We start from the raw sequence: 57,257 nt of genomic DNA on the forward strand, positions 1-57,257 counted from the left end.
GAGACCGGTCCGCGGACCGGTCTCGCTCCTATTTTCAACCGGTCTCGCTCATAAGATATGCGAATGGGAGGATCAGGCGCTGGAGGACTGATCCTGCGCGTCGAGGCGGCGCTGAATGGGCTTGGGGATGAGCGACTCATGCGCCTTGGCGAAGCCGTAGAGCCAGCGCCAGCCACCGAGCACCGCTACGAGCAGCACTCCCGTCATGACTGCCCATGACGCCAGTCCCGCGCCACCGACGGCCAGGATGCGCATGACCGTCCACGCACCCCACGCCACAGCGACGATGGCACCGCCCTCCGGCCAGGGCCTCTCGAGGTGGTGCTCGCGCCCGCGCAACAGCGCCCATGCGCATACCCAGGCGATCACCACGGCAATGGCTCCCTGCGCCAGCGCCATCGGGATCGCGTCGAGTTCATGCGCCCCGGCGGCTCCCAGCACCGCCACCATCACGGCGCCGACGGCGTCTGCGGGCAGGACGAGCCACCAGCGCGTGAGCCGGCCACGGGTCCAGGGGCAGTCGACGCCGTCGGGAACAGCCGGCGACCAATCGATTCGGCCACCCACCCCGGCAGCTGATGAGGAGGGGGCGCCCTCGACCGGACCCGCGGCAGCAGCCCCTCGCTCGCTCATAGCTCCCACACCATCGAGCTCATGGCGGCGTCCACCGGGCCCGAATAGGCGCGGCGGGCCTCAGCCAGCGGGATGGCGGGATCCGTCCAGGGCTGGATGTGGGTGAGGATCAGGCGCCCCACGTGCCCCTCCGCGGCGAGCTCGCCGGCGCGCAGGCCGGTCAGGTGCATGCCGCGCACGGTCTCCCCGCCCTCCACGAAGGCGGCCTCGGACAGGAGCAGGTCGACGCCGTCGGCCATGGCCGTCATGCCCTCGCAGGAGTCGGTGTCCCCAGTGAAGGCCATGGTGACGATGCGCGATCCGTCCTCGCTGGGACCCTCGATCCGGTAGCCGTAAGCCTCCACCGGGTGCAGCGAGGTGTACGGCGTGATCGTCATGGGGCCCACGCGAACGGGGCGACCCGGGGTGACGGTGCGAATGTCGAACTCGGTGCGGTAGTCCTCGTCGGTCTTCTCCGTGCCGTCGACGCCGCGAAGGCGCTCCAGCAGGTTGGAGGGCCCGAGGGTGAGCACAGGCCCGAGGGGGCCGGTGGGGTTCCAGCGGCGGTAGACGTGCATACCGACGAGGTCGGCCATGTGGTCGGCATGGCAATGGGAGATGCAGATGGCGTCGAGGTCGGCGGGGTCCACATGGTTGAGGAGGCGTCCCATCGAGCCCGGGCCGAGGTCCAGGATGACGGACCAGGTGTGTTCGGCCCCCACGGGGCCCAAGGGGTCACCGCCGCTGGCCTGCACCAGGTAGGAGGAGGCGGAGGAGCCTGGTCCCGACATGGAGCCGGAGCAGCCGATGATCGTGAGCCTCATGCGCTCTCCTCGTCAGAGACGGCGGCAACGGGCACCGTCCGGCGGGCGCCCACGGGCCGACCAGCATGCTCGGCCCCCTCAGCCCGCGCGTCCCGCTCCGACGACGCCGGGCGGGCGGCGCGGGTGACCTCCCCGACTTCGGGGCCGAGGAATCGGCGTGCGAGCACGGCGAAGGCCTCCGGGTCCCCCGTGGAGCGGAAGTCGTGGCGGGGGGCGGGGGCGCCCGGGTCACGGAGCAGGTCGCCCGCGGCCAGGGCCCGGTAGACATCCTTGGCCGTCTCGTCGGAGGAGGCCACGAGCCGCACGTCCTCCCCCATGACGTAGGAGATGGGGCCCACGAGCAGCGGGTAATGCGTGCAACCGAGGATGAGGGTGTCCACCCCGGCGTCGCGCACCGGCGCCAGGTACTGCTCGGCAACCCCGAGCGCCTCGGGGCCCGTGGTCACGCCTCTCTCGGCGAGGTCGACGAAGCGAGGGCATGCCTGGCTGATGAGCTCGACCCCTGGAACGGCGCCGAGGGCGTCGGAGTAGGCGCTCGAGTTCACGGTGCCCTGGGTGGCGATGAGGCCGATACGGCCGTTGCGGGTGACGCGGGCGGCCGCGCGAGCAGCCGGGTGGATCACTTCGATGACGGGCACGCCCTTGCCCAGCGTGTATCGGGCACGGGCATCGTGGAGCACGGCCGCCGACGCCGTGTTGCAGGCGATGACGAGGAGCTTGACGCCGGAATCAACGAGCTCGTCCATCACCCCCAGGGCGAGGGCGCGCACCTCGTCGATGGGACGCGGCCCATAGGGGGTGTTCGCGGTATCGCCGATGTAGAGGATCCTCTCCCCCGGGAGCTGGTCCAGGACGGCGCGCGCCACTGTGAGCCCGCCAACCCCGGAGTCGAACATTCCGATGGCGGCGTCATTCATGGACCCGAGACTATGCGGCGCTCAGTCCCCCAGGAGCCCCGAGACCAGTGATTCCTGCCACCAGGTGAGCATGGTGTAGAGGATCGCCGCCGCATGACGCTCTCTGACCTGCGGATCCGCGCTCCCGCTCGGCATCGAGTCGGCGAGGGAGTGAATCGCCTCCGCGGCCTCGGGGCTGTCGATCCCCAGGCGCCGGGCGAGCAGGAGGCGGGCGTCATTGAGCGCCCCCAGCCACGCACCCTCGGCGCCCGCCGGCACCCGGACAGCGCCACCGGTCCCGGAGGGGGCCAGGAGCTCGGCGACCGCGTCGCGGGACCGGGAGTCCTTGAGACCGCGCAAGTCGTCTCGACTGCGAGCGGAGATGGCGACGGCGATCTCCGGGTCCTCCGAGGCGTCGGGCAGGAGGGCTTCGCGGGCGAGGGCGGCCTCCGCCCGGAGCGCCCGGTCCGCGGAGGTCTCGGCAGGGTGGTCGTCGTCGGCGCGCAGGACGGTGGTGACCTGCAGGAGAAGGCCTGCCAGGGCCTCGCGCTCCCAGGCCTCCAACTGGCTCTCCCATCCGCCATCGACGGCGGCGAAGGCCTTCATCGGTCCTCTCCCCCGCCCTCGGACAGGTCGACCAGGGGCTCGATGGTGGCGCGCAGCCCGTAGGAGTGCATGGCGACGACATCGGCCTCCATGCGGACGCGCTCGCCGCGGGAGACGGTGGCCCGGCCGGTCATGTGGACCTGCATCATCAAATGGGCGGCCTTGGACCGTGGGTAGCCGAAGTAGCTGGCGAAGACCCAGGTGACGTAGTCCATGGTGTTGATGGGGTCGTCGTGGACGACGGTGGCCCACAGGCGGTGGGCGCTGGTGCGCTCATCCACTTGGATGATCGGTTCCGCGACCGGCACAGCGGGGCTCATGCTGGCCGCGTAGCCGGAGGCGGCGGGTATGCGGCGCGCATTCGGTTCGGGCTAGGTTGTTGTCATGACGATCACGCCCGGCGATCTACCCGCCTCGCCGCCCACTGCGCTGTCGACCTCCCTCATGACCGACATGTACGAGCTCACCATGCTCCAGTCGGCGCTGCGGGCGGGCACGGCGGAGCGCGAGAGCGTCTTCGAGCTATTCGGTCGCAAGCTGCCCGCCTCCCGGCGCTTCGGCGTGGTGGCGGGAACGGGGCGCCTCCTGGACGCCGTCGAGTCCTTCGCCTTCACCTCCGAGCAGATCGACTTCCTGCACCGCGCAGGGGTCGTCGACGACGCTACGCTGGACTTCCTGCGCGATTACCGCTTCCGAGGCACGATCCGAGGCTACGCGGAGGGCGAGTGCTACGTGGCGGGCTCCCCCCTGCTCACCGTGGAGGGCACGTTCGCGGAGGCCTGCATCATCGAGACTCTCGCCCTGTCGATCTACAACTACGACTGCGCGGTGGCCTCCGCGGCCTCGCGCATGACGATCGCCGCGCACGGGCGCCCCTGCGCTGACTTCGGGGCGCGCCGTGCGCATGAGGAGGCGGCCATCGCGGCGGCGAGGGCGGCCATCGTCGGCGGGTTCACAGCGACCTCCAACCTGGAGGCGGGCATGCGCTACGGGATCCCCACGGTGGGGACCTCCGCGCACTCCTTCACCCTCCTGCACGACAGCGAGGAGGAGGCCTTCGCCGCACAGATCGCCTCGCTGGGCACAGGCACAACGATCCTCGTGGACACCTACGACATCGCCATGGGCGTGGAGAGGGCGGTCAAGGCCGCCCGGGCCGCTGGCGGGGAGCTCGGCGCGGTGCGCCTGGACTCGGGCGACCTCGTGGCCGAGGCCTTCAAAGTGCGCGCGCAGCTGGACGCCCTGGGCGCGACCACCACCAGGATCACGGTGACGAACGACCTCGATGAGCACGCGATCGCCGCGCTCGGCGCCGCGCCCGTGGACTCCTACGGGGTCGGCACGAAGCTCGTGACGGGCTCGGGACGCCCGACGGCGGCCCTGGTCTACAAGCTCGTGGAGCGCCGGGGGGCCGACGGCGAGATGGCGGAGGTCGCGAAGTTCTCCTCGGGCGGGAAGTCGACAGTGGGCGGCCGCAAGTGGGCGGGCCGTGTCATCGACGGCGCGGGCACCGCCACCGAGGAGCTGCTCGTCTCAGCGCGCACCGAGGCCGAGGGCCTGGCGGCACTGGCCGAGGCGGGGGCGCGCCCCCTGCAGGTGCCGCTCGTCGTCGACGGGGAGATCGTGGAGGAGCACCGGGGGGAGGGCGCGCTGGCCGCCGCCGCGGAGCGCCACCAGGTCTCGCGCGCGGAACTGCCCTACGAGGCGTGGCGGCTCAGCGACGGCGATGCCGCGATCCCAACCCGCTATCTCGACCTCGACGGCCGCACCGCCACCCGTCGCTGAGGCTCCGAGCCGCCCGCGCTGTCCGCCGGCGTCGCCCCTCCCCGTCAGCCCAGCGCCCCGGGCCTTGCTCAGCGCTTGCCGACGAACCAGCGGCGCAGGGTGCCCACGCGCTTCTCGATCTGCTCAGTGGTGGCCTGCGCGACCTCCGGCCCCCCGCACACGCGGCGCAACTCGTTGTGGACGGCCCCGTGGGGCTGACCGGAGCGTCGGGCCCAGGCGGACACGAGTGAGCTGAGCTCCTTGCGGGCGGCGGCGCGCTTACGGGCGTCATCGACTCCCGAGTTGGCGCGGCGCTGAGCGGCAGCGGCGGCCTGGCATTTCTGAGACTTGATCTGCTTGTCCTGGCGGGCCCGTAGCAGGGCGGTGACCTGCTCGGGCTCGAGCAACCCGGGCAGGCCCAGGTAGTCCTGCTCCTCCACGGAGCCGACCATGGCACCGGTGCCGAACTCGCCGCCGTCGAAGAGGACACGATCGAACTCAGCGGTGGAGTTCATGGCCTCGAAGGCGCCGAAAAGGTCGTCCGCGGCCCTCTCCTCCTTGTTGGCCTCGGCGATGAGGCGGTCCTCCGGGGAGCCGAAGACCTCGTCCTCGTTGGAGCGCGGCTTGCCGAGAACATGGTCGCGGGCGACCTCCATCTCATTGGCCAGGCCCAGCAGCGGGGTCACCGAGGGAAGAAACACACTCGCCGTCTCGCCGCGCGCCCGCGAGCGAACGAAGCGCCCGACGGCCTGGGCGAAGAACAGCGGCGTGGAGGTGGAGGTCGCGTAGACGCCAACGGCCAGGCGCGGGACGTCCACGCCCTCGGAGACCATGCGCACGGCCACCATCCAGCGGTCGGTGGACTCGGCGAAGGCCTCGATACGACTGGAGGCACCCGAATCATCGGACAGGACCACGGTGGGCGCCTCCCCAGTGATCGCGGCCAGCTGGCGGGCGTAGGCGCGGGCGCGCTGCTGGTCGGTGGCGATGACCAGGCCGCCGGCGTCGGGCACCTGGCGGCGCACCTCGCTCAAGCGCTGATCCGCGGCGGCCAGCACTGCGGGGATCCACTCCCCCTTGGGATCCAGGGCGGTGCGCCAGGCCTGGGCCTCGAGGTCCTTGGTCAGAGGCTCACCCAGGCGCGCGGCGACCTCATCCCCGGTGCGCGTGCGCCAGCGCATCTCGCCCGAGTAGGACATGAACATGACCGGGCGGACGACGCCGTCGCGCAGGGCATCGGAGTAGCCGTAGGAGTAGTCGGCCTTGGACCGCTTGATGCCCCCGGCCTCCTCGGCGTAGGTGACGAAGGGGATGGGGGAATCATCGGAGCGGAAGGGCGTCCCGGTCAGTGCCAGGCGGCGCCGGGCGGGGCTGAAGGCCTCGCGGATGGCGTCGCCCCAGCTCAGGGCGTCGCCGCCATGGTGGATCTCGTCGAGGATGACGAGGGTGCGGATGGAGTCGGTGCGGGCGCGGTGCAGCGCGGGGTTGGCGGCGACCTGCGCGTATGTGAGGGCGACGCCGTCGAACCGCGATCCGAGCGCCCCCTGCCCGTTGGAGTAGGAGGGGTCGATGTGGATGCCGACCTTCGCGGCGGCCTCCGCCCACTGGAACTTCAGGTGCTCGGTGGGGCACACGATCGTCATCTTGTGGGCCTCGCCGAGTCGCAGGAGCTCGACGGCGATCCGCAGGGCGAAGGTGGTCTTGCCGGCTCCCGGTGTGGCCACGGCCAGGAAGTCCTGCGGCATGGCGTTCATGTACTTCTCGAGGGCGGCGGCCTGCCAGGCGCGCAGGGAGCGCGTCGTGCCCCAGGCGGCGCGCTGCGGGTAGGCCGGGGAGAGGTGCTCCGCGGCGAAGATCGAGGGCTGGGTCGGGTTGTGCTGGGCCTGGCTCCCGCGCGCGGGGCTCACTGACCACCCCGCCCGAAGGGGAAGCGCGGGCGGCGCGGGCCTCCTGCGCCCCCGCCGTCGGAGCGCATGGACTCCATGATTTCCTTGCAGGTGGGGCACACAGGGTACTTCGACGGGTCGCGGCCGGGGGTCCACACCTTGCCGCACAGGGCGACGACGGGGCGGCCGGTGGCGGCAGCGGCGGCGATCTTGTCCTTGCGCACGTAATGGGCGAAGCGGTCGGCGTCGCCGTCGTCCGTGGACTGCAGCTCCTCGCGCTCCAGGACGGCCGTGCCGACGGAGCGCCCGGGCTCGGCGCCCGGGTCCGCGGGGCTACCGGGATCGGCGGGATCGGAGCTCATGCGGGGAAGGATCATGCGGCCAGTCTAGGCCCACCCCCGGGTGCGCTCCGGGCCGGTGGCCTGTGCGATTGCTCGCCCGCCCCCACTCCCTTCCCCCCTCTTTCATCGAGACCGGTCAGGGGCGGGCAGCGGTGAGGAGGGAGGCGGCGGCGGGGTCGACCAGGACGAGAGCGTCGGGGTGGTTCTGCATGACGGTGCAGGGCCAATCGACACTGACCTCGCCCTCGACGAGCCGGCGAATGGCCTCGGCCTTGCCCGCCCCGGTGGCGATGAGGACGAGCTTCCTGGCCTTCATGATGGTCCCCAGGCCCTGGGTGATGCAGTGCGTGGGGACGGCGTCGATATCGCCGTCGAAGAAGCGGGCGTTGTCACGGCGGGTCTGCTCGGTCAGGACATCGACGTGCGTGGGCGAGTCCAGCGGCCCACCGGGCTCGTTGAAGGCGATGTGCCCGTCGGAGCCGATGCCCAGGATCTGCAGGTCGCAGTAGCCGGCTCGCGCCATCTGGCGCTCGTAATCGGCGCAGGCGGCCTGGAGGTCGTCGGCCAGGGCATCCGGGCCGTGGAGGGCGCCGGGGCGCATGTCGACGCGGGAACGCAGGTGACGCTCCATGAAGGTGGCGTAGCGCTCGGGGTGGCCCTCGGGCAGGCCCACGTACTCATCGAGCATGAAGCCGGTGACTTCCGCGAAGGACAGCCGCCCCGCGGCGCAGCGGCGGACGAGCTCATCGTAGAGGGGCAGCGGGCTGGAGCCGGTGGCGGTGCCCAGGACGGCGTCCGGCTTGGTGGTCAGCAGTTCCTCGATGGCGTCGGCAGCGCGCTCGGCGATGGCCTCGGGCGTGTTCAGGATGACGAGCTCCATGGTTGCTCTCCTCGATCAGTGGGGTCTCATGCGGGACGGGCGCCTGCGCGCTCCTGATCGAATTGTAAAATATCCGATCATCAAACGTCGCGTTGAGCGGTCGCTGCCACAACACCCCCCTCCGGAGCGACAAGAAGGGGTGCGCCACCAACTCGGTGGCGCACCCCAGGGCGCCTGGGCGGCCTAGGGACGGGATTCGCGCCCCCGCACCCTCAGTCGGGCTCAGCTCAGTTGTCGGCGACAGCCTTCTTGAGGGCCGAGCCCACTGTCAGCTTCACGCCGTAGCCCGCGGGGATCTGGATCTCCTCGCCGGTGCGGGGGTTGCGGCCAGTGCGGGCGGCGCGCTTGACGCGCTCCACACCCATCAGGCCCGTGATCTTGACAGCCTCGCCCTTCGAGACACTCTCAACGAGAACCTCCTGGAAGGCGGCGAGGAAGGCATCGGCATCGGTCTTCTTCAGATCGGTCTTGGCGGCGATGGCTGCGATGAGCTCGGTGCGGTTGACGGACATGTCTTGCCTCTCTGTCGTGGAGCGGCACCTCGGTTGGGTAGTGCCACTGGCCGCAACGCTATGCGCAACTGAGGCGTTTTGTCAGTTGCTGAGCCGATTTTCGGCGTGTGACACACCAGATCAGCACCTCATTCACCCCGAAAGCCCCACGAGTCACAGGCATCCCGGTATGGCCTCCCACCTGGGAATCCACTAGATGCGCTCAGGCGGCACCGCCGTGCCCCCTGTCGGCCCCGCCGACGGCGCTGGCGAACCAGGATGTGATCGTCGTGGGATGGGTGATCGCGGTGCCGACGACGACGGCGAAGGCGCCGCGCTCCATCGCCGCGGCGGCCTGGGCCGGGGTGTGGATCCGTCCCTCGACGACGAGCGGCAGGGAGGCGAAGCCGACGATCTCGTCGACGAGCCCGAGGTCGGGGCCATCGGTTTTGGGACGCTCGCCGGTGTAGCCGGCCAGGGTGGTGCCCAGGACATCGACGCCGGCGTCCTGCGCGGCGCGGGCATCGTCGGCGCTGCCGCAGTCGGCCATGATGAGGGTGCCCGGACGGGCGGCGCGCAGTCCCTCGACGGTCTGGGCCAGGGTGAGCCCATCGGGGCGGGGGCGGCGCGTGCCGTCCAGGGCCACGATCTGGCTGCCGGTGGCGGCCACGGCGATGGCGTGCGTGAGGGTGGGGGTGATGAAGACGCCGTCGTGACCGTCCTTCCACAAGCCGATGACCGGCACGTCGACGTGCTGGGTGATGAGGGCGAGGTCTGCCAGGCCCTGGGCGCGGATGCCGACGGCGCCGCCGGCCACGCAGGCCTGGGCGACCTCGTCCATGGTGCGCGGGTCTCGCATGGGCTCACCGGGGTAGGCCTGGGCGGAGGCGATGAGGCCCCCCTTGAGGCGGTCGAGGACGGCCTGGCTGGTGCCGGTCTCATTCGCTGTGGTCATGACGAGGCCTTCTTTCGTGGGGCGGGAGGTGGAATGCGATATGGCTGCTGAGCCCGCGATGGGCGGCAGGCAGTGGTCGGGCGAAGATCGGCAACGGGGCTCCGCCTCACCCGATGAGGGCGAGGGCGCCCCGGGCGGCGCCGATGATGGGGGCGGTGGTGCCGAGCTCGGCGGGGACGATCTCGATGCCGGCCAGCGGCTCGATGACCTCGGAGGCGAAGGCCTCGCGCAGCGGGGCCCACCACAGTTCGCCGGCCCTGGCCAGGCCTCCGGAGATGATGACGCGCTCGGGGTCGAGGACGGTGGCGACGCCGGCGATGGCCTGGGCGAGGGCGAGGGCGGCCTCGCGGTAGACGCGGGCGGCGAGCTCGTCGCCAGCCTGGGCGCGCTTCTCGACATCGTGGGCGTTGGCCGCGGCAGGGTCCCCTCCGGCGGCGAGGTAGCGGCGGAGGATGTGGGGGCCGGCGGCGATCGGCTCGAGGTGGCCGGGGCGCCCGCAGGTGCAGGTCTCGCCTGCGGCGAGCCCCGAGGGCATGTGGCCGATCTCCCCGGCCACGTGGTGGGCGCCCCGCAAGGGGACGCCGTCGAGCAGCACGGAGCCGCCGACCCCGGTGCCCACGGCGACCATGAGGGCGCAGTGGGTGGCGCGCCCGGCGCCGAGCCAAGCCTCCCCCGCCGCGTAGGCGTCGACGTCGTTCTCGACGTGGATGGGCGGGCGGCCCAGGCCCTCGGCCTCCAGGCGGGCCTGAACGCCCTCCGCGACGCGAGTGCCGGCCCAGTCGGTGATGGCATCGGTGGCCGAGACGATTTCGCCGCGCTCGACGTCGACGACGCCGGCGGTGCCGATGCCCACCGCACTGATGGTCGGGGGCCCGTCAGCGGTCTCACCGGGGATGCCCGTGCGCGCGACCTTGACGACGAGGGAGGCGATGGCGTCGAGCATGGCGGCCGGGCCGTCATGAGCGGGAGTGGGGACGGAGGCGATGGGGCCGAGCAGGGCGCCGTCGGCTCCCACGAGCGCGGCCGCCATCTTGGTGCCGCCCAGGTCGAGGCCGACGACGCCAGTGGGGCGATGGACGCCCGCCCCGCCGGTAGCGCGGGGCGCGTCGGATGCGGGTGCGGCGCCGCTGGCGTCGGTGGAGGCCATGGGAGTCCTTTCGTTGCCGCCCCGGGTCGGCCTGGGGAGGGAATACGGGAGCGAAGAGGTGGCTCGGGGCCGGGCGAGGGCCCGGCCCCGAGCAGCGCTGGCCTCAGATGAGGCCCTCCTCCTTCATGATGGCCACGACAGCGTCCTTGTTGGCGCCCTCGAGGGGCTTGATCGGGAAGGCCATGTGGTTGGCCTTGATGATGCCGAGTTCGACCATGGCGGTCTTGAAGGCGCCGATGCCGGTGGCGTCGCCGGAGCGGCCCTTGACGGCGAAGACGGTCTCGAAATGGGCGGCGATCCTGTCCTGGATGTCGCGCACGCGGGTCCAGTCGCCCTCGCGGGAGGCGTCCCACATCTCGCGGTAGGGGCGCGGTTCGACGTTGCCGTAGCCGGGGACGAAGCCGTCGGCGCCCAGCAGGAGCATGCCGTCGACCATGAGCTCGTGGCCGGATAGGAGGGCCAGGGGATGGCCGGCCTTCTCATTGGCGGCCACGAGGCGGCGGAAGCCCACGTCGTCGCCGGAGGAGTCCTTGACTCCGGCGATGACGTCCTCGGTTCCCAGGCGCACGAGGAGATCGCGGGACAGCTTCTTGCCGCCCAGGCGCACGGGGACGTCGTAGGCGAAGACGGGAATCGAGACGGCAGCGGCGATCGCCCGGAAGTGGGCGGCGAACTCCTCCTCATCGTTGATGGCATAGAAGGGGCAAGTGGCCACGATGCCGTCGGCCCCCAGGGCCTCGGCTCGCTTCGCGTGCTCGATGACGCGCTTGGCGGTGGTGTCGATGGCGCCGGCCAGGACCGGTACGCGGCCGGCTGCGCGGGCGACGGTTCTCTTGACGATCTCGTCGCGCTCGGCGTCGGTGAGGTAGGCGACCTCGCCGGAGGAGCCGAGGACGAACAGACCGTGCATACCGCCGTCGATGAGGTGATCGATGATCTTGTCGAGGTCCTCGTAGTCGACGTCACCGCTGGCGGTGAACGGGGTGATGACCGGTGGGATGACGCCGGTGAAGCGGGTGTCCATGAAGGTGTTCTTCCTGATTGCTGGGATGGGGGCAGGGAGAGGGCAGGGCGCCGACGACAGCGGCGCTCAGCCCTCGAGGAGCGACGGCACGGCGGACAGCAGCGTCCTGGTGTAGTTCTCCTGAGGGTTGTTGAAGATCTCCGCCGTCGTGCCCATCTCGAGGATCCGGCCGTAGTACATGACGGCAATCTTGTCCGAGACATAGCGGACGGTGTTGATGTCGTGGCTGATGAACACCAGGCCCAGGCCGAGGGTGGCCTTGAGATCCTGGAGAAGGTTGAGCACCTGGGCCCGCACGGAGACATCGAGTGCAGAGGTGGGCTCGTCGGCCACGATGATGTCGGGGTCGAGGGCCAGCGCGCGGGCGATGGCCACGCGCTGGCGCTGACCGCCGGAGATCTGGCGGGGCAGAACGTCCAGGGCGCTGGGCGGAAGGCCCACGAGGTGCAGGAGGTCGCGCACGCGGGCCTCGCGCTCCTTGGGGCTGCCGATGCCGTGGACGTTGAGCGGGTCGATGAGCGTGTCGTGCACGATCATGCGCGGGTTGAGCGCGGTGGCGGGGTCCTGGAAGACCACGGATACCGAGCGGCCCAGGGCCTTGCGGTCCGCGGCCGAGTGGCCGATCCGCTTGCCCTTGAAGTAGACCTCGCCCTTCGTCAGGGGCTGCAGGCCGACCATGACTCGCGCCGTCGTCGACTTGCCGCAGCCGGACTCGCCCACGAGCCCGAGGGTCTCGCCGCGGCGCACCGTCAGGGAGACGTCGTTGACGGCGTGAACGGTGTCGGGCTTGAACAGGCTGCCAGTGCGAGAGGTGTGGATGACGTGCGCGTTCCTCAGCTCGATGACGGGATCAGCCTCGGTCCAGGCGCCGGGGGCGCCGTCGGCGGTGCCGCGGGGGGATGTGCGTGCGGCCATCAGTGGGCCTCCTTCGCGAGGATCGCCTCAAGCTCGGGCGTGATGGCGAAGACGTGGTCCGGGTTGCCATCGACCGGCTTGAGGGTGGGGCGGGTCTCGAGGCCCACGGTGGGGTGGGAGGAGCGCGGCGCGAAGCGGTCTCCGGAGACGAACTCCGAGGGGCTGGGCACGGTGCCGCGGACCTGGTGGAGACGGTTGGAGCCCGCCTCGATGGAGAGCACGGCGCCGAGCAGGCCCCGGGTGTACTCGTGGGTCGGGTTGACGAGGAGCTCGGCGGTCTCGGCCTGCTCGACCACCTGACCGGCATACATGACGGTGATCCGGTGGGCGAGCTTGGCGACGAGCGCCAGATCATGGGAGACGAACACCATCGCGAAGCCGAGCTTCTCCCGCAGGTCGTTGAGGAGGTCGACGACCTGCTTCTGGACGGTGACGTCCAGGGCGGTGGTGGGCTCATCGGCCAGCACGAGGCTGGGGTCGCGGGTCAGCGCCATGGCGATGAGGACGCGCTGGCGCTGGCCGCCGGAGAGCTCGTGCGGGTAGCTCTTGAGGGTGCGCTCCGGGTCGAGGCCCACGAGCTCGAGGAGCTCAGCGGCCGTGCGCTTGCCCCCGCGGGAGGTGAGCTGCTTCATCTGGGCGCTGATGAGCATGGAGGGGTTGAGGGACGACAGCGCGTCCTGGTAGATCATGCTCATCTCGTGGCCGCGCAGGGCGTTGTGCTGCTCGGGCGTCATCTCGAGGATGTTCTGGCCCTTGAACAGGATCTCGCCGGTGATGCGGGCGGTGGGCGGCAGGAGCCCCATGACGGCCATCGAGGAGATGGACTTGCCGCAGCCGGACTCGCCGACCAGGCCCATCGTCTCGCCGGGGCGCACCGAGAAGGAGACGTCGTCGACGATATTGACCTCGCCGTGCTGGGCGGGGAAGGCGATGGACAGGCTCTTGACCTCCAGGACGGGGGCGGCGCCGGTGTCGGTGTAGACGAGGCGGTCGCCGCGCTCGCGCTCGGCCACGGCCAGCTGCCGGAGGCGCTCGGCCAGCGGCACCTCCTCGGCGGCGGGCTCGACCAGCCCGGTCAGACTGCTGATCTCCCCGCCCTCGGCCGCATCGGAGGAGACCGAGGCGTGGGCCTCCACGGCAGCGCCGGCCTCGTCCCAGGCCTTGGCGGTCTCGACGGCCTCCAGCGCCTCCTCGTCGGCCTGGACGTCGACCTTGCGGCGGATGCGCGGCGAGGCCATGGCGTCGGTGAGACCCTCCGACAGGACATTGAGGCACAGGGTGGTGATGAGAATCATGAGGCCGGGGAAGAAGGTCGGCCACCAGGCCCCCTGCAGGAGGAGCTCCTTGCCCTCGGAGAGCATATTGCCCCAGGTGGGGGTGTTAACCGACTTGATGCCCGCGCCGATGAAGGACAGCGAGGCCTCGAAGACGATCGCGTCGGCCACGAGCACGGTGGCGAAGACCATGATCGGGGCGATGCAGTTGCGGGCGACGTGCTTGACCAGGATCCAGGGCACGGCGGCCCCCATGACCTTGGAGGCCGCCACGTAGTCCTCCCCGAACTGGGACAGGATGTTGGCGCGAACGACGCGGGTGAGCTGCGGGATGTAGAGGATGGCGATCGACACGATGATCACCGGGAGCATCGGCAGGCTCTGCGACAGGGCCGAGACGAGCACGGCCGCCAGGGCGATGCCCGGGAAGGACATGACGATGTCGAGGACGCGCATGAGGACCTCGGAGAGCCACTTGCGCGCGGTGGCGGCGATCGCCCCGAGAACCACGGCGACGGCTAGGGCGAGGGCCGTGGCGGACAGGCCGACGACGATGGAGACGCGCGAGCCGTAGACGACGCGGGAGAAGACGTCCCGCCCGGTCTTGTCGGTGCCGAAGAACTGCTCCCCATTGGGGGCCACGGTCACCGTGGTGATCTCGCCGATGCCCTCCTGATAGGTGGTTCCCTCGGCGAGCCCCGTGGTGGAGGGGTTGTAGGTGGCGATGACCGGGGCGAGGATCCCCATGAGCACGATCGCGAAAAGGACGACGACGGCGATCTTGGAGCCGAGCGGCAGGGCCTTCCAGCCCTGGAAGCGCAGGCCGGGCTTGGCGGCCTTGTCAAGTGTGCGGCGGTGCAGCATCAGACGCTCCTGATTCGCGGGTTGACGAGGACGTAGAGCATGTCGACGATGATGTTGATGACGATGAACGCCAGCGCGACGGTGATCGAGACGCCCTGAACGATGTTGACCTCGTTGCGGGTGATGCCATCGAGGATGAGCTGGCCCATGCCCTTGATGTTGAAGATGATCTCGATGACGACGGCGCCGCCCATCGAGTAGCCCACGCGCAGGCCCAGGACCGTCAGCGGGGTGATGAGCGCGTTGCGCAGGACGTTGCGCGCCACGACGACGCGCTTGGGGATGCCGGCGCCGATGGCGGTGCGCACGTAGTCGCGGTCGAGCTCCTCGACCATGGCGGTGCGCACGACCCGGGTGAGCGAGCCGATGTTGGGCACGGCGATGGCCAGGGCCGGCAGGAAGACCTGGCGGACGTACTCGCCGGGGTCGTCGGAGAAATGGATCCAGTCGGTGATGAGGGCCGGGAAGATCCCGGCTCCCCCGGGCACATCGGTGAGCCACTGGATGAGGAGCAGTGCCAGCCAGAAGGAGGGGGTGGCCAGGCAGGCGATGGAGACGACGCGGATGATCTGGTCGGGCCAGCGGTCCCGGTACAGGGCCGCGACGACGCCGAGGATTGCGGCGATGACGATCGCCACGGCCAGGCCGATGAGGGTGAGCTGGAGGGTGATGGGGAAGGCGTCCGAGATGAGCCGGCTGATGTCGACGCCAGTGAAGCTCTGCCCGAGGTCACCGTGGACGAGGCCGACGAGATAGTCCCAGAACCTGGTCAGGAGGGGGTCGTTGAGGTGGTGGTCGATCCGGTACTGCTCGAGGGCCTCCGACGATGCCGCCTCGCCCAGCGCCAGGCGCGCGGGGTCTGCCGAGGAGAACGACATGACGACGAAGACGAGCAGCGTCACACCCAGCACCATGACGGGCAGCGCCAGGAGGCGCCGTCCGATCAGGCGGATGAGGTTGGACACTGGAATGCTCCTTTGCTTCGGTGTCCCGCCCGGGTGGGCGGTGGTTGGCCTGCCGGCCCGCCCCGGCGCCAATGGGGCGCGAGGGGGCGGTCGGGCGACCTCAGATATATTGTCTGATGTCTGATGACTAATGGCAAATTGGCGCCCCCGCCAATCATGGCGCGGCGCTCCCCCGACGAGCGAGGGAGCGCCGCGCGCACCTCAGACGGATGAGCCCACGGGACTCAGCTGTTGTTCGAACCGACCCCAGCGAAGGACAGACCGGTGAGGGTGATCGGCTTGAAGTTGACCAGGGTGTCGCCGTTCCAGGCCGTGGGAGTCTTGCGGTGGAAGATCGGGTAGAGCGGCACGACCTCGGAGATGGCGTCGAAGATCTCCTGCCAGGCCGCCACCTGCTCGTCACCGGTCTTCTGCACGGCGGAGTCCAGCATCTCCTGGATCTTGGTCTGCGACTCCTGCCCCTTCCAGTGCAGGCGCTTGTCGATCCATGTGTCGCCGGCGTACCACCAGCGCAGGAGCAGGTCCGCGTCGTTGCCGAACACCGAGGGGTCGCCGGGGGCCACGACGATGTCGTAGGCCTCGGGAACGCCATCGATGGTGTTGTAGACGTCGGCGGACTTCTTCTCCTCGTAGGTGACCGTCAGGCCCGCGGCCTCGAGGTTCTCCTTGATGATCGGGCGGACCGAGGAGAACCAGCCGTGGTCGGAGCACAGCAGGCGCACGCTCTTCAGCCCGGTCTCGGCAAGGAGGGCCTTGGCCTTCTCGACGCCGCCGGTGGAGTAGTCCACCTTGGCGGCGCGGTATGCGGGGTGCCCCTTCTGGACGAAGCAGGTGGCCGGGGTGGCCAGGCCCGCCATGCCGTTCTTGCAGATGGATTCGTAATCGAGGGCGTAGAGGATCGCCTGACGGTTCTTGACGTCCTTCATGGGCTCGGAGCCGCAGTTGAACATCGCGAACAGGAGGCCGAAGCCCTGCTCGGCACTGACCTTGATGGGGGCGGACATGGCGGTGAGCTGAGCGGCCGGGACGGCGTCGATCGCCTGGACCGTGCCGTTGCTCATCGCGTTGGTGCGAGTGGTGTCATCGGGCAGGATCTGCCAGGTCATGGACTTGGCCAGGGCGGGCTTGGAGCCGTTGTACTTGTCATTGCGCTCGAAGACGACGGTCTTAGTGGCGGCGCCGTTGTCCTTCATGACGTAGGGGCCGGTGCCCACGGGCATCTGATCGAAGGCCTTCGCGTCGGCCTCGACGGCGGCCTTCGGGACGATCTTGACCACGGCGACGCGCTCCGCGACCAGCGAGAAGGGGTACTTGAGCGTGAGGGTGACGGTCTTATCGTCCTTCTTCTCCACCTTGTCCAGGAAGGGGAGGAAGGAGGCGTACAGGGACTCGTTGTCCGGGTTGAGGACCCGCTCGAAGGAGAAGACGACGTCCTCGACAGTGACGGCGGTGCCGTCGGAGAAGACCGCGCCGTCGCGCAGGGCGACCTCGTAACTCGTGTCGCTGACCTTGGTGGGCAGCGCGGCGCCGAGAGCCGGGTAGCACTCGCGGGTGACGGGGTGGATCTCGGTCAGGCCCTCCATGGTGTGCCAGTTGGCGGCGACGGTCAGGGCCGACGTCGTCGTCATCGGGTCATAGCCGTTGGTGCCGAGCTCGTAGGAGATGCCGGCGGCGATGACGCCATCCTTGTTGGTCACCTCGACATCGGGGGCGGCCGAGGATCCAGCGCCAGTGCTGGACTTCTTGGCGGTCCCACCACCGCAGGCAGCGAGGGTCGCGGCAATGCCGGCGGCCAGGCCCATGGTGGAGCTGATCTTGATGAAGTCGCGCCGGGAAGCGCGGGGAACTGAAATCGCCATTGGATGGACTCCTGAAGTCTGACGTCTTATGTCTGACGTACGTAGAATGAGTCTAGCAGGTTCAGCCCGCTTCCAGCCAGCCGTTGACGAAACCGTGTCAGAATCTCTACGGGACCTTGGCCGACAGAGACCCAGCCAATCGAGCCGAAGAGCGAGAAAGTGAGGTGCGCCACACATGGCCCCCGGAGACGCCCAGCGCAACACCTACGTCGCATTGTCCCCGGCACCGATGACCCAGGCGTCCACCGCGATGAGCGCGATCAAGGACTACATACTCTCCCAGCACCTCCAACCGGGCGACCCGCTGCCCACCGAGTCGAAGCTGTGCGCTGGCCTCGGCGTGTCGCGCTCCTCCGTGCGCGAGGCGGTGCGCACGCTCGTCGCACTGGACATCGTGGAGGTCCGTCACGGCCACGGCATGTTCGTCGGCCAGGTCTCCATGCGCCCGATGGTCGAGTCGCTCGTCTTCCGCGGCCTGCTCGCCCCGGGCGACGACTACGCGAGTCTGCGCGACGTCGTCGAGGTGCGCACAACCCTGGACATCGCTCTGGCCGATCAGGTCGTCAAGACCTGGAAGGACCGTCCCGACCCCGTCCTCGACGGCTACATCGACGACATGGAGGAACTCGCCGCTGAGGGCAAGACCTTCTCCGAGCAGGACCGGGCCTTCCACGCGCGCCTCCTGGAGCCCCTGTCCAACCACCTGTGGTCCCACCTCATCGACGCCTTCTGGGCGGTCCACACGCTGACCGTGCCCCTCATGGACGCCCCCGCCGCGGAAGACATCATCATCACGGCCAAGGCGCACCGGGAGATGCTCGAGGCGGCGAGGAAGGGCGATGCCGACGCCTACCGCAAGGCCACCCGCAGGCACTACGCCCCACTCGCCTCGGCCCTGAGCGCCTGAGCCCGTCCCCGGGCACCGCCGCCCGGTCCTGTCGGCGAGGCGACGCCGACAGGACCGGTTCCTCCCCGCCGGCCGGAGCGGGACACAATGGCGCTGTCCTTAGAAGCCGCTCAGGCGGTCAAGAAGGTCACGGGCGAAGCCGATGAGCAGTCTCATCTGTAGGTCGCGTTGAGCGCACTCGGCGGGGTCGCGGTATTCGCCTCCCTCACATAGTGGAGGCGCGGCGGATCGGCGAGGAATACGGCTCGTAGTGACGGACATCGGAAGGAACGTGGGGCCCCAGGCGCTCACCTGGGGCCGCCCCCACGGTTGTGTTTCAGGCTGCTGTTCCAAGGATGCGCCGCTGCACACTGAGCGAGTACTCAAGACGCACGAGCGGCACCACGTCGGCTCCTCATTCGGGCTCCCAGGTGGTTTCATTAGCTTGCGCAAGGGCAACGGTGCGGCTCTCCACGAGGTTCACGACCCTTTCGGCGATCTGAACGGAGTCGTTAGATCCCGAGCCATTGGCTGCCTTGATAGCTCCGGAGAGGTTGTCCATGACCTGTACGGTCGCTTCCCCCGCTTGTGGCGCGTCGAGATAGGCCTCACTTTGGAAATTCAGCATCGACCGGCCCTAAAACAAAACTTTCAAAGATCTTAGTGACTTGTCGACATTCTAGACATTGGTCATTCAGCGCGCTTCTCGATCATCGCCTCAAACAGTATCGTCAACGCGACGACTAATGCGACAACGAAACAAATCCCACCGAAGGGAGGGAGGCCGACTAGCATAAAAATAAAGCCTAGTAAGACCGAGGCAACGAGCACAGCCGGCAGAAGGGACTTTGCCCCCATAGTGTCGCCTACCCTGGAAGATTGTCTACGCTGCAACATAATTCAACCTCTCTCTCACAGAATATTGTGCCTTACAACCTCTGCGTTGTCAAGCACTGTTAGACGCCACCTCCATATGATTCTAGTATCATTCACTTCTAACAAATGCCTCACGCTTTATTCACTCCATTCGTCCACTCACTACTTATCAAATTAGTTTTCCTTCCACCTTTTGACGCAGGCCTAAACCTTTTGGCCCACCCTACGAACGCACCGCGACACGCCCCCGAACCCCCGCCACGGCGGCAAAATACCCCGCCAGGTCACCACCAGGGCACCGCCACGAAGCTCTCAGACACCACCCCACTCCCCCACAAACCCGAGTATTTACAAGGGAAACCCACCCACAGGCATGAAAAAGATGCTGGTTTGGATTGTATCCAAACCAGCATCTAGTTGGTGGAGATGCGGGGAATCGAACCCCGGTCCGACGGGCATGCAACAGGACTTCTCCGGGCGCAGCTCGCTAGTGATTTTCTCGGCCCCGGCGTCTCACGCGAGCAAGGACGCCGACGGGCTCAGTCGATGAGGAGTCCCGAGGAACCTACCGACACGGTTCCTCAGCAGTGGCTCCCTGGATGACGCCAGGAACCGGGGCGGAAGCGAACCCCGGGCTGACGGACTTCGAGGCTCGCTCAGGCGGCGAGGGCGAAGTCGGTGCGAGTGTTATCGGCACCTATAGGTTCGCGCAGAGCGTTGACGAGATGACTGCGCATCCTCGACCCGCTTCTCCTGAACCCATGACCGTCGTCGAAACCGATCATCCCCTATGGAGTTGTGGCGCCAGCGAGCCCACTGGGCGCGCCCGCACCGGCTGCCGATCATAGCAGGCGATTCACGAAGCGGTCCAGATAGGCCGCGCCGGATTGCCCGAAGTTCCAGCGCTCAACCCCGGCGCCGGTTGGCGGCCGCCATGGCGCGCTGGGCCTCGCGGTTGTCCTGCGCCTCGCGCAGCGCCTGCCGCTTGTCCCAGTCCTGCTTGCCCCTGGCCAGGGCGATCTCGAGCTTCGCCCGGCCACCGATGAAGTACAGCTCCAGCGGGACGATGGTGAAGCCCTTCGCGGCCACGCGCATGGCGAGCTTGGCGAGCTCGGCGCGATGCAGGAGGAGCTTGCGCTTGCGGCGCGGGGCGTGGTTGTTCCACGTGCCCTGAAGGTATTCGGGGATATGAGCGCCCTGCAACCAGGCCTCGCCGTTGCGGTCGATCTCGATCCAGGCCTCGGTCAGCGAGGCCCGCCCCATGCGCAGGGCCTTGACCTCCGTGCCGGTCAGCGCCAGCCCCGCCTCGTAGCGGTCCTCGATGAAGTAGTCGTGACTGGCCTTCTTGTTGCGGGCGATCGTCTTGTGGGCGTCCGAGGCGGCCTTGGCGCGCTCGCCCGGTGTCGGCTTCTTGGGCTTGCCCTGCCCTGCCCTGCCCGATGAGGCCATGGTCGTCTCCCTCCGGTTCACGATGCGATCGCCGCGCCGCCGGGCCCTGGCGGATACCGAAGGCGGGCGCGGCGCGCGGACTGGAGAGTCTACGCGCCGCATGGGCCCCTTCGCGCGCTGGGCGCTCCGCCCCGGGCTTCAGAAGCCGGGAAGTGTCATGGGATCGATGTACGCGCCGTCCCGCGCGACCTGGAAGTGAACGTGCGGGCCCGTCGCGTAGCCCGTGGAGCCGGTGTAGCCGACGACATCACCGCGGTTGACGTACTGGCCGTCCGCAATCGCCCGCCCGGAGAGGTGGCACAGGGTGATGACATAGGAGTTCCCGTCGATGTAGCCGGCGTTGATGTCGATGCCGATTCCGCAGGACGGGGAATCCCAGTAGGTGGCCGTTCCCGACACGGAGGCGTACTGCGGAGTGCCCTCGGCGGCGGCGAAGTCCGTTCCCTGGTGTCCCACGCCGACCCCGGTGACGGGGTGGATGCGGAACCCGAAGGGTGAGGTGACGGTGAGCGGCCCGGAGATCGGGTGGCCGATGTATCCCGCTCCCAGGGAGTCCGCGGCGATGGAGTCCGAGGAGACTCCCGTCTGCCCAGCGGCGTAGGCGGCCCGGTTCTTGGCGTCGATCTCCGCGATCTTGGCCGCCGCGGCATCGGCGTCCTTGGCGGCCTGGGCCTGCTGGGCCTCGAGGTCGGTCTTGCGGGCCTCGAGGTCGGAGGCGGCCTTGGCCTTCTGGGCTGCCAGGGTAGAGACGGTATCCCGTTTGGTCTTGGCGTCATCGCGCGCGGTCTGAGCGGCGGTGGCGGCGGCGTCGGCATCCGCCTTGAGGACGGCGACCCGCCTGGTGGCGGCGTCCTGGCGTGCCTTGCGGTTGGCGTCCTGGGCCCGCTTGGCCTCGGCGGCGGACAGCACCGACTCCTGGACGCCGGAGGCGATCTGCATCGTCTCGGCACGGGAGCTGAGCTCCTCGGCGGAGCCCGACTCCAGGACATAGGTCAGGGAGGTCACCGAGGTATCGCCCTGGTGGGCGGACACGACGAGCTGGGCCACGGCGCCGGAGGTCTCATCGGCGGCGGACTGCGAGGCGGAGGCCTCCGCAGTGATCTGCGCCAGGGAGTCCTCGGCGATCGTGAGGCGATCGGCGGCGGTCTTCCGCTCTCGCTCCTTCTCCTTCAGGGTCGTCTCCGCGGTCTTCAGCTCGGTCTCAGCGGTCGTCAGGCTGGTCTGGACGTTCTGCAAGTCGATGTAGGCCTGCCCCAGGTCGGCGGAGACCCCCTCCAGGGAGGAGGCGAGCTCGGCCTGCTTGCGCTGTGCCTCGTTGCGCTCATCGACGGCGTCGGATCGGTCATCCGCCAGGGCGGAGGACAGGGGAGTCAGGCACAGGGCGGCGGCGAGGAGGATGGGGAGGCTCCGGCGGGACACGGTTCAGCTCACACCCTCGTGTACTTCGACAGGGAGGCGGCGGAGGAGATCGCGGCCAGCGCGACGGCGGCCAGGATGAGCCAGGGGGCGATGTAGAGAACATCACTGGTGCGGATGAAGGCGCTGGTGAAGGTCACCGAGCGGCTCAGCCAGTGCTCGATGATGTAGTACACGCCCAGCCACAGGGCGCCGATGGACATCAGCGCCCCGATGAGCGCCGCGATGACGCCCTCCAGGATGAAGGGCAGCTGTATGAAGAGGTTGGAGGCGCCCACGAGCCGCATGATGCTCGTCTCCTTGGAGCGGCTCATCGCGGACAGGCGGATCGTCGTCGAGATGAGGAGGACCGCCGCCAGGGCCATGATCGCCGCCAGGCCCCCGGCGATCCAGGTGGCGCGATTCATGACCAGGAAGAGCGGATCCAGGGTGGAGCGCTGGTCGACGACGCGCTCGACGCCATCGCGCCCGGCGAACTGCTCGGAGACCACCTGGTACTTCTGGGGGTCGTTGAGCTTGACGCGGAAGGAGATCGGCATCATCTCCTCCGTGGCGGTGCGCCCGATGGGGGTGTTTCCATAGGCCTTCATGAACCTGGCGTAGGCCTCGGCCTTCGTCTCGATCGTGTACTCCTTGACGTAGGAGGACAGCGCCTCGGAGCCCAAGAGCTGCTCGACGGCGTTGATCTGCGCCTGCGTGGCCTCGCCGGCAACGCACTCGGGGCGGGCCGAGGAGGGCGGGCACATGTAGACGCTGACCTGAACCTTGTCGTACCACTCCCCCTTCATGGTCGAGATCTGGGACTGCAGGAGAGCGGCGGAGCCGACGAACAGCAGGGAGACGAAGGAGACGAGGATGACCGAGATCGTCATGGCGACGTTCCGGGACAGCCCCTTGAGGGTCTCAGCGGTGATCAGGCGGAATCTCATCAGCGGTTCTCCTCAGCGGTCCGAGCCGTAGACGCCGCGGTCCTGGTCGCGCACGACCTTGCCGCTCTTGAGCTCGATCACCCGCTTGCGCATCTGATCGACGATCTCATCATCGTGGGTGGCCATGACCACCGTGGTCCCCTGCCGGTTGATCCGGTCCAGGAGGCGCATGATGCCCACGGAGGTCGAGGGGTCGAGGTTGCCGGTGGGCTCATCGGCCAGGAGCAGCTTGGGACGATTGACCATGGCCCGGGCGATGGCGACGCGCTGCTGCTCGCCGCCGGAGAGCTCGTGAGGGAGGCGCTTCTCCTTGCCGGACAGGCCGACGAGCTTGAGCGCCTCGGGCACGGCGGTGCGGATGTAGTGGCTCGGCTTGCCGATGACCTGGGCTGCCAGGGCGACGTTCTCGGCGACCGGCTTGGTCTCCAGCAGGCGGAAGTCCTGGAAGACGAAGCCCATCTCGCGGCGCAGCTGGGGGACCTTCCAGGTGGAGATCTGGGAGAGGTCCCGTCCCAGCGCGTGCACCGCCCCTGAGGTGGGGCGCTCCTCGCGCAGGGTCAGGCGCAGGAAGGTCGACTTCCCGGAGCCGGAGGCGCCCACGAGGAACACGAACTCGCCGCGCTCGATCTCGATATCGACATCGTCGAGCGCGGGACGGGCCCCTCGTTTGTAGACCTTGGAGACATGGTCGAATCGGATCATCGGTGGATCGCTCCTGGCAGGCACAGGCGCCAACGCGCGCCGGTCGGAGCCACGGTACGCACGATGAAGGCGAATCCAGCCCGTGACACGCCCAGGCGAGAGCAAGGCGACAACCCTGTGATGCGCGGGTGCCTGCCCTCCCCGGCGCCGCCCCACCGTCCTCGCGGCCGGATGCCCGCCGCCCCCTCGCCCGATAGCCTGGTCCCATGAACGAGCAGGAGGCGCTTCGCGCCGCGAGCGATTCCTTCGCCTCGATGGTGGACCACGGCTCATGGGCGCGCTTCACACCGTCCCTGGCCCCCTTCCTGACGGCGCTGAGCGGGGGCGCAGCCCAGGACGGGCTCTCCGCCAGTGGTCTCGACGCCCGGGCGGGGCTGATGATCCTGCTCACCGCTCCTGCGCCGGCGGCCGCTCAGGATGCCCTCGGCCGGCACCGGGGGCTGCGCGTGCTCCTCTCCTCTCGCGGCCGGCCCGAGGTATCCCCGGAGCCGCCCGGGATGATCGTCCTCGGGCGCGGTGGCGGCGTTGAGGTGGACCTGCCGATCGTCGATGAGGCGGGAAGGTTCCTCCTCGACGACGCGATGCGCCAGGGGCTGAACGCTCTGGGATGGGAATCCGACGGGGAGGTCATGCGCCAGGCCTTCGACGACGCCACCCGGGCCGCCGAGGTGATGACGCGCGCCCTCATCGAGGTGCTGCGGGTGGCGCACCCGGCGGACCTCGACCATCTCCTCGCCCAGGCTTGAGCCGCCCCGGCGAGGGCACTGGCCTCGAGGACCCCTACCCCTCCTCCTGGACTGACTCGTCGACGACGACGTAGGGCGGCTCCGCCGACTGCCCGGCCTGCTCGGCCGGCGCCTCCCAGTGGTCCGCCGGCAATGGCGCGGGCGCCGCGGGACCCGGGGCGGCGTCCGCCGATCCGGCACTGGCGGCGCCCGGCGTCGTCGCGCTCGACGGGCTCGCGGGGGTCGTGGCGCCGTCGGGGAGCTCATTGCCATTCTCATCACGGCGGACGCGGGCGAAGCGGGTGTAGCCGCGGTTGAGGTCATGGCCGACGGCGGTGAGACTGAGCACGTTGGTGATGATGACGCCCTTGCCCGAGTCCCACGCCTCCTGAGTCATGCGTCCGGCGAGGAGGACGGGGTCCCCCTTGCGCAGGGCCTCGGCGGCGTTGAGCGCCAGGCTCCCCCAGCACTTGGCGGTGAACCACATGGTGGCGTCGTCGACCCATTGGCCTGAGCGCGTGCGATGGCGGGTGGTGGTGGCGACTCGGAAGCGGCAGTAAGCCAGGCGCCGCTCATCGTTGCCGGAGAACGTGAGGACGGGGTTGGTGCCCAGGGTGCCCTGGATGGTGAGGTCGAGCTGGTGCGTCATGATGACTCCTGTGGGTGAGGATCCGGCCGGGTGCCGGTTGCCTCCCACAGTGCACGAGGCGGGTTGGCCGTGGGCCGACGGGTCCCCAGGCGGACCCGCTCGGGCGACGCCGCGGCGCCTGTGGTTCCCCACCGGGTGCCTGGGGCACGGGCGCTCAGACGCGCAGGGCCTCGCGCAGTTCCCGATGCCGGGCGAGCACACCCTGCGCGGGCGTGGTCAGCCCCCGGGCGGCGACAACGGCGAGCCTCTCTCGCACCCGGTCCGCGTAGTCGTTGGCCTCCTGATCGGCGCGCGCAATGCGGCGGGCCCCCGACCAGAGGAACAGCAGCGCGCCCAGGACGAGCAGGGCGACGGGGATGAGGAAATTGCCGCCCTGAGCGATCATGAGGCCGCCCCAGGCGAGCCCCAGCAGCGTGGCGATGAGGCCTCCCCACCAGCCGAGCTCGATGACCGGCGAGCGGTGCCCGGGCAGGCGGATGGAACCGACCGCCTCAGCGGTCTGGGCGGCCAGGGTCTCCGGGCTCATGACCTCGGCGTCGACGCTGCGCAGCCAGGCGGCGGGCAGGCCCTCGGTGGTGCGGCGCATCCACGTGGTGCGGATGGCGGTCACGGCCGGACGAGAAGGGGCCTCCGGGCGGGCCAGGGCTCGCGGCAGCGGCCGCGCCAGTCCCTCGCGGATGGAGGCCTCCACAGCGCGCGCGCCCGAGGCGTGGACGAGGGCATCGACGGCGGCGGCCTCGTGCTCGGGCGAAGTGACCACGGGGTGGGCCGCGGCGGACGGGCGAAGGCGCAGGCAGATGGCATCGAGCTCGGCGGAGGCGGTGCGCGCGGCGTTGGACTCGCGGCGGACCCTTTCGATGAGGATGTCGCGGACCTGGGTGAGGTTGTCGCCGCGGACCGCCGAGACGGGGATAACCCGGACCTCGTGGAGCCCGTCGGAGTCCAAGAGGGACCGGATGTCCCTCAGGAGGCGCTCCTGCCCGCCGGGGGGCAGGGTGTCAACCTGATTGACGAGCAGCAGCATGTCCTCCTGGCGGGCGCCCAGACCCCGCAGATAGCCCTCATGAAGAGCGGCGTCGGCGTACTTCTGGGGATCGACCACCCACACGAGCACGTCGGCCAAGGGCACGAGCCGGTCCACCTGGAGGGCGTGCTCGGTGGTCACCGAGTCGTAGTCGGGGACGTCGAGCAGGACGAGACCGGCGAGCTCGTCCTCGTCGTCGGCGTCGAGGAGGGACTCGCGGCGGATGCGACGCTCGTCGTTGACGCCCAGGAAGTCCAGCAGGGCGATGGCATCATCGCCCCAGGTGCAGGCCGCCGACTCCGAGGTGGTGGGGCGCCGGGCGCCCACATCGGCGAACTGCAGCCCGGACAGCGCGTTGAAGAGGGAGGACTTCCCCGATCCGGTGCCTCCCAGGAGGGCGACAACGGTGTGGTCCACGCCCAGGACGAGCCGCTCGCCGACCTCCTCGAGGCTGGTTCGCGCGGGCAGGGCGAGGGAGGCGGGCACCTCCGTCGGGCAGGAGTCGATGGCCGCGCGCAGGCGATGGAGCCGGGCATCGAGGTGGGCGGCGTCGAGCACCATCGGGGAGTCCTCCTGGGCGGTCGAGGCAGTGCGGGACTGATCAGGCTTGGGAGAGGTGGTCATGCGGTCGCTCCAGGGCGGGTGAAGGGAGTGAGCTCGCCCGAGCGCAGGCGCAGCGCCGCGGCGAGCGCGGGGTCGGGGGCGAGCCCGAGGGCCGTCCCGGGGGGAGCTACGCGCGCCAGGGCGGCGTCGAACGTGGCGGTCAGGGAGGAGCGCGCGCAGTCCACGGCTTCGGCCAGGCGGAGCCTGTCAGTGGCGGTTCGCGAGCCCTCGACGCCAGCGGCGGCAGCGATGATCAGATCGCCGATCGCCGTCCCGCGCAGGCCGCGAGCGGAGGCCCCCGGGTTGGCGCGGACAGCGTCGGCCCATTCGGCGATGATCGCCTCGGAGTCGGGGACAGCCGGCAGGAGGCGCCCGGCGGACTCCTCCGCCCCGGCCTCGGTCCAGATCCGCTGGACGTCGTCGGCCAGGGCGACGAGGGCGGCCTCGAGACGCGAAGCGAGGGCCGACTGGGAGTCGGAGGCGAGTTTGGCGAGAGCCTCCGCCCGGACCTTGGCGGCGCGCCCGAACAGGCCCCAGGGCAGGCGCGATCCCGTGGCCAGGGGGGCGAGCGGGGCGCCGGAGGACGCCAGGGTGACCCACCGGGTGGCGGGCGCGCCCTCACCGATCTCCCCGCGCTCCAGGTCCGAGCGGATCTCGGCGCCGGGGTCGACGAGCAGCGCGGCGGTGGCCTCCTCCAGGCGCTTGGCGGCGTCGTCCTGGATATCGACGGCGTCGGCCAGTGCGGCCAGATCGCTCTTGAGGGCGGACCACAGACCGCGGCCACCGCGACGCACCAGGCCGGCGGCGCGATGGCGCCCGGCCAGCAGCCGCAGCCAGTCGCGGATCTCACCGACGGCCTCTTCGGGCAGGAGGCCCTCGTGCGGGCCGGCGTCGGGGATGACGAAGAAGGGGGCCTCGGCCAGTCCGATCCGGTCCAGGCGGGTCATGAGGTCCCTGCGCACCTCCGGCAGGACGTCGGCGCGCACGCGGTTGAGGACGATCGCGATGGGCATCTTCCGCTCAGCGGCGGCCTCCAGCGTGGTCCACGGCGTCTGGTCCCCGTAGCGAGCGGCGGTGGTGACGAAGAGCCATAGGTCGGCCGATTCCAGGAGGCGCGCGGCCAGGACCCTGTTGGACTCGTGGACCGAGTCCAGGTCCGAGGCGTCCACGAGGGCCAGACCGGCGGGCACCGCCTCGGACTCCCGGATCGTGCACACGCTGGCGAGGGAGTGGTCGCTGAGCGGCTCGCGGTCCTCGGGGTTGACCACGAGGACGGGGGTGCGCGTCGTCGGGCGCAGGACCCCAGCGACGGAGACCTCCGCCCCGAGCACGGAGTTGACGAGGGTGGACTTGCCGGCGCCAGTGGAACCGCCGACGACGACGATGGCCGGGACCTCGGCGTCGGCGATGCGGGGCAGGACGTGGTCACGGATCTGGCAGATGAGGCTGTGGCGCAGACGGCGAGCGGCCTCCGTCTCGGAAGCGCCCAATGCCAGATCGAGCCGCTCGAGGTCGCCAACAGTGCTGTTGAGCACCTCGATGAGTTGGGCGCGACTGAGCGCCGAGGAGGGCAGGCCATCCCCATGGGGTGCTGGGGATGCCGATGGGGCGGTAGGGGGCATGATCCAACAATATGGGCAACAGGGCTGATCGCGCTCGACCAATCCGGCGCGGCGATGCCGCCGGCCCCTGGGATTCGGAGAACGTCGTCATTCCAACGGTGCCCCCACCCGGACTCGAACCGGGAACCTGCGGATTAGAAGGCCGATGCTCTATCCATTGAGCTATGGAGGCGCGCGCCGGGTCGCCCCGACGCCGGTTCCAGCCTACGCCACACCATCCCCCGGGCCCGATCTCCCGGCACCGTCGCCCAGCCGGCCGATGATGCCCCGATGGGGTGCCCGCGGCGCCGGTTCCGGTGATCATGGCGAGCGAGTCGCAGATGAGCGCGGTCCCGAGGCCCGCGCTCCTGAGGAGCGGGGAGCGGCGAGCCCCCGGCGATCCGCGGGGCGAGGGCTGGCACTGGGACCGGATCGACGTCAGGCAGCAGGGCGATGGGGATCCCTTAGAGGTGATTGCCCCCGAGGATGACGGGCCGGGCTAGACTGCTGGCCCGTGAGCCGACAGATAACGACCTCGGATCCCCTGGTGTGGATCGACTGCGAGATGACCGGCCTCGACCTGGGCGCCGACGCGCTCATCGAGGTCGCCGTCATCGTGACGGATTACGAGCTGGTCCCGCTGGGCGAGGGCATCGACGTACTCATCAAGCCCCCGACCGCTGCTCTGGAGCGGATGGGCGACTATGTGCGCTCCATGCACTCCTCCTCCGGTCTGCTCGACGAGCTCGACGGCGGGCTGAGCCTGGCCGAGGCGCAGCGCGTGGCGCTCGACCATGTCCGCTCCCTCGTGCCCACGGCCCGCACGGCACAGCTCGCGGGCAATTCGGTGGGCACGGACAAGGCCTTCCTCGCACGCGATATGCCCGAGCTCATCGACTACCTGCACTACCGGGTGGTTGACGTCTCCTCCATCAAGGAGCTGGCCAAGCGCTGGTTCCCCAGGACCTTCTTCCAGGCCCCCCAGAAGCAGGGCGGGCATCGCGCGCTCGCCGATATCCTGGAGTCCATCGACGAGCTGCGCTACTACCGAGCGGTGCTGTTCCCCGACGGCGAGGGGCCGTCCTCGGATGATTGCCGGGCCGTCGCCGCCCAGATCCTCGCCAACCCGACAATGACAGCCCACCGGGCCTGAGCCCGGCGGACCGCAAGTCGGCGAGCAGCCGGACAGCGGTCCCAGAGCTGGCGTGACACAATCCACGGTTACTGGTTTGCCGGAGCTCCGAGCGAGCCGATACAGTACCGATTCGTTGCGGTCCCGCCCATCGTGGGAACTGCGCATGGTGGCTGTAGCTCAGTTGGCAGAGCGCTTGGTTGTGGTCCAGGAGGTCGCGGGTTCAAGCCCCGTCAGCCACCCCAGGCAAGAGCCTGCGCGATCGTGTCGGCCAGAGCAGGCCGCGCCGAGGGTGTTTCCCGTGCTGCTCGGATGACCGGCTGTCACGCCGATCCGAGTGGGGGCGGGCCCCGGACCCGGTGGCCGGGTTCTATCGCCCCGAAAGGACATCACTGTGCACCGACGCGACTTCATGCTCCTCCTGGCCGCCGCCACCGCCTCGGCCACCGGCGCCTGCACGACGGGCAACGACGCCAGCGCCCCGGCCACCTCCCTCAAGCCGGTGGAGACCTCAGCGGCGCCCCCGACGACGCCGTCCCCCTCCCCCACCCCGGAGCCCAGTCCGACGCCGTCGCGCAGTGGGCTGTGGCTTCAGGACGGCCCTCCCGAGCTCCCGGCCCCCTCGGCCCCGGACTCGGTCATCACGGGCCTGCCGGAGTCGGTGGGCAACACCGTGGCCCTGACGATCGACGACGGCGCCGACGCCTCGGTCATCGACGCCTACCTCGACTTCGCCAAGGACTCCGGAGTCAGGCTCACCTTCTTCGTCACCTCCTGCTACCCCGGCTGGACGGACTGCAAAGACAAGATGAGACCCCTGGTGGAGTCCGGCCAGGTGCAGCTGGGCAACCACACCGTCACGCACGCGGGCCTGACGAGCCTGAGCGAGGCAGGCATCCTCGAGGAAGTCTCCGGGTGCGAGACCTTCCTCAAGAACACCTACGGGGTGACGGGCGCGCCTTTCGTGCGTCCGCCCTACGGCTACCGCAACGCCACGACCGACGCCGTGTGCGCCCGGCTGGGATACTCGACATCGACGATGTGGTACGGGTCCTTCGGCGACTCGGGGCTGCTGACCGAGGACGTCCTGCTGGGTGAGGCCCGGAAGTGGCTTGGGGCCCAGCGCATCGTCATCGGGCACGCGAACTTCCCCACCGTCACCCGCCTGTACGGTCAGATCATCGAGATCCTACGCGAACGCTCCCTGCTGACGGCCACACTCGACGACGTCTACTTCGGCCCGGGCCACAACCGGCGCGTCTGAGCGGTCCTCCCCGCCGGCCCGCTGCTCTAGCGCGGTGCCACGCCCGCGCGCAGCAGCCCTACGACGTGCCCGTCGGTGAGGGCCTCCCAGGTGGCCTCGACGATATCCGTGCCCACGCCCACCGTGGACCAGGTGCGCTCGCCATCGGTGAGATCGATGAGCACGCGGATGATCGAGCGCGTGCCCCGCTCGGCGTCGAGGATCCGCACCTTGTAGTCGGTCAACTCGAAGGCACGGATCTCCGGGTAGACCTCCGCCAGCGCGTCGCACAAGGCGGCGTCGAGGGCGTTGACCGGGCCATTGCCCTCCCCCAGAACCGCGAAGCGCCTCCCGCCCGCGTGCAGGCGCACTGTGGCCTCCGCCTGGGTGAGGGTGGAGCCGTCCACCGGCAGGAAGCGATCCGCCCCCGCTGGGGCGGCGCGCACCGAGGCCTGCCAGGACTCCACGCGGAAGTAGTCGGGCAGTTCCCCCAGCGCGTGGCGCAGCAGTAGCTCGAAGGAGCCGTCCGCGGCGTCGTAGGCGTAGCCGGCGGCCTCACGGGCCTTGACGGCCTCGGCGACCCTGCCCAGGACGTCGCCCTCCCCCGAGGTGTCGATGCCCAGCTCGCGGGCTTTGAGCTCGATCGAGGCGCGCCCCGCCATCTCCGAGACGAGCATGCTCATCGTGTTGCCCACACGGGCGGGGTCGACGTGCTGGTAGAAATCGGGATCCACCCGGATCGCCGAGGCGTGCAGGCCCGCCTTGTGGGCGAAGGCCTTGGCCCCCACGTAGGCCTGGCGGGTGGAGGGGGCGCGGTTGGCGATCTCACCCACGGAGCGCGAGATGCGCGAGAGCTCGGCCAAGCGCCGCGCCCGCTCGGCCTCATCTCCCGGAAGGGCGGTGAAGCGGGTCTTGAGCTCCAGGTTCGCGATGATGGTCAGAAGCTCGGCGTTCCCGGTGCGCTCCCCCATGCCGTTGACGCACCCCTGCACCTGGCGGGCTCCGGCCTCCACCGCCGCCATCGCACCGGCCACGGCCAGGCCCGAGTCGTCATGGGTGTGGATCCCGACGACGCAGTCGGGGTGCCCAGCAGCGTCCAGGGCGCGGCGCAGGCGGGCGACGGAGCCCGCGATGACGCCTGGAAGCGCCCCACCATTGGTGTCGCAGGCGATGACGGCGCCGGCGCCGGCACGGGCCGCTGTCAGGGCCACCTCGATCCCGTAAGCGCCGTCGGCCTGTCGTCCCAGGCCGTCGAAGAAGTGCTCCAGATCGACCATCGCCTCCCGATCCGCGCCCACCAGCAGGGCGGTCGAGTCGGCGACCATGCGCAGGTTCTCCTCCAGCGTCGTGCGCAGAGCCCGCTCGACGTGCCTCGGGTCGGACTTCGCCACGAGGGTGATCACGTCGGCCCCGCTGTCCAGCAGTGCGCGCAGGCCAGGATCCTCGGCGGCATGGGCGCCCGGGCGGCAGGTGGAGCCGAAGGCCACGAGCCGCGCGGTGGCCAGGTCCAGCTCCCGGGCCCGCGCGAAGAGCTCGGTGTCCTTGGGGATGGCTCCGGGCCAGCCCGCCTCGATATAGGCCGCGCCGAGCTCATCGAGGAGGGCGATGATCGCGAGCTTGTCCTCCACGGTGAAGGAGACGCCCTGCTGCTGGGCGCCGTCGCGAAGCGTCGTGTCATAGATGGCGACGGCGTCGCCACCGGCGGACAGAGTCGCTCCATCGGTTCTCATGGCGCCTCCTTCATCGATCGTCGGCCAGCGGACCGGCCGCCGGGAAGACGAGCAGTCGCGGCACGTGCGGCATTCCAGCCGTCATCCTGTCATGAAAACCGCCGCCGCATTCCCGATGGACCGCCCATTGGCCGCCCACCGGACGCCGCGGCCCCGCCTCCCGCGCAGGGAGGAGGCTATGACCTCCACCGATTCCGCTGCGCGTGCAGCGCTTATAGGGGATACTGGGGCAACGCCGCCTGAGGCGCTTCAGTGCTGATATGACCGTTGACCTGTTGCATCCGCGCTGGCTCCGCGGGCACCATTGCCTCCCCTCGACGAAGGATTCTCCCGTGGCTGAGCATGGCGCCGCCCCGACCTCGCCCGGGGCGAGGACGGCCCCGCCGCCCGTGAGGCCCTCGTCGCCGTCGGCGGGCTCACCGCCCGCGCGGGGCGGGGCGGCGCCCCAGTGGCGCGAGCGGGAGATCGGCGGCTCCCGCCTGCACCTTCCCCACGGCGCCACCGCCGCTCTCGACTCGGCGATGTGGGCGCTGGCCGTGATGATCGTGGCCGTCCTCAGCCTGACCGCGGGGATCGACACCCGCCCCGAGGGCATAGGGGTCACGCTGACGGCGCTGCTGGCGGTCGTCCTCCAGATCGTCGGCTACCTCGCCTTCCTGCGGGGGCGGGCGCGCTTCGCGACCATCGACGAGATCCCCTCCGTCCTGCTGACCGACGTCGTCATCGCCGTCGTCCTCTCCGCGTTCTCCGGGCTCTCCACGGGGCTCCTCCTGCCGCTGCGCGACTCCATCCTCTCCGGTGGCTGCGCCCTCACCCTCCACCTGGCCTGCCGGTGGCTCTACCTGCGGGTGGTCGAGGCGCGCCAGCGGCCGGTCGGCAGACGCGCGCGGCGCACGATCATCATGGGCGCCGGGCACGGCGGCGCCATGGCGATCAGCCTCATGCAGAATGATCCCTCCTCCCCCTACACGCCCGTCGCCCTGCTCGATGACGACCCCGCCAAGCGGCACCTGCGGCTCTCCGGGGTGCGGGTGCTCGGCCCCTGGCGCGCCCTGGCGCAGGTGTCCCGGGAGACCAATGCCGACCTCGTCCTGCTGGCGGTGCCCTCAGCCAGGCCGGAGGAGGTCGACGGCGTCGTGACCCGGGCCCGAGAACTCGGCCTTGAGATCCGCGTCATGCCCAGCGCCGAGGAGCTCATGGGGCTGGCGCCCTCCCTCGCGCCGGCCCCGGCGAGCGCCATCGCGCAGCGCGGCACGGGCATCTTCCGCCCCTTGGAGCTCTCAGACCTGCTGGGGCGCCGGGCGATCGACACCGACGTCGACGCCATCGCCTCCTACCTCACCGGCGAGCGGGTCCTCGTCACCGGCGCGGGCGGCTCCATCGGGGCGCAGCTGTGCCACGAGATCGCCAAGTACCGGCCCGAGCGGCTCATCCTCGTGGACAGGGACGAGTCCGCCCTGCACGCCGTCCAGCTGTCCCTCGACGGCAAGGCGATGCTCGACTCCCCCGATCTCATCCTCGGAGACCTGCGCACCCCCGGTTTCATCAGCGGATTGTTCGATGAGGCCCACCCGACGATCGTCTTCCACGCCGCGGCGCTCAAGCATCTCACCCTCACCGAGCGATTCCCGGAGGAGGCGTTCCTGACCAACGTGGCCGCCACCAGCGACCTCCTCACGGCCGCCACCGGCCATGACGTGCGCCTGTTCATCAATATCTCCACCGACAAGGCCGCCGATCCCACCAGCGTGCTCGGCCATTCCAAGCGCATCGCCGAACGGCTCACCGCCGCCGTGGGGATGAGCCTGCCCGCCGAGCGGCGCTTCATCTCCGTGCGCTTCGGCAATGTCCTGGGCTCGCGCGGCTCGGTGCTCCACACCTTCGCCTCCCAGTTGGAGCGCGGATTGCCCCTGACCGTCACAGATCCCCACATGGAGCGCTTCTTCATGTCCATCAATGAGGCCTGCCAGCTGGTCCTCCAGGCCGGGGCGCTGGGGCGCAGCGGGGAGGTGCTCGTCCTGGACATGGGAGAGCCGCACAACATCGAGTCGCTGGCCCGGCGCTTCGCCACTCTCATGGGCTATGACGAGCCGCACGTGGCCTACACGAGGGTCCGGCCCGGGGAGAAGATGACGGAGTCGCTGTTCGGCGCCGGGGAGACAGACCGCCGCCCTTGGCACCCGCTCATCTCGCATGTGGATGTCGCGGCGCTCGGGCTGGGGACCCTCCGGGAGATCGATGATCTCCGACTGCACTCCGAGTGGGGCCGTCAGGGCGAGCTCGTGCGCCGATGGATGACGGGCATGAGCCAGGCCCCCATCCCCGAGGATGCATCCGTGAGGCCACCGAAGGAGGGCGCCGCGCATGACCGGGGCGGCGCACCGACCGGCAGGGGCGCCGTCGAGCGAACCGGGGCCACCACGTGACCCCGCCGGCCCTCCCGATGCCGCAGTCGCCCGAGGCCTCCTGGGAGACTTGGGGCCTGGCCATGGGCGCACTCACCGGCCTGGTGGCGGGGGTCGTCCTGACCGCCGTCACCATCCCGGTGCTGCGGCGGGCCGGCGTCATCGATGTCCCCGTGGACCGTTCCCTGCACGCGAGGCCGGTCCCCCGCGGCGGCGGAGGCGCCCTGATCCTGGCCGCGGTCCTGGCCGCCGGGACGGGACTGGCCGGCGCGGTGGCCGAGGGCGCGATCCCCCGATCCGACAGGCTCATCGAGGTGGTGAGCGTGGGGTTGAGCACGATCCTCGCCCTGACGATCCTGGGGCTCGGCGACGACCTGTACACGCTGCCGATCGGCGCGCGCCTCCTCGCCCAGGCGGGCCTGGGCGCAGGGCTGGCCCTGCTCACGACCTCGATCACCGGGGCGCCGCTGTGGCTCGTGATCCCACTGGGGGCGGGCGCCGTCGCGATGATCAACGCCACGAACTTCATGGATGGGGCGAATGGGCTGGCGGCCGGACACGCCCTCGTCGCTGCGGCGTACTACACGCATGTGGCGTCGTCGGCGCGGATCCCCGGGCTGGCCCTCGTCATGGCCGGGCTCGGCGGAGCAGCCGCCGGGTTCCTGCCCTTCAACGCGCCCCGCGCCCGGGTCTTCCTCGGTGATGCCGGCTCCTACGCGCTCGGGGCGGCGTGGTCCTTCGGCGCGGCCCTCTGCCTGGCCTCCGGGGTGCCGCTGCTCGTCGCGGTGGCCCCGCTGCTCGTGCTAGCCACCGACACGGGTCTCACCCTGTGGCGCCGCGCCCGCTCCGGGCAGCGCTGGTACGAGCCGCACCGCGAGCACGTCTACCAGCGGCTCGTCGCCGCCGGGTGGCCGCACTGGGCGGTGGCGCTGCTCGTAGGGGCCTGCGCCGCGGCCTGCTCGGTAGTGGCGCTGGCCTCCTGGGAGGGGCCCGGCGGACACGTCGCGCGGGCACCGGGGATCATCGGGATGCTGGTGGTCCTGGCCTGCTACATGAGCCTGCCCTCGCTCGTGAGCGCGGCGCGCCGCGAGCGCCGTGAGCACGGCAGCGCGGACGGCTCCAGGTCCAAGGGCGCCGCCCCTGAGGATGGTGAGCGGGGGTGAGGATCCTCCTGCTCACCCACTACTGGGCGCCGGAGATCGGCGCGCCCCAGAACCGCTGGCGGTGGCTCGCCCGCGGCCTGGTGGAGCGAGGTCATGAGCTCGCCGTGCTCACTCCCGCCCCGCACTACCCGGCCGGCGTTCTACTCGACTCCTCGCCCCGGCTCGCCTCGGGCGCCATCGCCCGCGATGAGACTGGGGCAATGATCCACCGCACGACTTTCAGGCCCTATGGGGCGGGGATCAGCGGGCGCGGCGCGGATCAGATGCTCGCAGCGGCGGACGGGGCGCGCCTGGCCCTGGCGCGCTTCGGGGGAGGCCACCGCCCCGATGTCGTCATCGGCTCGGTCCCCGGCCTGCCGACCCTGCCCGTGGCGCTGGCGGTCGGGGGCGCGCTGCGGCGCCCCGTCGTCGCCGAGCTGCGCGACGCCTGGCCGGACATCCTCGACTCGAGCCGCCACTGGGCCGAGCCCCCGGCGGGACTGTTGCGGCGGGCGGCGCCAGGGCTGCCTCGCGGCATCGGTGCCGCGGCCCCGCGTCTGTCACGCCGCGGCGCCGTCGCCCTTCTCCCCCCGCTCGTCACCCTCCTGGAGCGGCGCGCCGACGCCGTCGCGGTCACTACGGACTCCTTCGCCCAGGCGCTGCGGGAGCGCGGCATGAGGAGGGTGAAGGTCATCCGCAACAGCGCCGTCCCATCGGATTGGGGCCTGCCCGCTCCCCCTGTGCGCCGAGACGGTGATGATGGGCGCCCAGAGCTCCGCGTCGTGTACCTGGGAACCGTCGGGCGCAGCCAGGGACTGGCGGCCGCGGTGGAGGCCGCGGCCCTCGCCGAGCGCCGGGGAGTCCGCCTGCGTCTGCGGATCGTGGGCGACGGCGCGCAGGCTGCCCACATCCGCGCCACCGCCGAGAGGTTGGGGGCGCCCGTGGAGATGCTGCCGCCGGTCGCGCCCACGGCGGTGGGCGCGCACTACGCCTGGGCCGACACGATCCTCGTCAGCCTCCAGGACTGGCCGGCCATGTCCATGACGGTGCCCTCTAAGCTCTACGAGGCCCTGGCTACCGGTCGCCATATCAGCGGCGCGGTCGACGGCGAGGCGGCCGGCATCATCCGATCCGCAAGGGCCGGGCTCGTGGTCCCCCCGCAGGATCCCCGGGCCCTGGCCGCCGCCTGGGCGGCCCTGGCGGCGGACCGCTCCGGCCTGACCGCGAGCGCCGGGCGGCAATGGCTCTCCCGCCACGCGAATCGGCATGACCAGGTCAACCGCTACGAGGCGCTGCTCGACGAGGTCGCTCATGGCTGAGCCCCTGGGTCCCCGGGTGGCCTCCTCTGCCCACTCCCCGGCACCAAGAGCAGCGCCTCCCACGGCGCTCACCGGGCTGCGCGCCGTCGGCCTCCTGGCCGACACCGTCGCACGGCACATGACGGAGGACCCCTTGCTGCTGGCGCTGCAGAGCGCTCGCCGCCTGCCCCACGGGGGGCGCGCGGTCCTGTCCGCGGCAGTGGGCGCGGGCGCCACCGGTGATTCGCTCCGCCCCGCCCTCGCCGCCCTGCTCGCCGATCGTCCGGCCCTGGCGGCGCGGGCCCTCTCCCAGGCTCATCCCGGCAGCGCCCTGGGCCGGCGCCTGGCGGCTGAGATCGCCCTGGCCGTGGGCCTGGCCGATCTCCTGCCCGGCGGGGCCCCGGCCGCCCCGCCGAGGATGAGGGCCCGGGACCTGTGGTCACGGGGGCACCTGGATGAGGCGATCGGGGCCCTCGACACCGCCCTGGCCCACTCCCCCTCCTCCCGGGGCGGGCTCCCCGGAGGGCGCCATCGCTCGATCCGAACCGCCCGGGCGCGCCTGTCCGCCGAGCTGGCGACGATGTCCCCGGGCTTCGCGCTGCCCGCCGTCCCCTCGCGCGGTTGGCAAGGGCCACTGCGGTCAGAGGTCCCCCGGGTGCTGCACCTGCTGACCAACTCCCTGCCGCACACCCAGTCCGGCTACGCCATGCGCTCGCACCACCTGCTCCTCGCCCAGCAGCGGGCGGGCGAGGAGCTGCGGGCCGTCACCCGGATCGGATACCCCGTGACCGTGGGGCGCGTGAGGGCGGCCCCGCGCGACATCGTCGACGGCGTGGAGTACCACCGGCTCCTGCCCTCCCGGCTCGCGCCCACGCCCGCGGCCCGCCTGGCGCAGACGGCCCGGCTCCTGGCCCGGCAGGTGGCCGCCTTCCGCCCCGAAGTGCTGCACACGACGACGAACTACGTCAACGCCCTCGTCGTCTCCGCCGTGGCACGCGGGCATGACTTGCCGTGGATCTACGAGATGCGCGGGATGCTGGAGTACACGTGGGTGGCCTCCCGGCCTCCCGAGCAGCAGGCCGAGGCCCTGGCCTCCCAGCGCTTCGCCCTGCTGAGGGCCAAGGAAACCGAGGTGGCCCGGCAGGCGGACGCCGTCATCGTCCTGTCGGCGCTCCAGCGCGATGACCTCGTGGCCCGGGGCGTGCCCGCCGAGCGGATCACGGTCGTGCCCAACGCGGTGGACGGGGAGGTCCTGGCCGTCAAGCCCCGCTCTCCCGCCGAGGCGCGCGCCCGCCTGGGCCTGCCGACCGGGGGCTTCTGGGTGGGAAGCGTCTCGTCCTTGGTGGACTACGAGGGGTTCGACGTGCTCCTGCGGGCCGTGGCCCTGGCGCGCGGCCAGGGTGTGGACGCTCGCTGCGCGATCGTGGGCGACGGCGTGAGCCGGCCGGGGCTGGTCGCGCTGGCCGAGGACCTGGGCCTGATGGCCCCGGGGTCGGGGGTCTGCGTCCTGCCCGGCCGAGTCCCGGCGGATGAGGCCCTGGGCTGGTACCAGGCGCTCGACGCCTTCTGCGCGCCCCGGCGGGACACGCCGGTGTGCCGGATGGTCACGCCGCTGAAGCCGCTGACGGCGCAGGCGCTCGGGCGCCCGGTGATCGCCTCGGACCTGCCCGCGCTCGTGGAAGTCACCCGGGGCGGCGGGCTCCTCTTCCCCGCGGGCGACGCCGGCGCCCTGGCGGAGCAGATCCGCCGACTCGCCCAGGCCGGCACCGATGCCGCACCGATTCGAGCGGCCCACATCACGCCGTCGGCTGGGATCGGACTGCCCACCTGGGAGGAGAATGGGATGGCAGTCCGCACGATTCATGAGGAGGTGCGATGAGTATCAGTCCTCCGGCGCCCTGTCCCGGCAGGTCGGATATGACAGGGCTGAGGCCCGTCGGCAAGCGCCCGCCCCTGGTGGTGTACATGCGCCAGACCTGGCGGCGCCGCCATTTCATCTGGGCCGATGCCCGCGCCCGCGCCCTGGGGACCCAGCGGGGAACACTCCTCGGCAATATCTGGCTCATCGTCAAGCCGATGCTCGACGCCCTCGTCTTCTTCGTGGTCTTCGGGCTGCTGCTGGAGACCAACCGCGGCATCGACAACTTCGTGGGCTACCTGCTGGTGGGCGTCACGATGTTCCCCACGCTGCAGCGGGCGATCACCGGCGGGGGCCAGGTGATGTTCGCGGGCAGGAACCTCATCCGCTCCTTCTCCTTCCCCAGGGCGGCCCTGCCGATCTCCTTCGCGATCCGGGGCGCCCTGGATGCCCTGCCGCCATTGGCCGCTCTGCTGCTCATCGTCATGATCCTGCCGCCGCACGCCTGGCCCTCATGGCACTGGGCCCTCATCGTGCCGATCTTCGCTCTGCAGAACCTCTTCGCCCTGGGCCTGGTCCTCTTCACCTCCAGGCTCACGGCGCAGCTGCCGGACATGCGTAATGTGTGGCCTTTCGTGGCCCAGTTCTGGTACTTCGGCTCCGGGGTGTTCTTCTCCTTCGACAAGATGATGCACCGGCCCGCCGCCAGGTTCGTCGTCGATTGGAACCCCGGCAGCAAGCTGCTGACCATGTACCGCGATGTCATCCTCTACCAGCGCGTGCCGCCGGGGCGCGACTGGGCGGTCATGTGCCTGTGGGCGCTCATCATCGTGGGCGTCGGGTACATCTTCTTCTGGGCGAGGGAGGAGTCCTATGGCGTCGAGCGCTGAGACCTCCTCCGTCCACGGGGCCCCGTCGTCCGGCCGGCGCGCGGCGGCGCCCGTGACCGTCGTCGTCGACGACCTCCATGTGCGCTACCGGGCGCCCTCGGCCGACGCCTCGGCCATGCGCGCCCTCAGCCCCGCCCGGCAGGTCGCGATGAGGGCCTTCGGGCAGCGCCCGCGCGTCAGCGTCGACGCCCTCAAGGGGGTGTCCTTCGTGGCGCGGGCCGGTGAGTCGCTGGGGATCCTGGGGCGCAACGGCTCGGGGAAGTCCACCCTGCTGCGCATCGTGGCGGGCCTGGAAACGCCGCGCTCGGGGAGGGTCCTGGCGCGCTCCACGCCCGTGCTCCTGGGTGTCAATGCGGCCCTCGTGCCGGACCTCCCCGGGGAGCGCAATGTCATCCTCGGCTGCCTGGCCATGGGGATGACGCCGGAGCAGGCCCGCGCCGCCCTGCCGGGGATCGTGGGCATGGCGGGCATCGGCGAGGCGATCTACCGGCCCATGAGCACCTACTCCTCGGGAATGGCCTCGCGCCTGCGCTTCGCGATCGCGGTGTCGGCCAGCCCGGACATCCTGCTCATCGACGAGGCCCTGTCCACCGGGGACGCCGCGTTCAAGGAGCGCAGTGAGAGCCGGATGGCCGAGCTGCGCGCGAATGCCGGCACGGTCTTCATCGTCAGCCATGCCGCCCAGACCATCGAGGAGATGTGCACACGCGCCATCTGGCTCATGGACGGCGAGCTCATCGGCGACGGCCCCGGCCCGGAGATCGCCCACGACTACCGCTGGTGGTCCTGGAACGTGGCCAAGGGGGAGCGCGCCACCGCTCAGGAGATCCTTCAGCGCTGTCGGCGCAAGTGGGCGCCCCGCCCCGCGGCCCCGACCCAAGCGGCCGCCCCGACGCGGGCCTCTGCGGGTCCCGTGCCGACAGCCCCGGGCAGTGCCGGTAGGATGAGCGGGGCGGCGGCCCCCGGACCCGCCTCCCTCTCCCCCGCATCAGCATCCCCGCGCGCCGCGCGCCGCACCGGCGGCTACGCGCCCCGTCACCGTAAGGACGCCTCCCAGTGACCGCCCCCGCCCCCGCTCGATCCCTGGCGATCCTCGGATCCTGCGTGGGCAGGGACTCCGCCACGGCACTGCAGGAGCGAGGCTGGCAGGTGACGCGCTACGTCGCCAGGCAGTCCATCATCTCCACCGGCAATGCCGTGGACGTGCGCGCCATCGACGCCGGCGCCCTGGAGAGCGATTTCGCGCGGCGCTGCTTCGCCTCCGACGCCGCCGGCGACGCCGAGGCCCAGCTGGCGGGCCTGGCCGCGACTACGGACGCGCTGCTGTGGGACCTCACCGACGAGCGCCTCGGCGTCATCGAGACCTCCCCCGGGCACTGGCTCACCCGCTCCACGGAGGGCCTGACGGCGAGCCTGCGCCTGGGCCGGGACTTCTACGGACCGTTGAGCGGGCGCGTCATCGAGCTGGGCACCGACGAGCACCAGGGGCTCTTCGCCGCCGCCCTGCCGCGTCTGAAGGCGATGCTCGAGCGCGTCGGGCTGCTGGAACGAACGATCCTCCTCCAGGCGCCCTGGGCCGCCCGCACGGCGCAGGGGCGCTCCACCGTGCGCAGCTGGGGCATAAGCGCCCTGGGGGCCAACTGGGCGATGATCGATTACTACGAGAGGGCGCGCGCTCTGGGAACTCATGTGCTCCAGGTGCCCGACGAGCTCGTCGTGGCCGATGACGCCCACCGCTGGGGATCGGCCCCCTTCCACTACATCGGCGCCTTCTACGACTGGGTGGCCGACGGCGTCGAGGCCTTCGCGGCGCGCGGCTGAAACCGGCGGAGTATCCCGGCGGGACCCGCATGGGACGGCTCAGGGCATCGCGGTGGCCCCCGGAGCGCCGACGTGGCTGATGCGTGAGGTCGCCAGGATCTCGGCGTCATCGATGGCCCACGTGTGATCGGCGGCGGCGCCCCGGCGCTGGACGAAGCCGAACCGGGAGGTGGAGTAGATGCTCACGCCGGCGTCGATGGCGCCGCGCAGCAGTGCGGTGTCCTCACCCTGGCCGGTATCGGGGAAGCCGACGGCCCGCGCGAGGTCGGCCCTGGCCACGATCGTCGGGCCGGAGACGAAGGAGGTGTACCTGTGCTCCCATTCGGGGAAGCGCAGAACGGTGAGATCGCTACCCGCCAGGTGCACGTAGTGGGCGTGCTTGCCGACGATGCCGGCGCCCGAGTAGTCGATGGCCGTGAGAGCCTCGGACAGGTAGTGGGGCCCATAGAGGTCGTCGTCGTCCATCTTGGCGATGAGATCGGCCTCGACCCGTTGGAGCATGGCCGTGTAGTTGGAGCCGAGACTGGTACTGGTCGGCGCGCTCATCCACGTGGGCTCCAGGCCGAGCTCGCGGGCGCGGGCGCGGGCGGCGGGGTCGGCCTCGAAGCCGTGGGTGAGGATGATCGGGCGGATCTCCACCTCCTCCTGGGCGGCGAGGCTCTCCAGGACGCCCACCAGGCGATGGGGCCGGTTGGTGGAGATGAGGGGGGCGACGGAGGGCGGCCGGTGGCGCCGCTCGGGCATCCCCAAGTCGGCCAGGACCGCGTCCACCCGGTGGGTGTAGGTGTGATGCGCCCAGATCTCGCGCTGGGCGAGGTGCGTCATGCGATCGCCGAGCTCGGGATTGGCGCAGAGCGCCCGCATGGCGCGCTCGGCACCGGCGCGGTCGCCGACGACGGCGAGGCTCCCGGCGGGCAGGAAGGCGCCGGTGGCGGGACTGGGCATAGTGACGACGGGCGTGCCGCAGGCGGTGATCTCGAAGATGCGCCGCGCCATCATCGAGGGGCTGGTCACCACGGAGTTGACGTTGAGGAAGACCCGGTGGGCGCGGTAGGCGGACAGCATCTGGACGTAGTCGAGGCTGCCGCGCACGGCGGCGTCGTGGGGCGCGGGGAACTGGTAGCGGTCGTCATCCCCCAGGTAGCGCGAGTAGATGACGAGGCCGTGGCCCGTGCAGCGCCCGGCATCGGCGGCGGCGCCGAGCAGGGTGTCCATCTGCTCGCGGCGCTCGGGGTACTTGTGGGCGAAGTACATGCCGGCGAAGGCGATGCCGTGGCGCTCCACGGGTCGCCCGTCCGGGCCGACCAGGCGGATGGGGTTGTGGATGGAGAGCTGAGCAGCGAAGGGCAGGACGCCGACGCGGTCGTGCCCGAGCTCGTCCCGGTAGCGCGGCACGAGGGTGGAGTCCGTGGTGTAGACGCGGTCGAAGAGGGCGGCAGTGGCGATGGCGTCGTCGTAGTGGGCGGGGTCCTCCTTGTTCCAGAAGACCGTGGGGATCCCGGCGGCCCGAGCCTCGGCGATGAGCTCCCGCAGCCCCTCGGAGGGGGCTGAGTCGCCGAGGATCTGGTAGATCCAGGCGTCGTCGTTCCCATGCCAGGCGGACTCCACGAAGATGAGGTCGAGGGGCTGCTCGGCGAGCTGGGCTCGCCAGCGCACCGGGTCCAGGACCACGGCGCGCCACTCGTAGCGCAGGGCGAGGGAGGTGAACTCGTCGGCGATGACCCCGACGGTCACGTCGTGCCGGGGCGCCGTGGCCTCGGGGAGATCCCAATCGGGGATGCCCTCCACTCCCCGCGGGACGGCGGGACGCGCGCGCCGCCGGCTCGTGGTGGGCCGAGCGGCGCGCCGGCGGCGGCGGTGCTCCCTCAGGCCGGCCGGGCCGCCGTGGCGCAGGTGCCACAGCGCGCGCCGCATGCTCACAGCTCGATGGTGCCCTCAGGCAGGGACCAGCCCAGGATGAGGGCGTTGACGGCCATGATGGTCGGGCCGAGGACGGCTCCGGGCTCCCATGGGCGGTCGGTGATCCTGTAGTCCGAGGAGTCGAAGAGGAGGGTGGGGCGCCTCAGGCGCTGGGCGTACTGGGCGACCATGTCGTGCTGCGGCGACTGCGGGGAGGTGAGGAACACGCCCCTGGCGCCGGTGGGGCGCTCGGAGGCCAGGAGCTGGGTGAAGACCGCTTCCTTGGTGGAGGTGAAGACCTCCGGGCCCGTGAAGTGGGCGTCGTCGCGGGAGCGCTCGTAGTACTGGTCCCCGAGCACGGGGTCGGCGGCCACGAAGGGCAGGCCGAGGGCCACCCCGTGGCGCACCGCTCCGGTGGCGCCCTTGGAGGATCCCAGGAGGCAGACCTGCGCCGGCGGGATCTCGAAGGAGCGGATCACCCGAGCGATGAGCGCGCTGATGGCGGTGGCGTTGCCGGGGGCGTCGAGGGTGTCTCCGTAGAAGGAGCCGACGACGCCTCCCAGGTCGCCGATGCGCAGGATGGCGGTATCCCCGGGGGTCAATCCGCGCAGGTGCTGGTAGTGGTGGGGAAAGTACCTCCACAGGGAGGCCTCGTTGTCGTTCGTGTGGATCGCCGAGAAGACCACGACGAGGCGCCGCAGGGCGTTGCCGCCCTCGGGCAGGATCATCTGGTAGAGGACGCCGTCCTTCGTCATGGAGATCCTGCCGGAGGTGATGGGCTCCCAGAAGCTGCGGATCCGGCCGCGGACGATGTACTTGGCGACGCCGTCGCCGCCCTCCCAGATGAGGTAGCCCTTGCCGGCCAGGAGCTTGTGAAGGGCGTGAAGGCGGGCGTCGGAGCGGCCCGCCCCGATGGGGCCCCCGGGGCCGGTGATCACGGCGTCGGCGACCCGGATGAAGTCGGGGTCCTGCTCGGCCAGGGCGACCTGGAAGCCGGCCGGGTCGGAGGCGAAGTCGTCGAGGGGGACGTCCCACACGCCCTTGTGGGGGCGGCGGGGCAGGAGCTCGACACCGTCTAGGTAATCCATCTCGGTACCTCTCAACTCTTGCGGGCGCTGGTGGGTGGCGCCGCGATCGTGCTCCCCACCGGGATCCCCAGCAGGATGGCGTTGAGCGCGGCGATGGCGGGCCCGAGGACCGCGCGCGCCACGTGGGGGTGGGCGCCGACCCTGGGGTCGTCGGATTCGTAGACGGCGCAGGGGCGCCTCAGGTCCCGGGCGAAGGCGAGGGCGTCGGAGGAGATCTCGGAGCCCCGGGCGGTCAGGACGACGCTGGGCGGCGGGCAGGCGGAGCCGGGCTCGTCGATGAGCTCGGCGAGGACCTCCTCGACGCGCCTGGGGAAGATGGGGGCCCCGGTGAAGTGCTGATCGTCGCGCTCCTCCCGATAGAAGGTGTCGTCGACGATCGGGTCGACGGCGATGAAGGGCAGGTGGAGGCGCAGCCCGTGGATGGCGGCGCCGGTGGCGCCCTTGGAGGGTCCGATGAGGCAGACGCGCTGAGGCGGCAGGCCGAGCCTTTGGATGGCGGCCACGATGAGCTCGGAGATGTCGTCGCAGTTCGACGGCGCATCCGCGGTGTCCATGAAGAAGGAGCCGGAGACGCCGCCCAGGTCTCCCAGTCTCAGCACGGCGGTGCCGGGGGGCGTGAGGGACCCGATGTGCCGGAACTGGGGGAAGATGTAGCGGTCCAGCCCGGGGTGGTTCCAGTCCGAGTGCATGCCGGAGAAGACGACGACGAGGTAGCGGGCGGGCAGTCCCTGCTCGGGCTCGTGGTAGGAGTAGGCAACGCCGGAGCGGGTCAGCGAGCATTCACCGGTGCGCACTTCGTCCCAGAAGGAGCCGACGCAGCCGCGGCGCACGAGGATGCCCTCGCCGTCGCCGGCGCCCGCCACGAGATAGCCCTCGGCGGTGATCTCCTTGAGCGCGGCCCTGACGCCCGGGTCCTGGCGGGCCAGGGCGATGAGAGTGGTGCCTGTGCTCAAGCGCTCGTCGGTGACCCTCAGGCGGTCCGGCGGCGCCATGGTCGCGGGCCTGAGAGTCGCCTGCGGCGAGGTCATGAGCGAGGGCAGGTCCACGGTCACTGTCCTGCTGCCCGCCTCCTGGCGGACGGTCCCCACGTCGTCGAAGACTCCCACTGTTCCTCCTCGTGCTGGACTCGGCTGGGATGTCGCTGCTTGTCGGTCGGTCAGGTCATGAGGGCGCCGAGCGCCCGCTCGGAGGCGTGCCCGTCGTCCCAGGGGACGAAGAACTCGGCCCGCTGGCGGTAGCGGTCGCCGTAGCGCTCGTTGTAGGCGTCGATGCCCTGGAGCTCGGCGAGGAGGGCGTCCTGCTCGTACAGGAGGGGTCCCACCGCGCACTCCCCCACTGTCATGTACATGCCGCGCGAGGCTGTGTAGTCCTCCAGGTCGGGGACGTAGTTGAACACGGGCTTACCGGTGCACAGGTAGTCGAACATGACCGAGGAGTAGTCCGTGACCAGTGCGTCGGAGATGATGAGCAGGTCGTTGATGTCGTGGTGCTCGGTCAGGTCGAGGATCCGGGCCCGGCTGGCGTCCTTGGCCGAGGCCCGGCGGTTGTAGTTGTGCCCGCGCAGGATGATGGTCCACTCCTCGCCGAGCTCGTCGGCCAGGCGGTCCAGGTCGAGCAGCTCTCGCATGGCCGAGACCTGACCGCCGGCGCCGGTCTCGCGGAAGGTCGGGGCGTACAGCAACACCCGGGCGTCGGCGCGCAGACCGAGGCGGGAGCGCACATGGGCGCGCTCGGCCTCGTCGGCCCGCACGAGGCGGTCGTTGCGGGGGTAGCCGATCTCCAGGATCGGGCCGTCGTAGAAGAACTCGCGGGCGGCGATGGAGGAGAAGAAGGGGTTGGGCGAGACGAGGCCGTCCCACTCCGAGCTCTCCTCGCGGCCCCGCAGGGCGCCGACGGCGTAGGTCCAGGGCGTCTCCTCGATATGGGAGCGCCCGATGTGCTTGAGCGGCGTGCCGTGCCAGGTCTGCAGGTAGCGCTGGAAGGGGCGGTTCCCGTATCCCTCGATGCCGCCGACGTTGTTGACGACGTAGCGGGCCCGGGCGAGCACCTCGAACCACTTCGTGGAGCCCTTGAGCAGCGGGGTGGCGCCGTCGGGCACGACGACCGAGCCGTCATTGACGGCCCAGTAGAGGTCCAGGTCGGTGTCCTGCCTCTTGAGCTCCTCGAAGAGGGCCAGGGGCGAGTCGGCGGCGTGGCCCTCCATGAAAGAGGCGAATACAGCGGCGTCCATGGGCTCGATGCCCGTGGCGGTCTTCCACTGGCCCAGGAGCCGGAATCGGTTGTGGCGGCCGCGCTCGGTGTGGAGCAGTCCCTCGTCGACCCGCATGGTCATGTCCAGGGAGTCGGCGGAGACGTGGAAGCGCGAGTGCAGCGCGCCATCCCAGATGTTCATCTGGAGGGTGGTCTGGAGCAGCGAGGAGTTGGCGCGGATGCGGTACTTGGAGTCCCGCCCGTCCACGCGCAGCCAGAAGTGGTACTCCCCCGTCCTCCAGGCGATCTCGCGGTCGGCGTACCAGCCCTTCTTCCAGGGGCGGATGGTCACAGCGAAGCGCCCGGGCGAGGGGATCTCGAAGGCGCAGTGCTCGAAGGCCCCCTGATCGCTCCACATGGAGACCGTGGACGCGGGGTCGACCTCCGCGGGGCAGCACCCGGTCAGGCGCCAGGCGTGGTCCTCGTAGGTGATCTCGTCGACGATGAGGGAGGAGGCGCCGTCGACGAGGCACAGGGAGCCATCGGAGTCGCCGCGAACCGACCAGGTCCGGTCGGGGCTCTCGCGCACGAGGCCCTGGGCGGGCACGACTCGCTCCCAGTCTCCGCGGGCGCTCTTGACCTCCAGGTGCCAGCCATTGCGGGCCCCCTTGGGGACGTCACGGCCCGGGACCCTCGACATGGATATCGAGGCCTCGACGGCGCCGTCGGCGGCGGCCTTGAGGACCGCGGGCAGGATGGTGGAGTCGTGATCGCGGATGTAGCGGGCCTCGCGGATCGCAGAGCCGTCGACGGAGCGGATGATGGTGGCGAGGCTGGCGTCGCGCTCGACGACGCCGGTGGCCATGAAGGAGAATCGGCGCTGGTCCAAGGTCAGGGGCCTGGTCCAGGAGGACCAGTCGATGGAGGCGCTCCAGCCGTCGTCGGAGATGGCGGTGTCGCCCAGGCGGATCGCGCCGCCGCGCCACACGGGGCGCAGTTCCTCGAAGTCGGAGGCGTGGGTGCGAGAGGCCACCGAGTACCACATGCTCCATGTGCGCGAGATACCGGGCTCCTCGGGGAGTGCCGGCAGGCGGGTGGCCAGGGGCTCGGAGATGATGAAGCCGCAGTCCTCGCGGTCCCCGATGCCGGCGGGCCAGGAGCCGTTGGCCCACTCGTTGCGCACGCGGCGGTGCTCGATGGGCACGGTCAGCCCGTCGGTGGAGCGCAACTCGAAGGAGATGACCTGCTCGGCTCCGGTGGGCAGGATGTCGAGGAAGGCGTAGCCCTCGACGGTGAGCAGCCCGTCACGGATCTGCGCCTCGGTGACGGTGCAGCGGGGCTTGGCGTAGCGGGTCATCGAGTCGTAGCCGCCCTCGATGAGGGGGGCGAGCATCTCGGTGTTGACGCTGAGATCGGCCCGGATGCCCCGCTCGTCCTCGACGATGGGGATGTCGAAGAAGTGCCTGTTGATCCACGCCTCGGCGCGGTCGGCCATCGCGATCTCGCCTCGGGCCTGCCAGGCCACGAGGGCCCGGCGCCCCAGCGGGATGCGGCCCATGAGATCGGGGGTCACGTACGGCCAGTAGCGGGTGAGGGTGGAGATGTAGGCCTGGTCAAACTGGGGGTCGCGCCCGAGGTAGGGGGCGTAGACGGGCAGGTCCCCCTCGAGGAGCTTGAACAGGAGGGTGTCGCGCAGGACCTCGGGGTTGTCCTGGTGGGCCACGAGTTCCCAGGTGCGGTCCACCATCTCCATCTTGTCGACGAGGTTCTTCAACTCCCCGCGCTTCTGGGTGATGGAGGAGCGGTCCTCGCGCTCGCGGTAGAGGTAGACCGAGTCGAAGACGACGTCGATCGCCGAGGCCGCAGCGTAGGCGCGGGCCACGGGGAACATGTCCTCGTAGAGCTTGCCGACGGGGAAGTCGATGCCATTGGCCGCCAGCAGCGACCGCCGGTAGACCTTGTTCCAGGATGTCGTGTCGAACATGAGCTCGGGATGATCCTGGATCTGGACACCGGTGACCACCCTCGACCCGGGTGCAAGCTCGGGGTAGAGGGACTGGTCGTGGGAGTACCCCTGGTTCCAGCCCTGCCATTTCCTCTCGCCCTGGAATCGGAGCACGTTGCCCGTGGCGATATCCGATCCGCTGTGCTCCAGGGCGCCCATGAGGCGCTCATAGGCGCGCGGGTCCAGGAGATCATCGGAGTCGACGAAGCCGATGAAGTCCCCGGTGGCGACGGCCATTCCCGCGTTGCGCGCGTCCGAGAGCCCGCCGTTGGGCTTGTGGAGCACGCGGATGCGGGAGTCGCGGGCTGCCCAGGCGTCGCACATCTGGCCGCAACGGTCCGGCGAGCCGTCGTCGACGAGAATGATCTCCATATCCTTGTAGGTCTGCTTGACCACGGACTCGACGGCGGCATCGAGGTAGTCCTCGACCTTGTACACCGGGATGATGACGGAGAGCTTGGGGCCGGTGGTCATGGAGTGCTGGACCGGCTCGGTGGAGGCGGCGGCCGCGAGCACGGGCGGCAGGTGGGACGGCTGCTGGTGCTGCTCGGCGGTCTGATGGCGCCGGTGGTAGAGCGCCCGCCGCACGGACTTCGGCACCACGGCGCGCCAGATCGGCTTCAACGCGGTTGTCGCGGAGGATTCGGGGCTGTCCGCGGCCATCGGGCCTCCTTCGTGCTCGTTCTCGCGGGATGTCAGCAGGGGATCAGGACTGGGCCATATCACCCTTGATCTGTGTCGTCGATATCTCAGGCGTCCGGGGCAGGTACACGATCTCGCACAGACCGCCGAGCTGCTCATCGAACCGACCCGTCCAGTCGTCACCCATGACGAAGGTGTCGATCTCGTACTTGACTAGGTCATCGACCTTCTGCTCCCAGTTGTTCTCGGGTACCACCAGGTCGACATAGCGGATGGCCTCGAGCATCGCCCGGCGCTCCTCATAGGAGAAGTAGGCCTTCTTGCCCTTCCCGGCATTGAATTCATCAGACGACAGGGCGACCACGAGATAGTCGCCGAGGGCCCTCGCGCGTCGGAGCAGCTCGATATGACCGTAGTGCAGGAGATCGAATGTCCCATATGTGATGACGCGACGCATCGAAGAACTCCTCAGAGAGGCCAGAGCACCTTCAGAACCGAAGATCACGATTCGACATCGAGTATGGTCGATCAATCCGATCCTGTCACCCGTTCAATGGTCGCAATTCCATGGACAACCTCACAGGAACAGCACTTGACCTGCCAATTCTCAGTGAACTTTCAGGATTGCCGCTTCCGCCAGAGGCCCCGGGTGTCGATGACCGCCCTGCCGGCGAGCGACGCATGGTCGAGGCCGCGCATCTCCCGGTGGTCCACGAGGAGGACCACTGTGCTCGCCCGGGCCACCGCGTCCTCGACGGGCGCCAGGCTCACTCCGGGCCAGCCGGATAGGGACTCCGGCAGGGCGTCGATATGCGGCTCGGCGACGATGATCCGCGCGCGCGGGAGCGCCCGTGCCAGCGCTTCAACGATCGCCAGGGCGGGAGATCCGCGCAGATCGTCGACGTCGGCCTTGAACGCGAGCCCCAGCGCCGCGATGGTGGGGGTCGCCTGCCCCCTCACGGCGCTCAGCACCTGCTCGACGACGCGTCCGGGCGTGGCGTCGTTGACCTCGCGGGCGGCGCGGATGAGCCGCGCCCGCTCGGGGGCGGCCTCGACGATGAACCAGGGGTCCACCGCGATGCAGTGCCCGCCCACACCGGGGCCGGGCTTGAGGATCGATACCCTCGGGTGCCGGTTGGCCAGCTCGATGAGCTCCCAGGGGTCCACGCCCTGGTCGGCGCAGATCGCGGCGAGCTCGTTGGCGAATGCGATGTTGACGTCCCGGTAGGCGTTCTCCGCCAGTTTGGCCAGCTCCGCCGTGCGCGCGTCGGTGAGCAGGAGCTCGCCGGTGGAGAAGGCGGCGTAGAGGTCGCGGGCCCGCCGCGCCCCTCGGGCGGTGAGCCCGCCGATGATCCTGTCGTTCTCGACGATCTCGGCCATCGCCCGCCCCGGCAGCACCCGCTCGGGGCAGTGGACGACGTCGACGGCCGCGCCGACGCGCCGCGCGGGAGCGGCGCAGGCGGTGGCACTGCTGATCGCGCCGCCCGCGTCGTCCTGTTCGGAGACAGGGACCGACAGGTCAGGGCGCGCCACTTGGATGGCGCGGGCCAGGCGAGCCGTGGTGCCCGGCGGCGACGTCGACTCCAGGATGACGAGCTCGCCCCCGACCAGGACCGGCGCGATGGCCGCTCCCGCGGCGTCGACACTGCCCAGGTCCGCCCGGTGGCTGGCGGCCAGGGGGGTGGGGACGGCGACGATGTAGGCGTCGGCCCGGGGCATGGTCCGCTGCGCGGTGAGCCTGCCCCTCATGATCTGCTCGGCGACGGCTTGCTTGAGGCCCTCCTCGACGAAGGGGGGTTCGCCCCTGCCCACGGCCTCGACCCTCGACGCGGAGGTGTCCACGCCGATGACCCTCAGGCCGGCGCTGCTCAGGGCCGCGGCGGTGGGCAGGCCGATGTATCCCAGGCCGACCACCGCCACGGTGCTGATGGGGGTCCCGTCCGATGGGTCGGCCGGGGCGAGGGTCCGCGTCGTCGTCACTGTCTCACTCCATCTGAAGACCCAGGGGGCCGCTGATGCCGCCTATTTCCGGTGATGCTGCTCGCGGCCGGCGAGCGGGGCCGCACGACCTCCGCCTCACTCGACAGCCGCTGGCAGCTGCGGGACGGCGTCGGCGTGCTCGGCGAGGTACTGGGAGACGGTGTCGTTGGCGACCGCCTCGAAGAGCGGGGCGTCGGCGGCCTGGTCCAGCAGGACGATCGACTGGCCGTCCTCACTCGTGCTCGTCCCCTGGAAGGGGGCGGTCACATAGGCGATGCCGCTCGGCCCCAGGCCTCGCAGGCTCAGGGCGAGGGACTGCATCTCATCGATGGAGAAGCCCTCATCCACCGACATGGTGCCGGCCGCCGCGGAGAGGACACTGTAGAGCCCCGCGGGATCGGACATGAGGCCCCCGTTGAGGACCTGGGAGACGATGGCGCGCATCCAGGCCTGCTGGCGCTGGATCCTGGAGAAGTCGCCGCGGGAGAGGCTGTAGCGCTCCCTGGTGAAGGCCAGGGCCTGCGCACCGTTGAGGCGCTGGGAGCCCGCGGCGAACTCGGTGCCCGCCAGCGTGGTCGGCTTCTCCAGGCGGAGCGTCACCCCGCCGATCTCGTCGGTGAGGGTGGCGAAGGACTCGAAGTCGGCCACCGCGAAGTGGTCGATGCGCACGCCGGTGAGGCTCTCAACGGTCTGAATCGCCAGGCCCGGCCCGCCGTAGGAGAAGGCGGAGTTGATCTTCCCGGTACCGTGCCCGGGGATGGGGACCCAGGAGTCCCTCGGGATGGAGACGACCGAGACGCCCCGGCGGTCGCCGTTGACGTGGATGATCATCATGGCGTCCGTGCGCTGGCCGCCCTGCTCCCACTGGGAAGGGTCGCCTGCGCTGATCCGGGAGTCCGCCCCCATGACGAGGATGTTGACCGGGGCATCGCCCTGAACATCCGCCGCGGAGGGGCGCTCGGTGAGGCCGACAAAGGGGTCCGGGATCCTCTCGATGGCCGAGTCCACGCGATGACGCAGCCACCATCCGAAGGCGCCGACGCCCGTGACCAGGACGAGCAGGAGGACCAGGACGGAGACGAGCGCGATCCGCCAGCGGCGCGCGGGGGGCGCCGCTGGCGCCTCATCGGCAGCTGCGGGCGTCGATGCGCCGGGGGTGGCGTCAGCCGCGGCAGCCATGGCGAGCGCGGCTGAGGCGTCAGTCACGTCGTCGGCGGGAGCCCGCTCGCCGAGACCGGCGTCCTCCTCGGGATCAGCGGGATCGCCCGACTCCGGGGCGTTGTTGGGGCCCGGCTCGGCGAGGCTCATCGGATCGCCTGACAGGAGCGCCTCGGCGCTTGAATCGTCGGTGTCGCTCGGCACATCCGGATTTCTCGCGTTGTCATCGGCGGCAGGGACGAGATCAAGGGTCTCGTTCATGGGGCTATGGCATCACACCAGTGGCGTTTCCACCAGCCCGCGAGACCGGCAGGAGTGTCATCAGGGCAGATGCCCCAGGGACTGCGCCACCCAGGCGCGCAGATGCGCCAAAGTCCGCTCGACGGGATCGGGGCCTGAGTCCTCCGGGGCGGCGGTGGCCGACCCGCCGCCCGGGCCAGGAGGAGCGGCCAGGGCCCGGCGCAGCTCGGCGATGAGCTCGGCGTCGTCGTGGCTGACGGGCCAGGGGGCGTCGTCGGGCCAGTGGCCGTACAGGCCCTGACGGCGCCGGTAGTCCTCCAGGTCGGGCACGTGCACGATCGCGGGGCGGCCCGTGAGCGCGAAGTCCATGATGATGCTCGAGTAGTCAGTGACGAGGACGTCCGCGGCGAGCATGAGGGCCTCCGCGCGGGGATGCCCGCTGACGTCGATGACGCGCGGACGGGCACCGGGGCGCCCGTCCGGGGTGGCGAGCGCGAGGCGGTTCATGTGGTGTCCGCGCACCAGGACGACGGCGCCGGTCTCGCGGGCGATGCCCGCGGCGTCGACGATGCGGGTGATCGGGGCCTCCCCCTCGCGCAGATCCTCGCGCCAGGTCGGGGCCAGCAGGACCACCGGGGTGTCGTCGGCGACACCCAGCTCGGCGCGTGTTCGGCGCCGGATCTCGACCCGGGAGCGCTCATCGGCGGTCAGGGGCGCGTTGCGGGGGTACTCCCCCACCCAGGTGGGGCCCGTGCAGCCGAGTGCCGAGCGCAGGCGCTCCTCGGCGACGGGCGACTGCGCGAGCAGCAGGTCCCACTGGGGGGCCTGGGCGGTGATCATGCGCAGGTAGGTGAGGCTGGTCGCCCCGGGGGCGGCGTCGTGGCCGAGGCGCTTGATCGGCGTGCCGTGCCAGGTCTGCAGGACCCGCTGACCGGGGCGCTTGGCCCACCAGATCGGCAGGCAGTCGTTGGTGATGATCACCCGTGCCGTGCGCAGGGCGCGGAACCACTCCTCGCCGCCGCGGATCACCGGGATCGTGCCGGGCGGCGCGGCCACCGTCCCGTCGACGACGGAGAACCAGAGCGGGGCGCCCAAGCCCCGGCGCGCCAGGTCCACGGCGATGGCGCCGGGGCTGTCCTCGCCGCTGCGGCCCTGGAAGGACTCCAGGAGCACGCCGCCGACGAGCGGCCCGGCGTCCTCGTCGATGAGCAGGCGCCTGCCGCGCCGCGTTCGCTGTCCGGGGGCCAGGGGCGGCAGCAGGCTCAAGGACACGCGCCCGGTCTCGATGGCGAGCCGCGCGCTGCGAGCGCGGCCGGCCAAGTCGACCACCGGGGCGAGCCCGGCCGCGGGGGCGCAGTCCGCGGTCGTCCCGCCGGGCAGCGCCCATCGGAGCCGGTAGGTCCCTCGCGCGATGGCGGGGTCGTCGAGCGGGATCGAGGCGCGCCACAGGGAGGTGGAGGGCCCCATGGCGGCTTCCGCGGCCCCCCGGGAAGAGGTGAGGACGAGGCGCGCCGGGGTCTCCTCCACCCAGTCGCCGCCGGGCCCCTCCAGCCAGAGGCTCTCCCCCTCGGTCCAAGCCCGTGCGATCCGGGCGGTCCCGGGCGCCTCTCCCGGAGCCGAAGACTCCCCGCCGGGGGCGGCCAGTGCCGCGCCTACCCTCAATCGACCGTCCGCACCGCGCCAGACGGCGCTCCCGCCCGAGCTGGCGGCCCCGCTCATCCAGATCGGGGCCGCCAGGTGGTCCGAGAGCTCCTGGTTCCCCGCGCTCAGCGCCACGCGCAGCAGAGCGCCAGCTCCGGGCGGCCCGCCCAGGGTCACGATGGCGCGGAAGCCCGCGGCCTCGTAGCCGCGCCAAGGGTCCTGGGCGGCCTCATCGGCCTCGGGGGCGCTGCGCGGCTCGATCTCGACGGCGCTCGGCGCGCTCGCCCCATCCTGGGCCGGAGTGGCGCTTCCCTCGCGGGCCGGCTCGCCGACGAGTGCGACCCGGGGCCTCCCGGCGAGCGCGGGATCGAGGCCGGGCACGCGCGCCCAGCCCTCGATGACGAGGGTGCCCGCGTCGCGCCACGCGAGACTCGTGGCACGAGCCTCCACGCGCAGGTCGATGGGCCGGATGGCGAGCAGCTCCGCGGGCAGGGCCCTCAGGCGGCCCAGGACGGGGGCGGCGGCCGCCAGGCCGGCCCGGGCACGGGCGTCGGGGACGAGGGGGAGGCTGGTGGTGTCCTCGGCGCGCGAGGCCAGGGCCTCCCAGAGCTCATCGAGGGGACCATGGGCCAGGACCCAGAGCAGCACCCGGTCGAGGAGCGGCAGCATCGCCCAGGCAGGGTCGGCCGCACTGGGGACGAGCCGGACGGCCAGGGCGCGCAGGCGCCTGGCCCCCTCGTCCCCTGCCGTCGCGGCGGATAGGGCGAGGGGCAGGAGCCCGCCTCTCAGGATGCTCCCCAGGACGCGCTCGCGCACGGGCGCGGCGGCGCCGCTGAGCAGCGTCGGCAGGTGATCCGCCGTGCGGGCCAGGCGCTCCAGCCGGCGCTCCCGACTGAGCGGCTCCACCGCCGTGCAGGAGCGGACGAGGGCGCTGACGACGTCGATCCGCCGCGCGGCCAGCAGCAGGCCGAGGGCGGCATCGGCGCGGTCCTGCGGGTCACCGAGCGCGCCGCCGCGGGCCAGGCGGCGCCAGGCGCTCGTGCGGGCCACGAGACGGCCGGGCGCCGGGGCCTCCAGGATGCCCGGGGCCTCTTCGAGGCGCAGTCCGCGGCCCGCGGGGCCCAGGGGCTCGGCGCGCCAGTCGCCGTCGAGCACGCGGCTCGCCCCGACGGCGAGGTCGGAGCCCGATCGTTTGAGGGAGTCGATGAGGGCGGCGGGCCCATCGTGCTCGATCCGATCCTCGCCGCCCATGAGGAGCACCCATCGGGAGCGGACGGCACCCAGGGCCGCCCCGGCGCCGCCCTCGATGACGCGGACGCGGCAGTCCCGGGTGGCGAGTGCCTCGACGGCCTCGCGCGCGGGCCCGCTCAGGGTGCTGCCCCCGGCCGCCCCGCCCGCGGCGACGATGACCTCGACCTGGCGCAGGGACTGGTTGAGGCAGGAGCGGATCGCCGCCTGGGCCGCCTCCGGGCCCCCGGGGGAGGCCAGGACGAAGCTGAGCGCGGGCCTGCCCCACCGCCGTCGGAGGCGCTGGGGCAGCCGTGGGCCGGGCACGATCAGGGGTGGGGAGGGTCGGGGGATGGAGCCGCGGCTCAGGCGAGCCGGTACATCCATCCGTAGGGGTCGGGCTCGGTGCCGTTCTGGATGGCAGTCAGCCGGGAGTGGATCTCACTGGTCACCTCGTGCCCGCCGAGCTCGACCTCGAAGCCCTCCCCCTTGAGACGGCCCAGCGGGACGACGACGGCCGCGGTCCCGCAGGCGAAGACCTCGCTGATGGCCCCGGAGCGGATGCCGTCAAGCATGCCCTGCAGGCTGATCGTCTCCTCGACGACCCGCCGTCCGGAATCCGCCAGGAGGCGCAGGATCGCCGAGCGGGTGGAGCCCTCGAGGATCGTGCCGGTCAGGCGGGGCGTGCGCACGGTGCCATCGGCGTCGACGACCATGAGGTTCATGCCGCCGAGCTCCTCGATATTCGTCTGGGTGATGTCGTCGAGGAAGCAGACCTGGTCGCAGCCGTGCTCGACCGCGATCTGCTGGGGAAGGAGGGAGCCGGCGTAGTTGCCGCCGGTCTTGGCCGCGCCCGTGCCGCCCCGACCGGCGCGGTGGTAGTCGCTGGAGACCCAGATGCTGATGGGTGTCAGTCCGCCCGTGAAGTAGGCGCCCGACGGCGAGGCGATGACGTAGTAGTCGATGATGCCGGCGGAGTGGACCCCAAGGAAGGCCTCAGAGGCGAAGGCGAAGGGCCGCAGGTAGAGGGACTCGCCCTCGCCGGAGGGGACCCAGGCGGCGTCGGCGCGCACGAGGCCGACCAGGGAGGCGATGAAGTCCTCCTCGGGAAGCTCGGGCATGGCCAGGCGGCGGGCGGAGGCGGCCATGCGGGCGGCGTTGTACCGGGGCCGGAAGGTCCACACGGAGCCGTCGGCGTGGCGGTAGGCCTTGATGCCCTCGAAAACCTCCTGGCTGTAGTGGAGGACGGCCGCCGCTGGGGACAGGCTGATATCCGCGAAGGGGACGATGCCATGATCGGTCCAACCCCGCCCGGCGATCCAGCGGGCGTGGGCCATATGGTCGGTGAAGCTGGATCCGAACCCGGGGTTGGCGAGGCGCTCGGTCCGCTCCGCCTCGCTGGCGGGCGCGGGGTTGGGGGCGAGCGCGAAGCGGTCGGCGAGCTCGTCTGCAGTGGGGACGGGGACCTCCGCGGCGCGGGCCAACGGGGACGTGAGGGAGTCGAT

The 57,257-nt window shown here is 70.9% G+C and carries 46 protein-coding genes, 2 tRNA genes and 1 other RNA gene (1 of these 49 running past the window's edge); 13 read left to right on the plus strand and 36 right to left on the minus strand.

From position 1 onward, the window contains the following. Window positions 1-72: 72 nt before the first annotated feature. From B1H50_RS08270 to clpS, 5 genes are all read right to left on the minus strand, one after another. Entirely contained in the window at window positions 73-567 is a 495-nt protein-coding gene (locus B1H50_RS08270) for a hypothetical protein (RefSeq protein ID WP_080463359.1), read from the minus strand. A 62-nt stretch (window positions 568-629) separates the two neighbouring features. After that, window positions 630-1,436 carry an MBL fold metallo-hydrolase gene (locus B1H50_RS08275; protein WP_080463311.1) on the minus strand — a complete coding sequence of 269 codons (807 nt, stop codon included), beginning with the start codon at window positions 1,434-1,436 and terminating at the stop codon, window positions 630-632. Further along, entirely contained in the window at window positions 1,433-2,332 is a 900-nt protein-coding gene (gene murI / locus B1H50_RS08280) for a glutamate racemase (RefSeq protein WP_229657984.1), read from the minus strand. The genes B1H50_RS08275 and murI overlap by 4 nt, the downstream gene beginning before the upstream one ends. Before the next feature lie 42 nt (window positions 2,333-2,374). Then, on the minus strand, window positions 2,375-2,938 hold the full coding sequence (locus tag B1H50_RS08285; RefSeq protein ID WP_080463313.1) for a DUF2017 family protein: 564 nt from the start codon (window positions 2,936-2,938) through the stop codon (window positions 2,375-2,377). Then, window positions 2,935-3,258: an ATP-dependent Clp protease adapter ClpS gene (gene clpS, locus B1H50_RS08290; RefSeq protein WP_080463314.1), complete on the minus strand. Its 324-nt coding sequence runs from the start codon at window positions 3,256-3,258 to the stop codon at window positions 2,935-2,937. The genes B1H50_RS08285 and clpS overlap by 4 nt, the downstream gene beginning before the upstream one ends. Window positions 3,259-3,322: 64 nt before the next feature. On the opposite strand from clpS, the gene B1H50_RS08295 reads away from it, so the two are divergent. After that, window positions 3,323-4,723, plus strand: a complete 1,401-nt coding sequence (locus B1H50_RS08295) for a nicotinate phosphoribosyltransferase (RefSeq protein WP_080463315.1) — start codon at window positions 3,323-3,325, stop codon at window positions 4,721-4,723. Between the two features lie 68 nt (window positions 4,724-4,791). Here B1H50_RS08295 and B1H50_RS08300 read toward each other — a convergent pair whose 3' ends face one another. The 11 genes from B1H50_RS08300 to B1H50_RS08350 form a co-directional block, all read right to left on the minus strand. Further along, window positions 4,792-6,609, minus strand: coding sequence for a DEAD/DEAH box helicase (locus tag B1H50_RS08300; protein WP_080463316.1), 1,818 nt, complete (start codon window positions 6,607-6,609; stop codon window positions 4,792-4,794). Further along, window positions 6,606-6,950: a DUF3039 domain-containing protein gene (locus B1H50_RS08305; protein WP_095532525.1), complete on the minus strand. Its 345-nt coding sequence runs from the start codon at window positions 6,948-6,950 to the stop codon at window positions 6,606-6,608. Before B1H50_RS08305 ends, B1H50_RS08300 begins: the two co-directional genes overlap by 4 nt. Before the next feature lie 115 nt (window positions 6,951-7,065). Next, window positions 7,066-7,809, minus strand: a complete 744-nt coding sequence (gene nagB / locus B1H50_RS08310; protein ID WP_080463318.1) for a glucosamine-6-phosphate deaminase — start codon at window positions 7,807-7,809, stop codon at window positions 7,066-7,068. A gap of 227 nt (window positions 7,810-8,036) precedes the next feature. Beyond that, complete coding sequence (locus tag B1H50_RS08315; protein ID WP_080463319.1) at window positions 8,037-8,321, minus strand: HU family DNA-binding protein; 285 nt, start codon at window positions 8,319-8,321, stop codon at window positions 8,037-8,039. 202 nt (window positions 8,322-8,523) lie between these two features. After that, on the minus strand, window positions 8,524-9,255 hold the full coding sequence (locus tag B1H50_RS08320; RefSeq protein ID WP_080463320.1) for an N-acetylmannosamine-6-phosphate 2-epimerase: 732 nt from the start codon (window positions 9,253-9,255) through the stop codon (window positions 8,524-8,526). A 106-nt stretch (window positions 9,256-9,361) separates the two neighbouring features. Then, window positions 9,362-10,402, minus strand: a complete 1,041-nt coding sequence (locus B1H50_RS08325) for an ROK family protein (RefSeq protein WP_080463321.1) — start codon at window positions 10,400-10,402, stop codon at window positions 9,362-9,364. A gap of 103 nt (window positions 10,403-10,505) precedes the next feature. Continuing rightward, entirely contained in the window at window positions 10,506-11,426 is a 921-nt protein-coding gene (locus B1H50_RS08330; protein WP_080463322.1) for a dihydrodipicolinate synthase family protein, read from the minus strand. A 66-nt stretch (window positions 11,427-11,492) separates the two neighbouring features. Further along, window positions 11,493-12,341 (minus strand): ATP-binding cassette domain-containing protein, encoded by an 849-nt coding sequence (locus B1H50_RS08335; protein ID WP_080463323.1) that lies wholly within the window; start codon window positions 12,339-12,341, stop codon window positions 11,493-11,495. Next, a complete protein-coding gene (locus B1H50_RS08340) occupies window positions 12,341-14,479 on the minus strand; it encodes a dipeptide/oligopeptide/nickel ABC transporter permease/ATP-binding protein (protein ID WP_080463324.1) in 2,139 nt (712 codons plus the stop codon). Before B1H50_RS08340 ends, B1H50_RS08335 begins: the two co-directional genes overlap by 1 nt. Continuing rightward, on the minus strand, window positions 14,479-15,444 hold the full coding sequence (locus B1H50_RS08345) for an ABC transporter permease (RefSeq protein ID WP_080463325.1): 966 nt from the start codon (window positions 15,442-15,444) through the stop codon (window positions 14,479-14,481). The genes B1H50_RS08340 and B1H50_RS08345 overlap by 1 nt, the downstream gene beginning before the upstream one ends. Before the next feature lie 224 nt (window positions 15,445-15,668). After that, entirely contained in the window at window positions 15,669-17,303 is a 1,635-nt protein-coding gene (locus tag B1H50_RS08350) for an ABC transporter substrate-binding protein (protein WP_080463326.1), read from the minus strand. 175 nt (window positions 17,304-17,478) lie between these two features. Between B1H50_RS08350 and B1H50_RS08355 the strand changes: the two genes are divergently transcribed. Continuing rightward, a complete protein-coding gene (locus B1H50_RS08355; RefSeq protein WP_188640740.1) occupies window positions 17,479-18,210 on the plus strand; it encodes a FadR/GntR family transcriptional regulator in 732 nt (243 codons plus the stop codon). Between the two features lie 394 nt (window positions 18,211-18,604). Here B1H50_RS08355 and B1H50_RS09640 read toward each other — a convergent pair whose 3' ends face one another. The 6 genes from B1H50_RS09640 to ftsE form a co-directional block, all read right to left on the minus strand. Beyond that, window positions 18,605-18,817, minus strand: coding sequence for a hypothetical protein (locus B1H50_RS09640; protein ID WP_143231778.1), 213 nt, complete (start codon window positions 18,815-18,817; stop codon window positions 18,605-18,607). 666 nt (window positions 18,818-19,483) lie between these two features. Continuing rightward, window positions 19,484-19,854, minus strand: a transfer-messenger RNA (tmRNA) gene (ssrA, locus tag B1H50_RS08360). 117 nt (window positions 19,855-19,971) lie between these two features. After that, a complete protein-coding gene (gene smpB, locus B1H50_RS08365) occupies window positions 19,972-20,514 on the minus strand; it encodes an SsrA-binding protein SmpB (RefSeq protein WP_080463327.1) in 543 nt (180 codons plus the stop codon). 138 nt (window positions 20,515-20,652) lie between these two features. Next, window positions 20,653-21,933: a M23 family metallopeptidase gene (locus B1H50_RS08370; protein WP_143231779.1), complete on the minus strand. Its 1,281-nt coding sequence runs from the start codon at window positions 21,931-21,933 to the stop codon at window positions 20,653-20,655. A gap of 8 nt (window positions 21,934-21,941) precedes the next feature. Next, window positions 21,942-22,859 carry a permease-like cell division protein FtsX gene (gene ftsX, locus B1H50_RS08375; protein WP_080463328.1) on the minus strand — a complete coding sequence of 306 codons (918 nt, stop codon included), beginning with the start codon at window positions 22,857-22,859 and terminating at the stop codon, window positions 21,942-21,944. A gap of 12 nt (window positions 22,860-22,871) precedes the next feature. Next, window positions 22,872-23,561 (minus strand): cell division ATP-binding protein FtsE, encoded by a 690-nt coding sequence (gene ftsE / locus B1H50_RS08380; RefSeq protein ID WP_073452333.1) that lies wholly within the window; start codon window positions 23,559-23,561, stop codon window positions 22,872-22,874. A gap of 206 nt (window positions 23,562-23,767) precedes the next feature. Between ftsE and B1H50_RS08385 the strand changes: the two genes are divergently transcribed. Further along, window positions 23,768-24,307: a TY-Chap domain-containing protein gene (locus B1H50_RS08385; RefSeq protein ID WP_080463329.1), complete on the plus strand. Its 540-nt coding sequence runs from the start codon at window positions 23,768-23,770 to the stop codon at window positions 24,305-24,307. 34 nt (window positions 24,308-24,341) lie between these two features. Here B1H50_RS08385 and B1H50_RS08390 read toward each other — a convergent pair whose 3' ends face one another. The 4 genes from B1H50_RS08390 to B1H50_RS08405 form a co-directional block, all read right to left on the minus strand. Next, a complete protein-coding gene (locus tag B1H50_RS08390; protein WP_080463330.1) occupies window positions 24,342-24,935 on the minus strand; it encodes a single-stranded DNA-binding protein in 594 nt (197 codons plus the stop codon). A 154-nt stretch (window positions 24,936-25,089) separates the two neighbouring features. Beyond that, complete coding sequence (locus B1H50_RS08395) at window positions 25,090-26,583, minus strand: GTPase (protein WP_373284826.1); 1,494 nt, start codon at window positions 26,581-26,583, stop codon at window positions 25,090-25,092. Then, entirely contained in the window at window positions 26,580-28,184 is a 1,605-nt protein-coding gene (locus B1H50_RS08400; protein ID WP_080463331.1) for a GTPase domain-containing protein, read from the minus strand. The genes B1H50_RS08395 and B1H50_RS08400 overlap by 4 nt, the downstream gene beginning before the upstream one ends. A 99-nt stretch (window positions 28,185-28,283) precedes the next feature. Further along, window positions 28,284-28,356, minus strand: a tRNA-Arg gene (locus tag B1H50_RS08405). Window positions 28,357-28,689: 333 nt separating this feature from the next. Between B1H50_RS08405 and orn the strand changes: the two genes are divergently transcribed. From orn to B1H50_RS08425, 3 genes are all read left to right on the plus strand, one after another. After that, on the plus strand, window positions 28,690-29,316 hold the full coding sequence (orn, locus tag B1H50_RS08415; RefSeq protein WP_080463363.1) for an oligoribonuclease: 627 nt from the start codon (window positions 28,690-28,692) through the stop codon (window positions 29,314-29,316). A gap of 148 nt (window positions 29,317-29,464) precedes the next feature. Next, a tRNA-His gene (locus B1H50_RS08420) sits at window positions 29,465-29,540 on the plus strand. Between the two features lie 149 nt (window positions 29,541-29,689). Then, window positions 29,690-30,559 (plus strand): polysaccharide deacetylase family protein, encoded by an 870-nt coding sequence (locus tag B1H50_RS08425; RefSeq protein WP_080463333.1) that lies wholly within the window; start codon window positions 29,690-29,692, stop codon window positions 30,557-30,559. A 26-nt stretch (window positions 30,560-30,585) separates the two neighbouring features. On the opposite strand, the gene cimA is transcribed toward B1H50_RS08425, so the two are convergent. Then, entirely contained in the window at window positions 30,586-32,268 is a 1,683-nt protein-coding gene (cimA, locus tag B1H50_RS08430; protein ID WP_080463334.1) for a citramalate synthase, read from the minus strand. Window positions 32,269-32,600: 332 nt separating this feature from the next. Between cimA and B1H50_RS08435 the strand changes: the two genes are divergently transcribed. From B1H50_RS08435 to B1H50_RS08465, 7 genes are read left to right on the plus strand one after another with little or no spacing between them, the layout of a single operon-like run. Then, window positions 32,601-34,694 (plus strand): polysaccharide biosynthesis protein, encoded by a 2,094-nt coding sequence (locus B1H50_RS08435; protein WP_080463335.1) that lies wholly within the window; start codon window positions 32,601-32,603, stop codon window positions 34,692-34,694. A gap of 17 nt (window positions 34,695-34,711) precedes the next feature. Beyond that, complete coding sequence (locus tag B1H50_RS08440) at window positions 34,712-35,836, plus strand: MraY family glycosyltransferase (RefSeq protein ID WP_188640741.1); 1,125 nt, start codon at window positions 34,712-34,714, stop codon at window positions 35,834-35,836. Continuing rightward, the gene (locus B1H50_RS08445; protein WP_080463337.1) at window positions 35,833-37,134 is read left to right on the plus strand and encodes a glycosyltransferase family 4 protein; all 1,302 of its coding nucleotides are present in this window, start codon (window positions 35,833-35,835) and stop codon (window positions 37,132-37,134) included. Before B1H50_RS08440 ends, B1H50_RS08445 begins: the two co-directional genes overlap by 4 nt. Beyond that, window positions 37,127-38,992 (plus strand): glycosyltransferase, encoded by a 1,866-nt coding sequence (locus B1H50_RS08450; protein WP_080463338.1) that lies wholly within the window; start codon window positions 37,127-37,129, stop codon window positions 38,990-38,992. Before B1H50_RS08445 ends, B1H50_RS08450 begins: the two co-directional genes overlap by 8 nt. After that, entirely contained in the window at window positions 38,989-39,861 is an 873-nt protein-coding gene (locus B1H50_RS08455) for an ABC transporter permease (RefSeq protein ID WP_229657978.1), read from the plus strand. The genes B1H50_RS08450 and B1H50_RS08455 overlap by 4 nt, the downstream gene beginning before the upstream one ends. Beyond that, entirely contained in the window at window positions 39,845-40,921 is a 1,077-nt protein-coding gene (locus B1H50_RS08460; protein WP_080463340.1) for an ABC transporter ATP-binding protein, read from the plus strand. The genes B1H50_RS08455 and B1H50_RS08460 overlap by 17 nt, the downstream gene beginning before the upstream one ends. Next, the gene (locus B1H50_RS08465; protein WP_080463341.1) at window positions 40,918-41,682 is read left to right on the plus strand and encodes a DUF6270 domain-containing protein; all 765 of its coding nucleotides are present in this window, start codon (window positions 40,918-40,920) and stop codon (window positions 41,680-41,682) included. Before B1H50_RS08460 ends, B1H50_RS08465 begins: the two co-directional genes overlap by 4 nt. Window positions 41,683-41,721: 39 nt before the next feature. Here the strand turns inward: B1H50_RS08465 and B1H50_RS08470 are convergent, their stop codons facing one another. The 9 genes from B1H50_RS08470 to B1H50_RS08510 all read right to left on the minus strand — a co-directional run. Beyond that, on the minus strand, window positions 41,722-43,596 hold the full coding sequence (locus B1H50_RS08470; protein WP_080463342.1) for a glycosyltransferase family protein: 1,875 nt from the start codon (window positions 43,594-43,596) through the stop codon (window positions 41,722-41,724). 2 nt (window positions 43,597-43,598) lie between these two features. Then, window positions 43,599-44,669, minus strand: coding sequence for an XcbB/CpsF family capsular polysaccharide biosynthesis protein (locus B1H50_RS08475; RefSeq protein ID WP_080463343.1), 1,071 nt, complete (start codon window positions 44,667-44,669; stop codon window positions 43,599-43,601). An 11-nt stretch (window positions 44,670-44,680) separates the two neighbouring features. Further along, a complete protein-coding gene (locus B1H50_RS08480; RefSeq protein ID WP_080463344.1) occupies window positions 44,681-45,775 on the minus strand; it encodes an XcbB/CpsF family capsular polysaccharide biosynthesis protein in 1,095 nt (364 codons plus the stop codon). Between the two features lie 50 nt (window positions 45,776-45,825). Then, on the minus strand, window positions 45,826-49,527 hold the full coding sequence (locus tag B1H50_RS08485) for a bifunctional glycosyltransferase/CDP-glycerol:glycerophosphate glycerophosphotransferase (RefSeq protein WP_158082838.1): 3,702 nt from the start codon (window positions 49,525-49,527) through the stop codon (window positions 45,826-45,828). A gap of 43 nt (window positions 49,528-49,570) precedes the next feature. Then, window positions 49,571-49,963, minus strand: coding sequence for a glycerol-3-phosphate cytidylyltransferase (gene tagD, locus B1H50_RS08490; RefSeq protein ID WP_080463346.1), 393 nt, complete (start codon window positions 49,961-49,963; stop codon window positions 49,571-49,573). A 161-nt stretch (window positions 49,964-50,124) separates the two neighbouring features. Continuing rightward, window positions 50,125-51,486: a UDP-N-acetyl-D-mannosamine dehydrogenase gene (gene wecC / locus B1H50_RS08495; RefSeq protein WP_080463347.1), complete on the minus strand. Its 1,362-nt coding sequence runs from the start codon at window positions 51,484-51,486 to the stop codon at window positions 50,125-50,127. Between the two features lie 96 nt (window positions 51,487-51,582). Beyond that, window positions 51,583-52,905, minus strand: a complete 1,323-nt coding sequence (locus tag B1H50_RS08500) for an LCP family protein (protein WP_229657979.1) — start codon at window positions 52,903-52,905, stop codon at window positions 51,583-51,585. A gap of 60 nt (window positions 52,906-52,965) precedes the next feature. Further along, window positions 52,966-56,079 (minus strand): CDP-glycerol glycerophosphotransferase family protein, encoded by a 3,114-nt coding sequence (locus tag B1H50_RS08505; RefSeq protein ID WP_143231780.1) that lies wholly within the window; start codon window positions 56,077-56,079, stop codon window positions 52,966-52,968. A 38-nt stretch (window positions 56,080-56,117) separates the two neighbouring features. Next, on the minus strand, window positions 56,118-57,257 hold the 3' portion of the coding sequence (locus B1H50_RS08510) for a branched-chain amino acid aminotransferase (protein ID WP_080463349.1). 36 nt of this gene lie beyond the right edge of the window; 1,140 of the gene's 1,176 nt are visible here — the last part of the coding sequence; its start codon lies beyond the right edge, outside the window; the stop codon is at window positions 56,118-56,120.

It is taken from the genome of Actinomyces gaoshouyii (genome assembly GCF_002072175.1).
GTDB lineage: Bacteria > Actinomycetota > Actinomycetes > Actinomycetales > Actinomycetaceae > Actinomyces > Actinomyces gaoshouyii.

Excerpts from the sequence above, each read along its gene's own strand:
- B1H50_RS08275 (WP_080463311.1), bottom strand. The coding sequence starts at position 1,436 with ATGAGGCTCACGATCATCGGCTGCTCCGGCTCCATGTCGGGACCAGGC.
- murI (WP_229657984.1), bottom strand. The coding sequence starts at position 2,332 with ATGTTCGACTCCGGGGTTGGCGGGCTCACAGTGGCGCGCGCCGTCCTG.
- B1H50_RS08285 (WP_080463313.1), bottom strand. The coding sequence starts at position 2,938 with ATGAAGGCCTTCGCCGCCGTCGATGGCGGATGGGAGAGCCAGTTGGAG.
- clpS (WP_080463314.1), bottom strand. The coding sequence starts at position 3,258 with ATGAGCCCCGCTGTGCCGGTCGCGGAACCGATCATCCAAGTGGATGAG.
- B1H50_RS08295 (WP_080463315.1), top strand. The coding sequence starts at position 3,323 with ATGACGATCACGCCCGGCGATCTACCCGCCTCGCCGCCCACTGCGCTG.
- B1H50_RS08305 (WP_095532525.1), bottom strand. The coding sequence starts at position 6,950 with ATGAGCTCCGATCCCGCCGATCCCGGTAGCCCCGCGGACCCGGGCGCC.
- nagB (WP_080463318.1), bottom strand. The coding sequence starts at position 7,809 with ATGGAGCTCGTCATCCTGAACACGCCCGAGGCCATCGCCGAGCGCGCT.
- B1H50_RS08315 (WP_080463319.1), bottom strand. The coding sequence starts at position 8,321 with ATGTCCGTCAACCGCACCGAGCTCATCGCAGCCATCGCCGCCAAGACC.
- B1H50_RS08320 (WP_080463320.1), bottom strand. The coding sequence starts at position 9,255 with ATGACCACAGCGAATGAGACCGGCACCAGCCAGGCCGTCCTCGACCGC.
- B1H50_RS08325 (WP_080463321.1), bottom strand. The coding sequence starts at position 10,402 with ATGGCCTCCACCGACGCCAGCGGCGCCGCACCCGCATCCGACGCGCCC.
- B1H50_RS08330 (WP_080463322.1), bottom strand. The coding sequence starts at position 11,426 with ATGGACACCCGCTTCACCGGCGTCATCCCACCGGTCATCACCCCGTTC.
- B1H50_RS08335 (WP_080463323.1), bottom strand. The coding sequence starts at position 12,341 with ATGGCCGCACGCACATCCCCCCGCGGCACCGCCGACGGCGCCCCCGGC.
- B1H50_RS08340 (WP_080463324.1), bottom strand. The coding sequence starts at position 14,479 with ATGCTGCACCGCCGCACACTTGACAAGGCCGCCAAGCCCGGCCTGCGC.
- B1H50_RS08350 (WP_080463326.1), bottom strand. The coding sequence starts at position 17,303 with ATGGCGATTTCAGTTCCCCGCGCTTCCCGGCGCGACTTCATCAAGATC.
- B1H50_RS08355 (WP_188640740.1), top strand. The coding sequence starts at position 17,479 with ATGGCCCCCGGAGACGCCCAGCGCAACACCTACGTCGCATTGTCCCCG.
- B1H50_RS09640 (WP_143231778.1), bottom strand. The coding sequence starts at position 18,817 with ATGCTGAATTTCCAAAGTGAGGCCTATCTCGACGCGCCACAAGCGGGG.
- smpB (WP_080463327.1), bottom strand. The coding sequence starts at position 20,514 with ATGGCCTCATCGGGCAGGGCAGGGCAGGGCAAGCCCAAGAAGCCGACA.
- ftsX (WP_080463328.1), bottom strand. The coding sequence starts at position 22,859 with ATGAGATTCCGCCTGATCACCGCTGAGACCCTCAAGGGGCTGTCCCGG.
- ftsE (WP_073452333.1), bottom strand. The coding sequence starts at position 23,561 with ATGATCCGATTCGACCATGTCTCCAAGGTCTACAAACGAGGGGCCCGT.
- B1H50_RS08385 (WP_080463329.1), top strand. The coding sequence starts at position 23,768 with ATGAACGAGCAGGAGGCGCTTCGCGCCGCGAGCGATTCCTTCGCCTCG.
- B1H50_RS08390 (WP_080463330.1), bottom strand. The coding sequence starts at position 24,935 with ATGACGCACCAGCTCGACCTCACCATCCAGGGCACCCTGGGCACCAAC.
- B1H50_RS08395 (WP_373284826.1), bottom strand. The coding sequence starts at position 26,583 with ATGACCACCTCTCCCAAGCCTGATCAGTCCCGCACTGCCTCGACCGCC.
- B1H50_RS08400 (WP_080463331.1), bottom strand. The coding sequence starts at position 28,184 with ATGCCCCCTACCGCCCCATCGGCATCCCCAGCACCCCATGGGGATGGC.
- cimA (WP_080463334.1), bottom strand. The coding sequence starts at position 32,268 with ATGAGAACCGATGGAGCGACTCTGTCCGCCGGTGGCGACGCCGTCGCC.
- B1H50_RS08440 (WP_188640741.1), top strand. The coding sequence starts at position 34,712 with ATGCCGCAGTCGCCCGAGGCCTCCTGGGAGACTTGGGGCCTGGCCATG.
- B1H50_RS08450 (WP_080463338.1), top strand. The coding sequence starts at position 37,127 with ATGGCTGAGCCCCTGGGTCCCCGGGTGGCCTCCTCTGCCCACTCCCCG.
- B1H50_RS08455 (WP_229657978.1), top strand. The coding sequence starts at position 38,989 with ATGAGTATCAGTCCTCCGGCGCCCTGTCCCGGCAGGTCGGATATGACA.
- B1H50_RS08460 (WP_080463340.1), top strand. The coding sequence starts at position 39,845 with ATGGCGTCGAGCGCTGAGACCTCCTCCGTCCACGGGGCCCCGTCGTCC.
- B1H50_RS08470 (WP_080463342.1), bottom strand. The coding sequence starts at position 43,596 with ATGCGGCGCGCGCTGTGGCACCTGCGCCACGGCGGCCCGGCCGGCCTG.
- B1H50_RS08475 (WP_080463343.1), bottom strand. The coding sequence starts at position 44,669 with ATGGATTACCTAGACGGTGTCGAGCTCCTGCCCCGCCGCCCCCACAAG.
- B1H50_RS08485 (WP_158082838.1), bottom strand. The coding sequence starts at position 49,527 with ATGGCCGCGGACAGCCCCGAATCCTCCGCGACAACCGCGTTGAAGCCG.
- tagD (WP_080463346.1), bottom strand. The coding sequence starts at position 49,963 with ATGCGTCGCGTCATCACATATGGGACATTCGATCTCCTGCACTACGGT.
- B1H50_RS08500 (WP_229657979.1), bottom strand. The coding sequence starts at position 52,905 with ATGAACGAGACCCTTGATCTCGTCCCTGCCGCCGATGACAACGCGAGA.